Consider the following 48,843-nt stretch of genomic DNA (forward strand, 5'->3'; position numbering starts at 1 on the left):
ACCGCTGGTAACGCCATGCGTCCCCGGCAGCGGATGCGTACTTTACGCACGAACCACCGTGAGGGCAAGGGCTTTTTCAATAGATTGTCATCAGGGTGTCATGCATCTCGAACACCTCCCATCACCTTGGTGCCGATGCTCTATCGACCAGACCGAGAATCGATTGATAGCTGAGCCCGGAGTGCTCACTCAGCCCTATCTCGCAGGTGCGCGAGTTGGAGACCCCGTAGTCGCAATCGGCGACTACCTCCTTCAGTCCCTTCAATGCCGAGGCATTGAGCTCCGGTGTACTGAAGCCCTTGTCGCCGGCGAAGCCGCAGCAGGTGATCTCTTCCGGCACGACGACTTCACTGGCGCACTGCCGCGCCAGCGCCACGAACTGCTCTGCCAGCCCCATACGGACACTGGAGCAGGTGACATGCACCGCGACTCTCGCCTTGAGCGGTGTGATCGAGAGATAGGGCAATAGATAGTCGAGTACCAGTTGCACCGGCTCGACCAGAGTCAGCGACACCTCGAGGTGCTCGCGCGCATAGGCCTGAGCCTGTGCCAGGCACGGGCTGGTATCACAGAAGATCGGCAGCCGTCCGCCGTCACTCGCCTCCACCAGCGCCGTTGCCAGCTCGGCGGCCTTGGCATCTCCCGCCTCGAACTGCCCCTTGGACTGGAAGGCCATGCCACAGCACAGCGCCTCCAGACCTTTCGGCAGCACGACCTCGAAGCCGGCCTTGTCCATCAAGGCCAGCGCCATTCCCGTGACACTGCGCGGATCGCGATCATCAGCAGCGACCCCGAAGACACGCGTGGCGCAGGACGGGAAGTAGACGACATGCCCATTGGGCGCTGCACTGCGCCCCAGTGGCTGCGCGAGACGCTTGAGATAATCACGCGCAGCGGCGGCCGGCATGCTGGGAGTCCATTGCTGCACCCTGTCGCCGGACACCTTGCGAGCAGCCTGGGTCAGGCGGCGCATGTTGCGCGTGCCGACGGCGCCATGCAGCCCATCCGCCAGCCTGAGCACGCCACGCATGCCACTGGTGACCCGCGTGAAGTGCTCACCGGCCCAATGCGCCACCTTCACCTTGCCTGGATGATCGGCACCGGCGTTCTCCTCATGACGCAGCCCCCGGATCAGATCACCGGTATTGATACCGACCGGACACTGGGTCGCACACAGGCCATCGCCCGCACAGGTCTCCATGCCCTGATAGGCGTATTCCTTCCTGAGCACTGCCAGCTGGTCGCGCTGTGCATCATCCGGTGCCTCGAGCGCAGCCAGGCGTGCGATCTCCCGTCGGATGACGATGCGCTGGCGCGGCGTCAGGCTCAGGTTCTTCGACGGGCAGACCGATTCACAGAATCCGCACTCGATGCAGCGGTCCACCAGCGGGTCCGCCGCCGGCAATGGCTTGAGGTTTTCCAGATGCAGACGAGGATTGCGCGTCAGGATCACTTCCGGGTTGAGCAGGTTGTCCGGATCGAAGGCCTCCTTGATACGCCACATCAGGGCATAGGCATCCTTGCCCCACTCAAGCTCTACATAAGGCGCCATGTTGCGACCGGTGCCATGCTCGGCCTTGAGCGAGCCACCATATTCCTGCCCCACCAACTGCGCGACGTCATCCATCAGCGCCTGATAGCGCGCCACCTCGCCTTCGCGCTCGAAGCCCTGCGGGAAGACGAAGTGAAGATTGCCCTCCAGCGCATGGCCAAACAGGATCGCCTGGGAGTAACCATGCCGCTGGAAGACCTCCGTCAGCGCACCGACGCCTTCCGCCAGCCGCTCGATGGGGAAGGCGACATCCTCGATGATCACGGTGGTCCCCAGGTCACGCACTGCACCGACCGCAGGAAACAGCCCCTTGCGGATCTTCCAGTACAGCGCATAACGCTGCGCATCCTGAGTGAAGGCCCACGACTCGCAGGTCTCGATGCCTTCCAGCACGCGGGCAACCTCGGCCATGCGCGCCTCCAGCTCCTGATGATGCGCGCCCCGCACATCCACCAGCAGCGCGACCGCCTCTTCCGGCAGGGTGCGCAGCACGTCCGGCATGCCCGGTGCATCCTCGACAGAGCGCAGCGCCGCGCGATCCATCAGCTCCACCGCCGCGACCGGCGCCGTCTTCAGCAGCATGGTGGCGCGACAGGCCGCATCGATGCTCGGGTAGTACACCAGCGCCGCCGCCTTGTGCGGCTCCTCGATCACGGTGCGATAGGTAATGGAGGCGATGAAACCCAGCGTGCCTTCCGAACCGATCATCAGATGCTTGAGGATCTCGAGACCATCGGCATAGTCGACCAGTGCATTGAGGCTATAGCCAGTGGTGTTCTTGAGCCGATACTTGTGGCGGATGCGCTCGGCCAGCTCAGGGTCGGCGCGCACACTGGCCGCCATGCGCTCCAGCTCCGCCAGCAGACCACCATGGCTGGCGCGAAAGGCCTGCACGCTCTCCGGCGACGCCGTATCCAGGCAGGTGCCATCGGCGAGAATGACGCGCAGGTCCTCGACGGTGCGATAACTGTTGTGTGCCGTGCCGCAGCACATGCCGGACGCATTGTTGGCCGCGATACCGCCGATCATGCAGCTGTTGATCGAAGCCGGGTCCGGGCCGATCTTGCGTCCGAAGGGTGCCAGCAGCTGATTGGCACGCGCCCCGATCACCCCCGGCTGCAGGCAGATGCGACTGCCCTGCTCCAGCACCTGTGCCCCTCGCCACTCACCACCCAGCTGGATGAGCACCGAATCCGTCAGCGCCTGGCCGGACAGCGACGTCCCCGCCGCACGGAAGGTCACCGGCAACTTGCGCGCCCGGCACTCGCGCAACACATGCCCCAGCTCCTGCTCGTCATGCACCCGCACCACCAGCTGCGGCACCAGCCGATAGAAGCTGGCATCCGTGCCGTAGGCCAGGGTGCGCAGCGGATCATGGATCAGGCGCTCACCGGGAATGTGCTGCGCCAACGCCTCGCGCAGAGCGTCATAGGCAGCAGCACGCGCCTGGGGTGAGGCATGCCCACCCATGGCAGGGTGAGCAGTGGAGTCAGGGGCAGCAGCGACGGTCATGGCCAGTCTCTTTATCAGTCAGTCAGGATGTCTTTCAAGGTATCAGTCAGCACAGATCACGCTTACGGCAGCAGCGGATCACTCAGACCCACCAGGTGGAACGCCAGCATGCCCAGCACGCCGGAGGCCAATAGATAGTAGGCGGTCGGAATCGCCGTCATGCGCAGGGTACGACCCTCACGCCCCAGCAGACCGACGGTCGCCGAGGCCGCCACGACGTTATGGATGGCGATCATGTTGCCGGCCGCAGCCCCGACCGCCTGCAGCGCCACCATCAGCGCTCCCGACAGCCCGAGCTGGGCGGCGACGTTGAACTGGAACTGGGACAGCATCATGTTGGAGACCGTATTGGAGCCGGCGATGAAGGCGCCCAGCGCGCCGATGCCCGAGGCGAACAACGGGTAGGCCTGACCGAGGCTGTCTGCCACCACGTCCGCCATCACCACCGGCATGGACGCCAGGTCGTTCAGGTTGACGCCGGAGTTGATCAGGATGCGCACCATCGGAATGGTGAACACCAGCACGAAGCCGGCGCCGACCAGCGTGCGCCAGGATTCGCTGGCCGCCGCCACCAGCTGGCGAGAGGCCATGCGATGCAGCAGCAGCGTGATCAGGGCCACGAAGACCATGATGCCGCCCGGCAGATAGAGCGGCTGTATCGCGCCGGAGATACCGCTGGCACCCAGCAGGTCAGTGGCACTGAATTGCACGCTGACCAGCCAGCCCTTGAAGTCACTCGATACGCGTGAGGCGACCAGCAGCAGCGCGATCAACCCATAGGGCAACCACGCCAGCCACAGAGGCAGCGGCTTTCTGCCTGCCGCGGCGGCCTCGACATCATCACGCTCCAGCGTCAGGTCACCCAGCCAATGCTTGGGCCACTCGGCCTCGGGCGGAAAATCCCAGCTGTCCTTCGGCAGTAGAAATCCGGCACGCGCCGCTGGCACCACGAGGACCAAGCCGACCAGAGCGCCGATCAGTGACGGGAATTCCGGGCCGAGGAAGATACCCGCCGCCACGTAGGGCAGCGTGAAGCACAGGCCGGCGAACAGCGCGAACGGCGCAATCGACAGCCCCTCGCTCCAGCTTTTCTTCGCGCCGAAGAAGCGCGTCATCATCACGGTCATGAACAACGGCATCAGCAGGCCGACGATGCCATGCACGATGGCGACCTCCGAGGTGATCAGCTGCATGAAGGCCTCCCAGCTGGAATGGTTCGCCAGCAGCTGCTCACCGAGATTGGCCTTGTCGAGGCCCGCATTCACGCCGATCACGATCGGCGTGCCCACCGCCCCGAATGATACCGGGGTCGACTGGATCATCATGCCCACCATCACCGCCCCCAGCGCCGGGAAGCCGATGGCGACCAGCAACGGCGCCGCGATGGCCGCAGGCGTCCCGAAGCCGGAAGCGCCCTCGATGAAGCTGCCGAACAGCCAGGCGATGATGATGGCCTGTACGCGACGGTCGGGACTGACGGTGGTGAAGGCGCCGCGGATCACCGCGATCGCCCCGGAATGCTTGAGCGTATTGAGCAGGAAGATGGCGCCGAAGATGATCCACAGCACCGAGACGGTCACCATCAGCCCCTGCAGCGTGGAGGCCAGAATGCGCGTCAGCGACATCTGCCACACGAAATAGCCGATGGCAGCGGTGACGAGAAAGACCAATGGCATGGCGCGACGCGCGGGCCATTGCAGACCGACGAGCAGGATGCCCGCCAGCAGGATAGGGGTGAAGGCCAGCAAGGCCAGCAGTGGCTCAGACATGACGGAAACTCCGCAGGCGAATTGTTGTGATTGTTGTCTGGCACGGCAGTGAAGGACTCGGGGGTTGGCGCACCCTTGGGTCAGGCCTTCCGATAAATTGGTCATACCAATTTACCCTGATGTGCTTCGGCATAATCTAGGCGTCGCCTCGAAAGGGGTCAAACATCATGTGGTGCAAGGTATCTAGACATTGGTCAAAGCAGCTTCATTGCGTAAAATTGGTCTTACCAATTATTGATAACACTCATCTCCCACGCGAGGCGTGGTTATCACACATATTGGTAAGACCAATGTCGGCTGTGGCGTGGAATGCCCACGGGCCACACTGATCATCGGCAGCGCCGCAAGCGCCCCTCTCTTGCATGCCGCGTACCGGCATTCCAGCGTTCGGCGCCGCCTTTCACCTTTGCCGCAAGGACACTTCCATGCGTTACGCCCCCGTCCGCCAACCCCGTATCGCCGATGTACTCACCGAGCGCCTCGAAAGCATGATCATCGAGGGCAGCCTGAAGCCCGGCGAGCGCCTGCCACCGGAGCGCACCCTGGCTGAGCAGTTCGAGGTCTCACGCCCCTCCGTCCGGGAGGCCATCCAGAAGCTGGCCGCGCGCGGACTGCTGACTTCACGCCAGGGCGGCGGCACCTACGTCTCTGAAGAGCTGGCGCGCGCCTGGTCGGACCCGCTCAGCGCGCTGCTGGGTCGCCACGGAGAGTTCAATCTCGATCTGCTGGAATTTCGCGATGCGCTGGAGGGCATCAGCGCCTACTACGCCGCCATGCGCTCCACACCTGCCGACAAGGCAATGCTGCGCCAGCGCTTCGAGGACCTAGAGAAGAGCTTCGAGGGACGTGACCCGGAGCGCGAGGCCGGTGCCGATGCCGCCTTCCACCTCGCCATCGCCGAGGCCGCGCACAACGTGGTGCTGCTGCACTCGATGCGCAGCCTGTTCCAGTTGCTGGAAAAGAGTATCGTGGCCAACCTGCGCCACCTGTTCGAGAAGCCGGAATCACGCCCGCGCCTGATCCAGCAGCACCGCAGCCTGTTCGAGGCGATCATGGAAGGCCGCGCCGAAGATGCACGCAACGCCGCCCATGAGCATCTGGTATTCGTCGAGGATTCGCTGCTGGAACTGGAACGCGCCGAGACTCGTGCCCAGCGCGCCTTGCGCCGTGCCCAGGCGGCGCCGGATGGCTCATGACGCTCAGTCATGACGCTCTGGCTGAATATGGAGTTCCGGATATGCAGTGCTTGAGATGAGGGCCTGAACATGAAGGCTTGCCGATGAAGGACACGCGCCTGCCCCAGCTGTGGCGTCTCGTACTGGCGGTCGTGCTACCGCTGGGGCTGATGCTGTGCGTGTGGCAGGCGGTCTCGATGGCGCGCAGCCAGGGTCTGGAGCGCCTGGGGCATGAGGCAGACAACGAACTGCGTCTGACCGCCGCCAGCCTGCGTGGCCAGCTGAATCGCCACGCCTATCTGCCCAGGCTGGTGGCAGAGAATGACCAGCTGCGCGACTTTCTCGATCACCCAGAAGACCCCAGCGCGGAAGTGGCACTCAATCAGCGACTGGACCGCATGCGTGAGCTGGCCGGCATCTCGGACCTCTATCTGGTCGATGACACCGGCACGACCATCGCCGCCAGCAACTGGCGTTCCGCCAATACCTTCATCGGCCAGAACTATCGCTTCCGCCCCTACTGGCAAGACGCCATCAATGGCGGCGAGGGGCGCTTCTACGGGCTGGGCACCAGCTCCGGTGAGCGCGGTTATTTCTTCAGCGCTGCCGTCACCAGCCCCCAGGGCCGAAGTGGCGTGGCCGTGGTCAAGGTGCAGATAGAGGCGCTGGAGGCGGCGTGGCTCGACCAGAATGCCGACATCATGGTCACTGATCCGCATGGCGTGATCTTCATCGCCAGCCAGGCGCAGCGGGTACTGCGCACGCTGGAGCCACTCAGCGAGGAGACACGCAACCGGCTGCTCGACACCCAGCGCTATGCCAATCAGCGCCTGCGCCCACTGCGCCTGCATCATCGCGAGGCGCTGCCGGAGTTGCTGGGCCAGCCCTTTGAGTCGCGCCGCGACACGACCTCCATCGAGCTGTTGCAACTGACACCGGGGGATCTCTGGCAGCACGCCTGGTTGAGCCTGTCCCAGCCACTGCCGGATATCGGCTGGCGCCTGCATGTGCTCAAGCCACTGGCACCGCTGCGAAGCAGTATCTGGCAAGCGGCCGGACTCGCGGCCGGTGGCTATGCCTTGCTGTGTCTGCTGGCAGGGCTGGGCTGGCAGCGACTGCGCATCCTGCGTGAGCGTCGCCTGTTCGCCGAGCGCGAGCGCCAGAATCTCGCCAGCAGCCAGCAACGGGTGCGCGGCATCATCGACCGCACTCAGGCTGGCCTGTGCATCCTCGATGAGCGGGTCCGGCTGGTGTATCTCAATCCGACAGCCATTGCGCTGTTCGGCTCGCCCTTGAGTGCCGATGCCTCACCGGAAGACTCATCCCGCCAGCCCAGCGCCCGTGAAGGGCGTGATCTGCGCGAGCTTTTCCTGCCAACCGAGCGCCACCTGCTGGACCGCCTGACCCAGGCCCGCTCAGTCGGGCCGCTGGAAGTGCATGGCCTGCGCGAGGGTGTCGCGGTGCCACTGGAGCTTTCCTGCTCGCCACTGCCCAGCCCCAATGGTCCGCGCTGGCTGGTCACGGTCTTCGATGTCAGCGAACGCCGTGCCCAGGCCGAACAGCTCGCCCAGGCACGCGATGCCTTCGAGCAACGGGTGGTCGAGCGCACCCGCGACCTCGCCGCCAGCAACACGCGCCTGAGTGCCGAAGTCGAGGAGCGCACCCGCGCCGAACGCGAGCTGCGCGAGACGCGTGATGAATTGATCCAGACCGCCAAGCTGGCGGTACTGGGGGAACTGGCCGCCGGCATCAATCACGAACTCAATCAGCCATTGGCCGCCATCCGCGCCTATGCCGAGAACGCGACCGCCTTCCTCGCCCGCGCCCAGACCGCCCAGGTCGAGAGCAATCTGCGCCAGATCACCGAGCTGACCCAGCGCATGGGCGAGATCAGCGCGCAGCTGCGTCAGTTCTCACGCAAGAGCGGTGACCGCCTGGAGGCCATCGATCTCACCACCAGCCTCGACTATGCCCTGCGCCTGCTGCATGCACGCTGCGAGGCACTCGGCGTGACCCTCATTCGCGAAGCGAGTCCAAAGCTGGCGCGGGTGCGCGCCGAGCCGGTACGTATGGAGCAGGTGTTGGTCAACCTGATCGGCAATGCACTGGATGCGCTTGCCGACATGCCCCCCGAGCGCACGGAGCCCCCCAGCATCCAGCTCAACCTGCATGAGCAAGCGGGCAGCGCCGGCAATCAGGTCGTACTGGAAGTCCACGACAACGGCCCCGGCCTCGAGCCATCGCAACTGGTGCGCGTGTTCGAACCCTTCTATACCCAGCGTGCCGACGGCCAGGGACTCGGGCTGGGGTTATCGATCAGCGCGCGTATCGTCGCCGACCTCGGCGGCACCCTCGAGGCGCATCCCTCGCCGCTGGGCGGCGCACTGTTCCGGCTGACGCTGCCGGCACTCTCGATGCACTCACAACCCCCGATGCCACCCACCGCCAACCATTCACAGGAGCCGTCATGAGCGACGTCACGAATACCGACATGCAGGTGCTGGTGGTGGATGACGAACCGCATCTGCGCGACAGCCTGAGCCAGAGCCTGATGCTGGCCGATTACCGCACTCGCCCGCTGGCCAGTGCCGAGCAAGCGCTGGCGATCCTGCGCGCCGAAGCGCCCTTCGAGGGTGTGGTGGTCACGGACATTCGCATGCCGGGCATGGATGGCCTGAGCCTGCTGCACGCGGCGCATGCCGTGGATGACGAGCTGCCGGTGATCGTGATGACGGGGCATGGCGACATCGATACCGCCGTCGCAGCCATGCAGGCCGGTGCCTGGGATTTCATCGAGAAGCCCTTCGATCGCGAGCGCATGCTCGATGGCGTGCGGCGTGCGGTGGCCGCTCGCCGGCTGGCGCTGGAGAACCGCTCGCTGCGCGAACAGCTGGATACCCAGCGCAACAGCGCCGGCCCCAGGCTGGTCGGCAGCAGTGACATCATGCAGCGCCTGGATGCCCAGGTATCACGCCTGGCGGCGGTCGATGCCGACACCCTGCTGTATGGCGAAACCGGCGCCGGCAAGGACCGTGTCGCCCGCTGTCTGCACGAGCGCAGCGCCCGCGCCAGCAAGCCCTTCGTGGCACTCAACTGTGGCGGCATGCCGGAGACGTTGATCGAGTCGGAACTGTTCGGCCATGAGAAAGGCGCCTTCACCGGTGCCAGCGAGCGCCGTATCGGCAAGCTGGAACACGCCGACGGCGGCACCCTGTTTCTCGATGAGATCGAATCGATGCCGATGTCGTTGCAGATCAAGCTGTTGCGGGTGCTGCAGGAGCGCAGCATCGAGCGGCTCGGCAGCAATACGCCACGCCCCATCGATATCCGAGTCATCGCCGCTACCAAGCGGGATCTGCGCGAAGCGGCCAGCGCCGGCGAGTTTCGCGAGGACCTCTACTACCGCCTGAACGTAGTCACGCTGTATCTGCCGCCGCTGCGCGAGCATGCCGAGGATATCCTGCAGCTGTTTCGGCACTTCGCGATTCTGGCCAGTGAACGTACCAGCCTGGAAGTCCCGCCGCTGGACGCCACCACCCTGCAGGCGCTGCTGGCGCATGACTGGCCGGGCAACGTGCGTGAGCTGAGAAACTGTGCGGAACGCCATGTGCTGCTGGGCGGACTGGAGGGCAACATCGGCGACAGCATGGCGGAAGGGCGACCGCTCACCGCGGGCACGAGTGGCCCGTCCGTGAACAGCACGGAAGCCGCAAGAGAGACGGACAGAGAAGGCATCACCGCCGGCACAGGCGAGCGGCATGCATCAGACGCACCGAGGGAATCAGGCGAGCTGGGGGAACTGGAGCACAACGTGAAGGCAGCCACCCAGGCGCAATCGCTGCCGCAGCGCATGGAGGCGTTCGAGGCCGCGCTGATTCGCGAGGCCCTGGCGGCCAGCAAAGGTCAGGTGGTGATGGCCTGCGAACGGCTGGGGCTGCCGCGCAAGACACTCTACGACAAGCTCAAGAAGCACGGCCTGAGTGCCGAGCCCTATCGTGCCTGATGCATCACAACCAAGGCATCACAACAGTAACTGAGATTCGCGCCGGCCTTCAGCCAGACGGCATCAGACGCCGGCCATCAGCCGTAACAGGCCTGCACCGAACACGGACAGCGGCCCCTGCAGATGCATGATGTCCACCAGTACCGACAATGGTGGCAGCCAGGGCGTCATGGCGGCGATCACCGCCACCATCGCCAGCGAGTTGCCCGGCTCACGATAATCGAACAGCTTGAAGGCGGTGCCGAAGCTGCGCTTCAGGCGTGCGCCGACCATGTCGACGCTGTACATCTCATCGAGCAGCAGGTGGATCATGGCGCCGAACAACAGGGCCGCGCCCTGCCACCAGGCCTGCTCTTCACTCTGGCCCAGCACATGCAGGCTGGCGGCCGTCACGCCCAGCGAGCACAGCAGTGACGCCAGCAGCGAGTGCCAGATACCACGATGGACGGTGAAGCGCTTGAAGATGGCGCTGGCCACATAGCGCACGCCCAGATAGGTGGCGCCGCCCGCCATCATCAAAGGCCCCGCCAGCAGGCGGTCCTGCAGCAACAGCACGCAGGCCATGGTCGCCAACACCGCAAACAGCGTGAACAGGATACGGATGGCACGCGAGTTGTCGGAGTCGATATCCGGCAGGATACCGCCGAAGGTGGTCAGGCTCGCCAGCGGAACCCCCTCCGCCAGCGACCACAGGCCGCCCTGCCAGCCCGCCGCCGCGACAATGCCGCCGGCAAAGGCCGCTACGGTGATATGGGTACGAAAATTGGCCATGAAATACGGGTCGCGAGCCCTCGACGATGTCACTGGACCAGACGCCACACGCTGGCACTGGATATACGTCCAGATTATGACGCAAGCATTTCATGAAAAACAATGGCTTGTCCTGGTTTGTGCGCGCCACTGCCACATCTGCCTTCTAAAGCTCGTGGAAAAACCGATCCTGGCTTGTGAAAAACCGATCCTGGCTTGCGGAAAATCCGGCCCTGAAACGAGCACTCCCCCGCCGGACTGAGCCAACGGGGGAGTGATCATTGCTACGTCTGCCGCTCTGTGCGAGGGAGATTCAGTCGACGTAGTCTTCGGCCAGATGCTGATCCTTCAGCTTGACGTAGTTCACCGCCGAATAGGTGAAGAACTCACGCTCACTGTCCTTGATGGGGCGCAGTGCCTTGGCCGGGTTGCCGGCATACACATGACCGCCCTCGAGGCGCTTGCCCGGCGGCACCAGCGCACCCGCCGCGATGATGACTTCATCTTCCACCACCACGCCGTCCATCACGATGGCGCCCATGCCGACCAGCACGCGGTCGTGAATGGTGCAGCCATGCAACACGGCCTTGTGGCCGATGGTGACATCATCGCCGATTTCCAGCGGATAGCCGCCCGGATTGAAGTCACTGGCGTGAGTGATATGCAGTACCGCGCCATCCTGCACGCTGGTACGCGCACCGATGCGGATACGGTGCATGTCGCCGCGAATCACCGCCAGCGGCCATACCGAGCTGTCATCCCCGAGGGCGACATCACCCAGCACCACACTGGCCGGATCGACGAAAACCCGCTCGCCCAGTCGCGGCGTCAGGCCCTTGAAGGATCTAATGCTCATGCCTTACCTCCTGAAATAGGCAACCAGCCTACTGCGCCAAACACCGGGATGCCAATAGCGCAACGGCCTGACTCGCGTTGCGATGTTTTCGACACCCCGTCCCGACGCCCCGCTTGCAGGCTCGCCATGCCCCGCGCATCGCGCCACGCCGTGCGCTGACTCAACGCCAGATTCACGTACCGATGGCGCAAGCGGGCTTACTTGAAGAAGCTCCAGCCCAGCACGACGACGACCAGCGGAATCGAGATCCAGCGCAGCACCCAGCGCCAGGTACGGAAGAAGCCACGCGAGGTGCCGAGGCCTGCCAGCGCACGATTCTGCGGCATCACCCAGGCCGCGAAGATGGCGATCAGCAGCCCGCCGATCGGCAGGAAGAAGTCAGGCGGAATCGTCGTCACCGCATCGAAGACATTCATCTCGCCCAGCACGTGCACGTCCTTGAGGCTCGAGAAGGACAGCACCGACAACAGCCCCATCGCCCACACCGAGACACCGACCACCAGTGCCGCGTGGCGACGCTTGAGACCCCAGCCCTCCAGCACCTCGACGATGGGCTCGGCGATGTTGATCGAGCTGGTCCAGGTCGCCAGCAGCAACAGCAGGAAGAACAGCGCCAGCAGCACGCTGCCGCCCGGCAGATTGGCGAAGGCGATCGGCAGGCTGACGAACATCAGGCCGGGGCCGGAGGCCGGGTCCATGCCCTGGCTGAAGACCGCCGCGAAGATGGCGATCCCCGCCAGCAGCGCCACACCGATATCCAGTGCCGCCACGGCGATCGCGGCCGTCGGCAGGCTCTGGCGCTCCGGCATGTAGGCGCCGTAGGCCATCAGGGCACAGGCACCGACCGCCAGAGTGAAGAAGGCATGCCCCATGGCATTGAGCATCACGTCCAGCGTGATGGCACTCGGATTGGGCATGAACAGCCAGCTCAGCGCGGGGCCGAAGCCGGGCGTGCTGATGCTGTAACCGGCCAGCGCCAGCAACAGCACATAGAGCAGCGGCATCATCAGGTTATTGAGGCGCTCGAGCCCGGAAGAGATACCGGCGGCCACCACACTCATCGTCATCAGCATGAAGACGGTGTGGTTGAAGGTCATCGTGACCGGGTCTTCCAGGAAGGCACCGAAGGAAGCGCCGATCTCCGGCGGGCTCATGCCACTGAAGTCACCCTTCAGCGAATCGACCAGATACTCGATCGACCAGCCCGACACCACCGAATAGAACGACAGGATGAAGAACATGGTGATGGCGCCGAACAGCCCCAGCCAGCGCCAGTGCGGGGTGCGTCCGCCGCTGACGGCCAGATGGGCCAGCGCCTGCATCGGTCCGCGACGTCCGGCGCGCCCGATCATGATCTCGGCCATCATCACCGGCAGCCCCAGCAACAGCACGAAACCGATATACAGCAGCAGAAACGCGGAACCGCCGTTCTCGCCGGTCATGTAGGGGAAGCGCCAGATGTTGCCCAGCCCTACGGCGGCGCCGGTCACGGCCAGAATGAAGGCTCGGCGACTGCCCCAGCGTTCGGTGGTTTCGCTCATGTCTGCTCTCGTGGTCTCGGTACGGGGGAAGGATACGGGCCCCACTCAGGGGCCAAGGCCAGCAAGATAGCAGCCGTACCGGCCTCGGCCAATGCGACATGCGCGTGGCGACGCCCGCCTATCGAGGCGATAGATTGAATAACACGCGCCGAGGCCTCACATTCTAGGTATCCCCGCGGCAGCGGTGACGCCGTTTTCACGGCGCTATTGATGCGCAAGTTCTCCTTTACCGCTCACCGCTGCCGCCCACCCGAATGACGCGAGGTACATGATGTCGATCAATCCCCTGCTGGAACGCAACACCCTGCCCCCCTTCGACACCCTCAAGGCCGAGCATGTCGAGGACGCGATCAGTGAGCTGCTGGAGCACAACCAGCAGGAGATCGAACGCCTGATCGAGGCCACCCGCGATGACACGCGCTGGGACAACTTCGCCGCGCCGCTGGAAGCGCTGGGTGACCGCCTGAGCCAGGCCTGGTCGCCGGTCTCGCACCTCAACTCGACCATGAACTCGCCCAAGCTGCGCGAGGCCTATCAGGCCTGTCTCGCCAAGCTGTCGGCCTACTCCACCTGGGTGGGTCAGAACAGCGACCTGGCCGCGGCCTATCAGCGCCTCGCGGACAGCGATGAGTTCGCAAGCCTCGATGAAGCCCAGCAGAAGGCGATCACCAACAGCCTGCGCGACTTCCGTCTCGCCGGTGTCGACCTGCCGCAAGATAAGAAGCAGCGCTACGGCGAGATCCAGGCGCGCCTGTCCGAACTCTCCAACACCTTCTCCAACCATGTGCTGGATGCCACCCAGGCCTGGCACAAGGATGTCGGCGAAGAGGCGCTGGCGGGCGTACCGGAAAGCGGCCTTGAAGCGCTCAAGGCCAATGCCGAAGCCAAGGGGCTGGAAGGCTATCGCATCACCCTGGACTTCCCGAGCTTCTTCCCGGTGCTCAGCTATGCCGACAACCGCGAGCTGCGTGAGGAGGTCTACACCGCCTTCGTCACGCGCGCCTCGGAGAAGGGCCCCAACGCCGGTGAGTTCGACAACGGCCCGGTGATCGAGGAGATTCTGGCCCTGCGTCAGGAACTGGCCGCGCTGATCGGCTTCGATGACTACGCCTCGCTGTCGCTGGCGACCAAGATGGCCGACTCGCCGGCGCAGGTCATCGCCTTCCTGGATGACCTCGCCACCCGCGCCGTGCCGCAGGCGCGTGAAGAGTTCAACGAGCTGGCGGCCTACGCCACCGAGAGCCTAGGCATCGACGACCTGCAGCCGTGGGATGTCGGCTATGCCAGCGAGAAGCTGCGCGAGTCGCGCTACGCGATCAATCAGGAACAGCTGCGTCCCTACTTCCCGGCGCCGCAGGCCATCGACGGGCTGTTCGAGGTCGTCAACCGCCTCTACGGCATCACCTTCAAGCAGCGTGACGTGCCGGTATGGCACGAGGACGTCAGCTACTACGAGGTGGTCGAGAATGACACCCCGATCGCCGGCTTCTATCTCGACCTCTACGCGCGTGAAGGCAAGCGGGGCGGTGCCTGGATGGATGAGTGCCGCGTCCGTCGTCGCCGCGAGGATGGCAGCCTGCAGTTGCCGGTCGCCTACCTGACCTGCAACTTCACCCGCCCGGTGGGCGATCGCCCGGCGCTGCTGACCCACGATGAAGTGGTCACGCTGTTCCACGAATTCGGGCACGGTCTGCATCACATGCTGACCCGCCAGGAAGTCGCCGAAGTCTCCGGCATCAACGGCGTGGCCTGGGACGCCGTCGAGCTGCCCAGCCAGTTCATGGAGAACTTCTGCTACGAGCGTGAAGGGCTGGATCTGATCGCACGTCACGTCGACACCGGCGAGCGCCTGCCCGATGACATGCTCGAGCGCCTGCAGGCAGCCCGCAACTTCCAGGCGGCGATGACCATGGTCCGCCAGCTGGAGTTCTCGCTGTTCGACTTCCGCCTGCATCATGAGCTCGACAAGCCGTCGGCCAGCGATGTCCAGGCGCTGCTCGACGAGGTGCGCAGCAAGGTCGCCGTGGTGCCGGCGGTCGAGTTCAACCGCTTCCAGAATGGCTTCAGCCATATCTTCGCCGGCGGATACGCCGCGGGTTACTACAGCTACAAGTGGGCCGAGGTGCTGTCGGCTGACGCCTTCAGTGCCTTCGAGGAAAGCGCGGTCTTCGATACCGCCACTGGCCAGCGCTTCCGTGACGAGGTACTGGCTCGTGGTGGCTCGCGTGATGCTGCCGAGCTGTTCCGCGCCTTCCGTGGCCGTGACCCGCAGGTCGATGCCCTGCTGCGTCACTCCGGCATCGGTGCCCAGGCGGCCTGATCTCGCCCTGTCTCGGGATGGCGCAAGCCTGACCACGAGCTGCTGACCATGCGCCCCTGACCTTTACCGGTCGGGGGCGTATCATATGGCGCATCATCCGCCCGAGGCGGGATTGCCAGACCTACCCTGACCCTGACTGGAGGCACCATGTCTACCATCAAGCGCTTCATCGCCGGTGCCGTCTGCCCGCGCTGCGGAGCAATGGACCGCCTGCGTACCTGGGAGCAGAACGAGACCCGCTACCGTGACTGCGTGTCCTGCGACTTCTTCGAACAGCAAGCCATCGAGGAACCGCCGACCCTCGCCGAGATTTCCACGCGCGTGAGCGACCCCCGCGAGACGCCGGCGAGCGATGAGGTTCAGCCGGTGCGCATTCTGGACCCCGGCAAGCTGCACTGACATCTGCTGTAGCGCTGCGACATGAAAAAGCCCCGCCAATTGGCGGGGCTTTTTCATGTCATCTCGGCAGGTGGCTCAATTGACCACAGACCAGTCGACCGCAGATCTGTCGACCATCGTTCAGTCGACCACACATCAGTCAACTACACCGCAGGCGACGCGCGAGCCGCCACCGCCCAGCTTGGGCGTATCGGTGTAGTTGTCACCGCCGGAGTGGATCATCAGCGCATGGCCGCTGAGATCACTTTCATTGAGGCGCGGTGCCAGCACCGGCAGCGAGATCTTGCCATCGGCATCGACGCTCAATGCCGGAAGGTCACCGAGGTGGCCATCACCGTAGGGGCCCTGGTGGGTACCGGTCTCTTCTGGATCGAAGTGGCTACCTGCCGCGGCGGCGGCGACGGTCTCGCCATCCTTCTCGGCCGGTTCGCAGCTGGCATTGGCATGCAGGTGGAAGCCGTGGATGCCGCTCTCGAGCCCCTCGATCTTCGGCGTCAGCAGCAGACCATCATCGGTATCCTCGGCCATGACACTGCCGACGGACTCACCGACGCCATCACTGCTGACGCGATGCATTTCCACCTCGGTGGCGGCCTGGGCGACGCCGCCGAACAACCAGGCGCCGAGCGCCAGCGTCGCGGCGGTCTTGAGGGGCTTTCTGGACGAGGTCGTAAAGGATGCCGTGTGCTGTGTCTCGTGATTCATGAGCAATCTCTCCATCACTGAGGCCGGCGTCACTGCCGACGCCTTGAGTGGCTTGCGGGCCGCTGTCACAAGCGGCTACCCGTCAGACCTCAGGGCGAGCGACGTCACATTCAATGCCGCTCTTCCAATTACTTGTCGCGCACACCCGGCGCGCGTGACTCAACGAGAAGAGATACCCAGATTTTCCAGCACCTTGAGACACGGCTCGGCCTGATTGAGGGTATAGAAGTGCAGGCCCGGCGCGCCGCCATCCAGCAGACGCTGACTCATGCGCGAGATCACCTCGGTGCCGAAGGCCTGGAGGCTCTCGCTGTCATCGCCATAGCTCTCGAGCTGCCGGCGAAGCCAGCGCGGGATGTCCGCCCCGCAGGAATCGGAGAAACGCGCCAGCCGGGTGTAGTTGGTGATCGGCATGATCCCCGGGATGATCGGCTGCTGAATACCGGCGGCACGCGCGCGCTCCACGAAGTGGAAGTAGGCATCGGCATTGAAGAAGTACTGGGTGATGGCGATATCGGCGCCGGCCTGCATCTTGCGCGCGAAGTTCTCGAGATCGCTGTGGTAGTTGTCGGCCTGCGGATGGCACTCCGGATAGGCTGCCACCGCGATCTCGAAGTGATCGCCAGTCTCCTCGCGCACGAACTCGACCAGCTCATTGGCGTAACGCAGCTCGCTGCGCGAGCCCATCCCGGAGGGCAGGTCCCCGCGCAACGCCACCAGTCGCTTGACGCCCTGCTCACGATATTGCGCCAGGATCTCACGCAGCTCACCGCGGTCGCTGCCGACACACGACAGGTGCGGCGCGGTGCAGATGCCGCTGGCGCTGACCGACTGCACGGTGTTGAAGGTGCGCTCACGCGTGGAGCCACCCGCGCCATAGGTGACGGAGAAGAATTCCGGCTCCAGCGCCGCCAGCTGATCGCGAACCCCCTTGAGCTTTTCACGTCCGGCCTCGGTATTCGGCGGGAAGAATTCGAAGCTGATCCCTGACGGATGTTCGATTGCACTCATGGGGCGGCCCTCGTGGTCGTCGTGTCCGGCATTGATGTCGTTATCGCCGCACACTTCGCGGTGCGCGTGCAGCAATACACGTCCGGCGCGTCACGCCACCGCCCCTGTACTGCATATCGAGCATTCTGACCGCCGCCGCCGACCCCGGCCAATGAAAGGTTTTCGCCTCAACTTCAATACCATTCATATAAGAAAATGCGTGTTTATAACCATTGCTGACAGTGGCGTCCTGCCCCTTAGTCCTGTCCCTCAGTCCTGCCCCTCACCAGCCGCGCAACCACGCGATGCGCAGCCGGATCAAGGAAAGACGCAATGCGCGACATTCATGGGATGACGCTGACAGGGGCCACACGGCATGATGAGCCAAAAGGACAATGATGCTTCACAAGGAACCGTGATGGACCACATCGATCTGCAGCAACCGCTCTGGATGCTGATCACCTTCGTCGCCCTCGGCGCCCTCTGTGCACGCCGCCTGGCGATCGACCCGCGCCCCATCGCCACCTTACTGATCTATGTGATCGCGCCGCTGACCTTCTTCCGCGGGCTGGTGCTCGGCGAGCCATCGCTGAGTGATCTGGGCCTGACGCTGGGACTGTTCTCGCTGGCCAGCAGCATCTGCCTGCTGGTGCGCCCGCTGGCCGCGAAGTTCTTCCCGCCGCAGGAAGCCGCCCTGCTCGCCTTCTCCTCCGGCACTGGCAATACCGGCTACTTCGGCCTGCCGGTCGCGATGCTGTTGCTGCCGCCGGAAGGCGTGACCCAGTACCTGTTCTGCCTGCTCGGCATCACGCTGTATGAGTTCACGCTGGGCTTCTACGTCAGTGCGCGCGGGCAGTTCTCGATGCGCCAGAGCCTGGTCAAGATCGTGCGTCTGCCGCTGATCTACGCCTTTCTGGCCGCCCTGCTGGTGGGGACGCTGGGGCTCGAGGTACCGGGGGCGGTGATGGAGGGACTCGACTACTTCAAGTACAGCTACACGGTGCTGGGCATGATGATCATCGGCATGACGCTGGGCGGGGTCAGCCTGCGCGAGATCGACCCGCGCTTCATTCTGGCCGCGACCGGTCTGCGCTTCGTGATGTGGCCGCTGCTGAGTCTGGGCAGCGTGATGCTGCTGGGCAGCCTGTTCGCCCTCGACCCGGTGCTGGCGCAGGTGTTGCTGCTGCTGGGCGTGGTGCCGATGGCCGCCAATGTGGTCGTGCTGGCCATCGAGCTGAATATCCAGCCGGCCAAGGGCGCGATCGCGGTGATGCTGACCACCCTGGCGGCGCCGCTGATCATCCCGCTGTATTTGTCATGGATGCTGGCGATCAGCGGCCTGGGGTGAGGCTCAGGCGCCCGCCATCTCGGGCGTGACGGCGTCGGGCGTCGCGGCCGGCGCCTGACGCGGCATCAGATGGCGCGGCGCCGTCTCGAGGATCTGACCCTGCCAGTCAATCAGGTGCAGCGCGCCTTCGGCATCTTCCGCCAGCGCGGTGCAGTGCTCGACCCAGTCGCCGTCGTTGCAGTAGAGCACGCCTTCCTCGACCCGGAAGCCCGCCTGGTGGATATGCCCCCCGACATAGCCATCCAGCCCTTCGAGACGCGCCTGGCGCATGGCGGCTTCCTCGAACTGGGCCACATAGCGCTGGGCGGTGCCGCTACGACGCTTGAGCGCGCTGGCCAGCGACCAGTACGGCAGCCCGAACATGCCACGCGCGCGGTTGCACCAGCGATTGAGCGACAGGATGAAGCCGTGCATGCCATCGCCCAGCTTGAGCAGCCACGGCGCGATACGCACATGGGTGTCGAATTCATCGCCGTGGGAGACCAGCAGGCGACGACCGCTGCCGGTGGTATGGATCGCGCGCCGCTCGATGCTCACGTTGTGCAGTTTCAGGCCACACAGGCGACGGAAGGCGGCATCATGATTGCCGGGAATGTAGATGACCTCACAGCCACTGCGCGCCAGACGCAGCACCCGCGCCACCAGCGCCTGCTGGTCCTTGTCGAGCACCGCACGCTTGCGCATCGCCAGCAGGTCGACGATATCGCCGACCAGATACAGGCGTTCAGGGCGCACGCGACGCAGCAGCTTCGCAAGCAGCGCCGCCTGGCAGTCCGAGGTTCCCAGGTGCACATCGGAGATGAACAGCGTGCGAACCTGACCGAGAGCGTCGGGAGCAGGCGGCATTTCATCACGGGGAGCCGATTGCGGAGCGGTCATGTCAGTCACCTCTGGGTTGCCAGGCGGAATCGACAGGCGAGGCCCAGATGGCCCCTGTCGTTGCCCAGCAAGACTGAGGGGAAGCGATGACATACCCGTAACAGCGACATGAAAAAGCGATGACAGCCATTGCCATCAATCACTTGCAGCATGAATGAGGGGAAGATCGCGGGCTTTCTCACGCCTGGGGGTCGTTGGCGCCCGCCATGGCCCGCCGCCGAGCGCGCTTCTGACGATACATGCGGTCATCCGCGATATGGATCAGGTCATCGACATCCACATCGCCCTGCAATACCGGGTCGTGGGTGACGCGCCCGATACTGACCTCGACCGGGAAGGGAATTTGCTGCTCCAGGCGTTGCTCCTGAAGATGGCGCATCAGCTGGGTCGTCGCCTGCTGGCTGGCCATATCACAGGCTCCGGGCATCACGACCAGGAATTCATCGCCGCCCAGGCGGCATGCCAGACCATCTTCACCGGCCGCCTGGGCGACACTCCGGGCCACCAGCTGGATCAGGCGATCCCCCTCGGCGTGCCCGAAGCTGTCGTTGACGTGCTTCAGGCGATCGACATCCACGAACAGGATCGACATGCATTGCCGGGTGCTCGTGCTCTCGGCCAGCATCCGCTCGAGAAAATCAAAGCCGAAACGGCGATTGGGCAGCCCCGTCAGCAGATCATGATTGGCGCGGTATTCCAGCTCGTTCTGCTGAGTGAGCAACCGCTGATTCATGTCGTGCAATTCGAGATTGCGCGCCTCCAGCGTGCGCTGCAGCCGGATGGTGCGATGGAAGGTCGAGGCTCGGGCATGCGCCAGTGCCGGCGCGATGAAGAGGGTCCCCAGGATGTAGGCACCGCCAGCGCCGGCCAATGTCGTCAACGACAAGGGACTCAGCCACACATAGATGGGCACATAACACAGTATCAGCGGCAGGCTGCTGGCCAGCTGGTAGCGCCAGCCCCACACCAGCCAGGCGGGCATGGCGATCAGCATGCAGGTCGAGAAACTCAGGTTCCACAGCGTCAGCGTCAGTGCATCCGGAATCAGCGCGGCACCGAAGCAGAAGAACAGGTTGGCGGGTATCGCCCCGGCCAGCAGGATCTTGTCCGAATGCACGCCGCCGCGGCGCAGCTGGAGGATGCACAGCAGGCAGCAGAGGAAGATGATCAGCCGCCCCACCCACAACGCCTGCCAGGCAGACGGCACCTGGAAATAGTCAAACAGCAGGAAGCAGGCGAAGCACGCCATGGCGAACATGATGAAGGTATTGTTGATTCGCGTGCGATAGTGCTGCGCTTCGATATCCGAACCGTCCCTGCCCGGCAATATCAGATGTTCATGAAGCAGCATGTTCCATCCTCGACACTCGGTAGCATCAACCAATGTTACACCGCGCGCAGAGCACACCTCACTGGAATAAAGAGTTGATCAGTAAACGCAAGATTACCGACTGCCTGATAGAACAATGTGCTGTGTCATCAGGCCGGGCAGGCGAAGCAAGGGCAAAGACGCGTCGCAACACGAATGTGCCGGCAACACGAATGTGCCGGCAACACGAACGAAAGCGCCCTGCTGTCGTCATCCATCTCGGTGGCGACAGCAGGGCGCTGAAGGTAAAGCCAAGGCAATGCCAGGTCACGGCCAGGTCACGGCCAGGTCACGGCCAGGTCACGGCCAGGTCATGGCCTGAGCGTCATGACATCTTCTGGCGTACCCCGGCCGGCACATAGATGCGTGCAGAGGCGGCATCTCCCAGCCAGTACCCCGAGAAGACGCCATAAAGCCCTGTCGCCATCAGCCCGCCGATGAACAGCGTGAAGTGGGTGATGTCGCCCAGCGGCAGGAAGCTGATGATCAGCGTCACCGCCGAGGAGACCAGCAGCGCCTTGACCGCCGCGACGTTGACGCCCTTCTCGAAGAAGTACTCGCCTTCCGCGCTGTCGGTGAACAGCGCCTTGGTGTTGATGCCGCCCTTGTTGACCAGATAGTGGTCAAACAGGATCACGCCATACACCGGGCCGATGGCTGCGGCGAGGATGCCCACGGTGTACTGGATGATCTCCGGGTTGTTGAACAGATTCCACGGCGTGATGAAGATGGAGCCGACGGCGGCGAGCATGCCGCCCATGCGCCAGCTGATGCGGGACGGTGCCACATTGGAGAAGTCGAACGCCGGTGACACGAAGTTGGCCACGATGTTGATGCCGATGGTCGCCAGCACCAGGGTCAGGATGCCCAGCGCTGCCGCGACGCCATTGTCGATGCGGGCGACGGTCTCCATCGGGTCATGCAGCATCTCGCCGAAGATGGGCTGCGTGCCGGACACCACCACCACGGTGATGACGGCAAACAGCAGGAAGTTGACCGGCAGGCCCCAGAAATTGCCGCGCTTCACATCCCCAGGGGTAGCGCAGTAGCGCGAGAAGTCCCCGAAGTTGAGCGTCGGCCCCGCGAAGTAGCCCGCCACCAGCGCCGCGGCGATCACCATCTGCCACAGGGCGTCGCTGCCCGAGAGCGTCTTGCTGCCCAGCGTGAAGCTGATGTTGTCCCAGCCGGCCTGCCAGACGATCCAGCCCGCCAGCGCGAACATCACCACATAGACGGCTGGCCCGGCGAAATCGATGAAGCGACGCACCGCATTCATGCCCCACCAGAACACCAGCGCCTGCAGTACCCACATGAACAGGAAGCAGTACCAGCCCAGCTGCGAGAGCCCGAACAGCTGGGTCTCGGTCAGCCCTTCCAGCGACGGCACGTAGCGCAGCAGCACCAGCATCAAGGCATGCGCCGCCAGATACGTCTGGATGCCGTACCACACCACCGCGATCAGCCCGCGGATGATCGCCGGAATGTTGGCACCATAGATGCCGAAGGACTGCCGGCAGACCACCGGGAAGGGCACCCCCGTCTGCTGGCTGGGCCGCGAGATCAGATTGGCGAACACCTGCACCACCAGAATGCCGACCAGCATCGAGACCAGAATCTGCCAGCTGGCCAGCCCCAGGGTGAACAGACTGGCGGCAAAGACGTAGCCACCGACGCTGTGCACATCGGACATCCAGAACGAGAAGATGTTGTACCAGTTCCAGTTCTGCTCGCAGGGGGCGAGGTCCTCATTGATGAGCCGCTTGCTCGCGTTGCTCAGATCAGGGGGAGTCTGGGGTGTCATTGTTGTCTCCAGAGGGGCTTGTGGGCCATGGGCCAGTCACGAGGCGTCATGCCTCGCCATACCCTCCCCTTATCAACAAGCGTGCCAGTGAAACACTTGTTGCGGATTTTCAATCTCCAAGCGTTTTCCCCAAGGCCCGATCTGCGTGACACCCCTGCCAGCAACGTCATGTACGTGGCAACTCCTGAGACATCAGGCACCATCAACTTCCGCTGTATTAGCCATATGCACCACAGCAGCGCGCCGACAATGAAACGAACGTTGCGCCAGCGGGTGTCCCCGGACTGGCACGGATGCTGCTCGTGTTTTGTGTGCTCCGCTCGCACGGCCCCGCATCCGGCGCGCGCCGGCACGAGAAAGCCCATCACGAGCCACCCATCATGAGAGAGCCCGCCATGTTGCGTCTCAAGGTCATCAATCCCAACACCAGCCAGGCGATGAGTCAGCAGATGGCGCACTCGCTGCAACGGCAGCTCGCCCGGGACGTCCACCTCGAGGTGCTGACTGCCGAGCATGGCGCTCCCAGCATCGAGACCGCCATTGAGGAAGCCATGGCGGTGGTCGCGCTGCTGGCGCTGATCGCCCGTGATCGTGAGGGCCTGCTGGAGACCCCGCCCGCCGATGGCTATCTGCTGGCCTGCTTCGGTGACCCCGGCCTCGAGGCCGCACGCGAACTGAGCCCCGTGCCGGTGATCGGCATCGCCCAGGCCGCCATGCACATGGCCACACTGGCGGCTCCCTCCTTTGCCATCGTCACCAGCATGACCAGCACGCTGCCGATGTCCGAGCAGCTGCTGGAGCGCTATGCGATGCGCCCTCTGTGCAAGGCGCTGCTGGCCTGTGACGTACCGGTACTCGCGCTGTCCGAGGCGCGCACTCCCCCCGTGCCATTGCTGGAGCGCTGTGAACACGCCAGAGCCAGCGGTGCCGGCAGCATCGTGCTGGGCTGCGCTGCGATGGGGCCGCTGCGTGATGCCATTGCGTCAGAGATCGGCCTGCCGGTGGTCGACCCGCTGCTGGCGGGGCGCGACCTGCTGCTGACCCTGATGCGCCAGCCCGCTGTCGCTCGCGCGAAGCAAGCGGGTGAGGTGAAACCCCTCAGCGGTGTCTTTGCCCGGGGCCTGGCGGCCCTTTGACCCGCCAGCAAACTGCCCTTGGCTGGCGCCTCGCGACCGAAACGAAAACGCCCCCTCACTGCTGCCAGTGAAGGGGCGTTTGCATTGGCCGACTTTGACTCAGTGCTTGTCGTTCGACTCTCCCGCGTGGCTACGATCGCCGACCACCGCCGTCACCAGCTTGCCGATGCTCAACCCCTGCACGAGGATCGAGAACAACACGATGATGTAGGTGGTGACCACCAGCGGCTCGCGGAAGTCGCCTTCGGGAATCGCCAGTGCCAGCGCCACCGAGATACCACCGCGCAGGCCGCCCCAAGTGAGCACGCGCGTGGTGCCGGGGCGGAAGATGTACCAGCGACGCAAGATGCTCAGCGGAAGACCGATCAGCGCCAGGCGCGAGAGCAGGATCACCGCCACCAGCACCAGCGCGATGCCGATCGAGGTCAGCGTGATCGGCATCAGTACCAGTTCGAGGCCGATCAGCACGAACAGCACCGCATTGAGAATCTCGTCGACCAGCTCCCAGAAGCCGTCCAGATAGCGGCGGGTGTTGTCGGACATGGCGCCATCACGCGCCATGTTGCCGATGATCAGCCCCGCCACCACCATCGCGATGGGGCCGGAGACATGCAGCGCCGAGGCCAGCGCATAGCCGCCCAGCACCAGCGCCAGACTCAGCATCACCTCGACCTGATACTGGTCGATGCTGCGCATCAGCTGGTAGACCAGCGCGCCCAGCGCCAGCCCCAGCAGAATGCCGCCACCCGCTTCCTCGAGGAACAAGAGCCCCATGTGGCCGAGCTCGACCTCACCGCTGCCGGCCGACGCCGCACTCAGCAGCGCGGTGAACAGCACCACCGCCACGCCATCATTGAACAACGATTCGCCGACGATGCGGATTTCCATGTCGGCAGGCGCGCCGGCACTGCGCATGATGCCGAGCACGGCGATCGGATCGGTGGGCGAGATCAGCGCACCGAACACCAGGCAATACAGGTAGGGCACCTCGATACCGGCCCACTGGAACAGCCACCAGGCGGCGGAGCCGATCACCAGCGTCGAGATCAGCACGCCCAGCGTGGCCAGCAGGCCGATGGAGCGCCGGTAGGCCTTGAGGCGCGAGAGGTCCACGTGCAGCGCGCCGGCGAACAGCAGGAAGGACAGCATGCCGTCCATCAGCAGGCTGTTGAAGTTGATTCGGCCCAACCAGTCTTCCGCGGTATCGGCCACGACGGTGGTCACCGCGAAGTGATCGAGCCCGATCACGCCCAGCGACAGCACCAGGCCGATGGCCATCACGCCGATGGTCGGCGGCAGGCGCAGGACGCGATGATTGAACCACATGCACACGGCAGTGATGGTGATGAACAGTGCAGCGAGATTGAGCATCCGAAAACGGTCCTTTGCAGTGGCGCCGATACCCCTGATGGCATGACGTCCTTGTCATTCTTTCCAGTTCTTCTGTCGCGTGAGCAGCCGCGTGGCTGTCTGAACTGAGCGTGACTGTCCAGAACGGCTCGTGGCTACCAGAATGGAGGCGGCTACCAGAGATCGCCGTGGCGTTCACGGTGGCAGAGATAGAGACGCAGCTCGAACTCACGTTGATGATACTCCGGCTGCATGTGACAGCAGAGCCGGTAGAACGCCTTGTCGTGGGCCTTCTCGCGCAGATGCGCCAGCTCATGCACCACGATCATGTTGAGCAGTGGCTCCGGCAGGCGCCGGAACAGCGACGAGATACGGATCTCGTTCTTGGCCTTGAGCTTGTTGCCCTGCACCCGCGACACGAAGGTGTGCAGCCCCAGGGCGTTGTCGATGACGTGAATCCGGTCGTCGTAGATCACCTTGCTGATCGGCGCCGAGCTGCGCAGATACTGATTCTTCAGCGCCATGGTGTAGTCATGCAGCGCCCGCGCACCCTGCAGCTGATGAGGCTCGGGATACTTGCCGAGAAAGAAGGCTGCCGTCTTGCCCGACGCCAGCAGTTCACTCGCCTGCTGTTGAATCTCGGGGGCGTAGCCCTTGAGATAGCGTAGATCAGCCACTGGGCATCTCTCCTGTTGCTGTCCGAAGGAGGGCCAGAGACAAGAAAACCCGCCGAGGCGGGTTTTCTTGTCATGGCGCCGAAAGCGAGGGGCGAGACGTCCGCCACCTGCCAGGCCTGTCGAGCTGGCGGATTTACAGGCCAGCGGCAGCCTTGAGACCAGCGGCACGATCGGTCTTTTCCCACGGGAAGGCGGTGAAGGTTTCGGTCTTCTGCTCGCCGCTCACGTCGGTCCAGCTGTAGCTGTGCTCGAACGGCTCACGACCGAAGTGGCCGTAGGCAGCGGTCAGCTGATACATCGGATGCGCCAGGTCCAGCATGGTGGTGATGGCGTACGGACGCAGGTCGAAGTGCTCGCGCACCAGCTCGACGATCTTGGCATCGCTGATCTTGCCGGTGCCGAAGGTGTTGATCGAGACGGAGGTCGGCTCGGCGACACCGATGGCGTAGGAGACCTGGATCTCGCACTTGTCGGCCAGGCCGCTGGCGACGACGTTCTTGGCCACGTAGCGACCGGCATAGGCGGCGCTGCGATCGACCTTGGACGGGTCCTTGCCGGAGAAGGCACCACCACCGTGACGGGCCATGCCGCCGTAGGTGTCGACGATGATCTTGCGACCCGTCAGACCACAGTCGCCCACCGGGCCACCGATGACGAAGTTGCCGGTCGGGTTGATGTGGTATTCGGTGGTCTCGGACAGCCACTCGGCCGGCAGCACCTGCTCGATGATCTCGCGCTTGACCATCGCGCGCAGGTCTTCCTGGGACACTTCCGGGTCATGCTGGGTCGACAGCACGACGGCTTCGACGGCGACGGGCTTGCCGGCTTCGTCGTAGCGGAAGGTGACCTGGCTCTTCGCATCCGGGCGCAGCCACGGCAGCATGCCGTTCTTGCGCAGTTCCGCCTGACGCTCCACCAGACGGTGGGCGTAGTGGATCGGCGCCGGCATGAAGGAGTCGGTCTCGTTGGTGGCGTAGCCGAACATCAGGCCCTGGTCGCCCGCGCCCTGATCTTCCGGCTTGGTGCGATCGACGCCCTGGGCGATATCGATGCTCTGCTTGCCGATCAGGTTGAGGACACCACAGGTCTCGCCGTCGAAGCCGACGTCGGAAGAGGTATAGCCGATATCGGTGATGACACGACGTACCAGCTCCTCGAGATCCACCCACGCGCTGGTGGAGATCTCACCGGCCACGATGGCAACGCCTGTCTTGACGAGCGTTTCGCACGCCACGCGTGCCTGCTTGTCGCGCGCGATGATGGCATCGAGCACGGCGTCGGAAATCTGGTCGGCAATCTTGTCCGGATGCCCTTCGGACACGGACTCGGATGTGAAGAGTGAGTATTCGCTCATTGGTCCTCGACCCTCTTTTCGGATGCGGGGATGATTCGGCCACTGACGGCAGACTGCGTTGACGACCGAGTAGAAACACGCTTGCGGCGCACGATGAAGCTCAACACGGGCGGTTGAGCCTCGGGGGGGCGAGTTTACACGCCACTTATGTGAGTTCCTAGCGCAATGGGGCCCGTGGGGCCGTCCAATCGAGACCTTTTTGCGACAAGCGCTGCACACAGGGTAATAAGCCGTTGCCACCTTTGGACGAGCGCACATCCCGGATGCGATTTGCCGCGCCCTGTCATCTCGGTGACAATACCCGCCCGGAGATCACGCTCGGACGCGAGTCCGCGCGTACAAGGTTCACGCGACGCACTGTCCTTTCCGGCGCACTGTTTCAGGCGCACAGTCCTGAAGGAGACCTAGGCAGCAGCATGCCCTGGCTCTCGGGATGCACTGAGCGTCCGGCGCAGCACGCCGTGATTCATTGCCCCACTCTTGACGCCCGCAGGCGAGGAGCTACTGCATGCCTTCCCGTTTTGACCTGGCCAACGCCATCCGTGCACTTTCCATGGACGCCGTTCAGAAGGCCAAGTCTGGCCACCCCGGCGCCCCCATGGGCATGGCCGACATCGCTGAAGTGCTCTGGAACGACCACCTCAAGCACAACCCGGCCAACCCGAACTGGGCCGATCGTGACCGCTTCGTGCTGTCCAACGGCCATGGCTCCATGCTGCTCTACTCCCTGTTGCACCTCTCGGGTTATCAGCTGAGCCTTGAAGACCTGCAGAACTTCCGCCAGCTGCACGCCAAGACCGCCGGTCACCCGGAATACGGCTACGCGCCGGGCATCGAGACCACTACCGGCCCGCTGGGTCAGGGTCTGGCCAATGCCGTCGGCATGGCGATCGCCGAGAAGACACTGGCGGCGCAGTTCAACCGTCCGGGTCACACCGTCGTCGACCACACCACCTGGTGCTTCCTGGGTGACGGTTGCATGATGGAAGGCATCTCCCACGAGGTCGGCTCGCTGGCCGGCACCCTGGGTCTGGGCAAGCTGATCGCCCTGTATGACGACAACGGCATCTCCATCGATGGCGAAGTCGAAGGCTGGTTCACCGATGACACCGCCAAGCGTTTCGAGTCCTACGGCTGGCACGTCGTCTCCAACGTCGACGGCCACAAGCCGGAAGAGATCAACGCCGCCATCGCCCTGGCCAAGAGCCACGACGACAAGCCGAGCCTGATCATCTGCAAGACCGTGATCGGCTTCGGCTCCCCGAACAAGGAAGGCACCGAGTCCTGCCACGGCGCGCCGCTGGGTGACGACGAAGTCGCTGCCACCCGCGAGAAGCTGGGCTGGACCCACGCGCCCTTCCACGTTCCGGAAGACATCTATCAGGGTTGGGACGCCAGCGAGCGTGGCGCCAAGCTCGAGAGCGACTGGGATGCGCGCTTCGCCCGTTACGCCGAAGCACACCCGGAACTGGCCGCCGAGTTCACCCGTCGCCTGGAAGGCAAGCTGCCGCACGCCCTGACCAGCGAGAAGATGATCGAGGATGCCCAGGCCGCCGGCGACAGCCCGGCCTCGCGCAAGGCGTCCTTCGAGTGCCTGAACCAGCTCGGCCCGCAGCTGCCGGAACTGCTCGGCGGCAGTGCCGACCTGGCCCCGTCCAACCTGACCTTCTGGAAGGGCGCCCAGGCGATCACCCGCGAAGACTTCAGCGGCAACTACCTGCACTACGGTGTGCGTGAGTTCGGCATGGGCGCGATCATGAACGGCGCCGGTCTGCACGGCGGCTTCATCCCGTACGGCGCGACCTTCCTGATCTTCATGGAATACATGCGCAACGCCGTTCGCATGGCCGCCCTGATGGGTCAGCAGGCCGTCTACGTCTTTACCCACGACTCCATCGGTCTTGGCGAAGATGGCCCGACGCACCAGCCGATCGAACAGCTGACCAGCCTGCGCACCACGCCGAACCTGTCCACCTGGCGTCCGGCGGATGCCGTGGAGACCGCGGCAGCGTGGGATGCAGCCATCAAGCGTCACTCCGGCCCGACCGCGCTGATCCTGTCGCGTCAGAACCTGCCGCACCAGAACCGCGACAAGGCCCAGCTGGCCAACATCAGTCGTGGCGGTTACGTGCTGAAGGATGCTGCCAACGGCCAGCCGGAAGTGATCCTGATCGCCACCGGCTCCGAAGTCGGCCTGGCGATGGATGCCGCTGCCGAGCTGGAAGCCGCCGGTCGCGCCGTGCGTGTCGTGTCCATGCCGGCCACCGACCTGTTCGATGCGCAGGACGCGGAATACCGCGAATCCGTGCTGCCGTCTTCCGTCACCGCGCGTGTGGCGATCGAAGCCGGTCATCGTGACTACTGGTTCAAGTATGTCGGCCTGAACGGCGACATCATCGGCATGGAGACCTTCGGGGAATCCGCGCCGGCTGGCGACCTGTTCAAGCACTTCGGCTTCACGGTCGAGAACGTGGTCGAACGCGCCAACAAGCTGCTGGGCTGATCACCGCCTGACCCACCCCGTCGATGACGGAGTGGGATGCAGATCGACGCCGCCGCCTCCCGCTGGGAGCGGCGGCGTTTTCGTCTGTGCGACACTCGAGGAGCCCTCAAGCGTCACCGGCTGTCGCCTGTAGTCGACGTGGCTCACACGAGTCGCGGCTTGATGACACGATTCATCCTGCATGAGCGGTCATTCTCCGGCGATCATGCCCACGACAGACAGCGCAGACGGCGACTACACAACCCCTCCAGTTGGGTAGTGTGACTACGTGCCCTTAGACGAAAAAAACCAGAAATCAGGCGCTTGCGCGCCTTTCGCTCCCTCCGCCCAGCAAAGCGATGCGCTACCATGGACCCCCTGAAAAACACTCGGAACACGACATCCTTGAACCACCAGCCGCCTCTGCCCACCGCCGACGCTCCCCAGGGAGACAAGGCGTCCCGACGCCAGGGAAACGCTCCCTTGCGAGTGGCCATCAATGGCTACGGACGCATCGGTCAGTGTGTGCTGAGAGCGCTGGTAGAACGTGAAGCACGCGGTGAGGCACTGCCGCTGGAAGTGGTCGCGATCAACGAGCTGTCAGACCTGGACACCATCACCTATCTGACCCGCTACGACACCACCCACGGCCGCTTCCCCGGCACGGTGGAACAGCGCGACGGCCAGCTGGTCGTCAACGGCCATGCGATCAGCATCCTGTCCGAGGCCAATCCAGATTGCCTGCCCTGGCGGGCATTGGGGATTGACCTGGTGCTGGAGTGCTCCGGCAGCTTCAAGGACCGCGCCACCGCCGAGCGGCATCTGGCGGCAGGCGCCGGACGGCTGCTGTTCTCCCAGCCCGGCGATACCGACGCCGATGTCGATGCCACCATCGTGTGCGGCATCAACCAGTCGGCGCTGGCCCCCGCCGAGGCAGGGCAGGCAGGCAGCGGCATGCGCATCGTCTCGGCGGCGTCGTGCACCACCAATTGCCTGATTCCGCTTCTGACGGTGCTGGAAGAGGCCTTCGGACTGGAGCGCGGCGTCACCACCACGGTGCACTCGGCGATGAACGACCAGCCGGTGATCGACGCCTACCACCAGACGGACCTGCGCCTGACGCGCTCGGCGATGAGTTCGATCGTGCCGGTGGACACCGGCCTGGCCAAGGGCATCAACCGCCTGATGCCGCACCTGGAAGGACGCTTCGAATGTCTGCACCTGCGCGTGCCGACCATCAACGTGTCCTGCATGGACATGTCCATCGAGGTGAAGCGTGACGTGAGCGCGGATGAGGTCAATGACCTGCTGCGCGAGGCCTGCGCCCAACGCCTGCAGGGCCTGATGGGATTGAGCGAGGAGCCGACGGCTTCCATCGACTTCAACCACGATCCGCGCTCGGGTATCGTGGATGCGACCCAGACCCGTGTTGCCGGCGGCCGGCTGATCAAGATGCTGTGCTGGTTCGACAACGAATGGGGCTTTGCCAATCGCATGCTGGACGTCGCCACCCATTGGCACGCCTGCGAGATGACAACGCCTCTGGCGAGGGAAGCTCTCTCCACCGATTCACGACCAAGGAACCCGTCATGAACGTGCAAACGATGACCGCCCTCGACCTGTCCGGAAAGCGTGTGCTGATCCGCGAAGATCTCAACGTGCCGATCCGCGACGGTCAGGTGACCAGCGACGCGCGCATCCGTGCCAGCCTGCCGACCATCAAGGCGGCACGTGACGCCGGCGCACGCGTGATGCTGATGAGTCATCTGGGCCGCCCCACCGAGGGTGAGCCGGAAGACCAGTTCTCGCTGGCACCGGTCGCGGCACATCTGGGCGAGCTGCTGGGCAGCCCGGTGCGCCTGATCAACGACTACCTCGACACGGCACCGGATGTCGCCGAAGGCGAGGTCGTGCTGCTGGAGAACGTGCGCTTCAACAAGGGCGAGAAGAAGGACGAGGAATCCCTGTCCCGCGCCTACGCCGCGCTGTGCGATGTCTACGTGATGGATGCCTTCGGCACCGCGCACCGTGCCCAGGCCTCGACCCATGGCGTGGCACGCTTCGCTCCGGACGCCTGCGCCGGCCCGCTGCTGGCCGCCGAGCTGGAAGCCCTCGAGAAGGCACTCGCCGCACCGCGTGCGCCGATGGTCGCCATCGTCGGCGGCTCCAAGGTCTCCACCAAGCTGGACGTGCTCAAGGCGCTGTCCGACAAGTGCCATCAGCTGATCGTCGGTGGCGGCATCGCCAACACCTTCATCGCGGCGGCCGGTTACAACGTCGGCAAGTCCCTCTACGAGGCTGACCTGCTCGATACCGCTCGCGCGCTGATGGACAAGGTCGAGATTCCGCTGCCGACCGACGTCGTCGTCGCCACCGAGTTCTCCGACAAGGCCGAAGCCGTCGTGCGCGCCGTCGCCGACGTCCAGGACGACGAGATGATCCTGGATATCGGTCCGGAGACCGCCTCGCGCTTCGGCGCGCTGCTCAAGGACGCCGGCACCATTCTGTGGAACGGCCCGGTCGGCGTGTTCGAGATCGAACAGTTCGCCAATGGCACCGAGCAGCTGGCGATGGCCATCGCCGAGAGCGACGCCTTCTCCATCGCCGGCGGTGGCGACACCCTGGCGGCCATCGACAAGTACGACGTCGAGTCGCGCGTCTCCTACATTTCTACCGGTGGCGGCGCCTTCCTCGAATACGTGGAAGGCAAGGTACTGCCGGCCGTTGCGGCATTGGAAGCCGCAGCAAGCTGAACCCGCCTGTGTCCTCATTGGCGCAGGCTTAGAGTCACGGCCACAAGGTCGCTCCCCGTCAGCTGACGGGGGGCACCCGACGCTTCTCCACTCGATTCCTCAAAAAGACAGGTGATGTCATGGCATTGATCAGCATGCGCCAGATGTTGGACCACGCAGCCGAGTACGGATACGGCATCCCGGCGTTCAACGTCAACAACCTCGAGCAGATGCGCGCCATCATGGAAGCCGCCGATCACACCGATTCCCCGGTGATCGTCCAGGCCTCCGCCGGCGCACGCAAATACGCGGGCGCGCCGTTCCTTCGCCACCTCATCCTGGCTGCGGTGGAAGAATTCCCGCATATCCCGGTGGTCATGCACCAGGATCACGGCACCTCGCCGGCAGTCTGCCAGCGCTCCATCCAGCTGGGCTTCAGCTCGGTGATGATGGACGGCTCGCTGGGCGAAGACGGCAAGACCCCGACCAGCTACGAATACAATGTCGATGTGACCCGTCGCACCGTCGAGATGGCCCACGCCTGTGGCGTGTCCGTCGAAGGCGAGCTGGGTTGCCTCGGCTCGTTGGAAACCGGCATGGCCGGTGAAGAAGACGGCATCGGTGCCGAAGGCAAGCTGGACCACGACCAGATGCTGACCGACCCGGAAGAAGCCGCCGACTTCGTCAAGAAGACCCACGTCGATGCCCTGGCCATCGCCATCGGCACCTCCCACGGCGCCTACAAGTTCACCAAGCCGCCGACGGGTGACACCCTGTCCATCCAGCGCATCAAGGAAATCCACGCCCGCATCCCCGAGACTCACCTGGTGATGCACGGCTCTTCCTCCGTGCCGCAGGACTGGCTGGAAATCATCAACGAATACGGCGGCAAGATTCCGGAAACCTACGGCGTGCCGGTCGATGAGATCGTCGAAGGCATCAAGCACGGCGTGCGCAAGATCAACGTCGACACCGACCTGCGTCTGGCCTCTACCGGTTCCATCCGTCGCTTCATGGCGCAGAACCCGTCTGAATTCGACCCGCGCAAGTATCTGAAGGAATCCGTGAAGGCGATGCGCGACATCTGCATCGCCCGCTACGAAGCCTTCGGTGCCGCCGGTCATGGCAGCAAGATCGACCCGATCAACCTCGAAGCGATGTTCGAGCGTTACAACCGTGGCGAGCTGGACCCGAAGATCAACTGATCGGGCGGCACCCGCCAAGGTCTCCCTGCCAGACTGCCCGCACGCAAGCAGGCCGGGAAAGAAGAGAAAGGCGACCCTTCGGGGTCGCCTTTTTTATGCGCCTCAGGGTGCCAGCCTCTCGCGCACGCAGGTATCCTTTCGAGATTCCGTTTGGCATTGATCATTCATCACCGTATCGCAGGAGACATCATGGCCTCGCTCAAGGATCAACTGTCCGGGCTTGTCTATTCCACCGAACATGGCGCAACCTGCCCTGAGTGTCGGCGTGCCGAAGCCGAGTGCGAATGTGCCGACCTCGCCGAGCGTGAACGCTTGGCAAGCCTCGATGGCGTGGTGCGTATCCGTCGCGAGACCAGCGGTCGCAAGGGCAAGGGCGTGACCACCGTGAGCGGGATTCCGCTCGCCGAGAAGGAACTCAAGGCCCTGGCCAAGACTCTCAAGCAGCGGTGCGGCACTGGCGGCAGCCTCAAGGATGGCATCGTGGAGATCCAGGGCGATCACCGCGAGACGCTCAAGGCTGAACTCACGCGGATGGGCTATACCGTCAAGCTGGCCGGTGGCTGAACGCCTGCTGCGCGCACCTTTGCCTTCCATCTCGCTGCACAAGGGATTTCCATGCTGAACTTCATCACGCCACGCCGGCCTTCGGCTCGCACGCTCTCGCTCTCTGGCCTGCTGCTGGCCACGCTCGGGCTGGGTGGCTGCATGACCGGCCCGGACTTCACGCAGCTGGAGGCGCGCGTGGTGCCACAGCAGGCCTTCACGGCACCGCCGGATGCGATGCTGGAAGTGCGCCTGGTGGATGTCTCCCGCGCCGACGCCGAGGCCGGGCTGATTGCCAGTACCCGCTATGGCGGCCTGCGTGAAGGGCCTTTCCCGGTCAGCCTGCAGTACGACCGCAATGCCATCGAGGAAGGCCATCGCTATGCGCTGCAAGCCGATGTGCGCAGCGAGGGCCGCCTGTATTGGATCAATGACAGCGCGGTGCCGGTACTGGATGACGCCAGTACCTCACAGGGCGAGGTCGAGATCCCGCTCACGCCGCTGCCGCGTGCGCTGGGCCATTGATGGTGCGTGCGCCCGGCCCGATCAGTACGTTTGACTCGACCAGTACGCTCGACTTGACCAGTAGGCCCGTCTCTCACCGATAGGACACCCCAATGGATTGGCTGGAATACCTGTTACCTGTCTTCTTCCTTACCCCTCTGGGTGCCATCGCGCTGGTGGTGCTGGGCATGCGCGGCCTGCATGAGCGGCGCATCCAGTCGCCGCTGACCCGCCGCCAGCTGCGTGAACCGGGCCAGAGCCTGCGCGATCGTCTCGACGAGGCCTTCCAGGCGCTGTTTCTCGACGGGGCGCTCGGCCCGCTCATCACCTTGAGTCCGCTGGTCTACGGCATGGGGCGCATGGTGTTCGGCGAAGAGCAGAACTGGCTTGAGTGGGCCGCCTACGGTCTGGCCTGTGCGCTGCTGGTGCTGGTGTTCGCGCTGCGCCTGACGCGTCACTTCCAGCGCATCCGCAAGCTCAAGCTGGGGCTGGCCTGCGAGCTGTCCATCGGTCAGGAACTCGACCAGCTGATCCGCCCGGAACAGCTGACCAGCATGGTCTATCACGACGTGCCGGCCGATGGTTTCCATATCGATCATCTGGTGGTCACCCCCGCCGGCGCCTATGCCATTCGCACCAAGGCGCGCTCGCGGCCGCTGGATGCGCTGGGCGCACTCAAGGATGAGGTCAAGCTCAAGGATGGTCGCCTGTACTTCCCGGGCTATCGCGAGCGCAAACCGCTGCGCGAGACACGTACCGCACGCGACTGGACGGCCGCCTGGCTGAAGCGTGAATGCGGTGTCGACGTGCCGGTGAAGGGGCTGCTGGCGCTGCCGGGCTGGCAGATCGTGCGCGAGGGGACCCAGCGCGAGAATGACCCCGAAGTCGTCAATGGCGAGGGCCTCGCCGAGTGGCTGAGCACCCATTGCATGGCTCCCGAAGAGGGTTGCCCGACCCTGGATGACGCCCTCAAGCAGCGCATCAACGAGGCGATTCTCGACCGCGTCCAGGCCGAGCGCCTCGCCACCAGTTGATCCTCCGCCATGCTCCGACCCCTCGGAGCATGGCCGCGCCAGACAAAGGCTTGCCAAGGCGCCCCGCCCGGCGTTAAATACGCGCCGGTCCAGCCTTGGCAACCTTATCGCGCTATCGCAATGATGGCGCTCTTGGCGACATATCCCGCATGAAACTCATCACCTTCGACGCTTTTCGTACCCTCGGCATTCCCGGTGTTCGTTATATCAAGCCGGAGCGCATGCTGGATCACCTCGACGAGGTCCGCGCCGCCGACATCCTGCTGTTTCCCGAATACTGGCAGATCACCACCCTGGTCTACGGGCTCGGCAAACGCATCTTCCCCAGCCTGCCCAGCTACGCGATCGGCCACGACAAGGTCGAGCAGACACGCGTCTTTCAGGCCATCTGCCCGGACAATGTGCCACCGACCGAGATTCGCGGCGCCAGCCGTCAGGCAATCGACGATATCGAGGCGCGCTTCGGCTACCCGCTGATCGTCAAGGAAGTCAAAAGCTCGATGGGCGTCGGCGTGAAGCTGATCCAGTCGCGAGGCGAGCTGGAGGCGCATGCGGCGGAGCATCCGGTGCTGTATGCCCAGCCGCGCCTGGAGATCGACCGCGACCTGCGCATCGTGGTGGTGGGTGGCGAAGTCATCACCGCCTACTGGCGCGTCACGCCGCTGGGTGGCTATCGCTCCAATGTCAGTCAGGGCGGCGAGACGGCCTACGACAATATCCCGGCCCCCGCCATCGCCCTGGCCCTGCACCTGGCCGAGGCACTGAGTGTCGATCATGCCGGCTTCGATATCGCGATGGTCGATGGCCATCCGCTCGTGTTCGAGTTCAACCGCCTGTTCGGCAATCAGGGCATCCCGGACAGCTCGCGGCGCATCGGTGCCGCCATCCTCCGCCATCTGGCGCTCGACAGCAGCGACAACGACCCGACGCCACCGCTACTGACGCCGCGCCGCGTGCGCCGCACGACACTCAAGGAGACCGGCTGACATCTTGCGGGCGCGTCATCACGCTGCCCCTTGCCTGCCCTGAACGACAAGACGCCGCCCAATGGGCGGCGTCTTGTCGTCTGACACTGGCCGTTCAACTGGCCGGCCGGCTCATCTCCTCACAGGCGTGAGGGACGGCTGTGCGGGTCGCCTTCGATATGATCCTTGGGCGGGTCCTGCCGCGGCTTGCCTGCTGCCGGCACGTCCTCGTCGGGTATTTCCCAAGTGCCGTCTTCGGTCCAGGGGTCGTCTGCCGGGAATTCCTCGATGTTGATTTCCTTGACCGTGTAATCCGGCTGGTAGCGCAGGTCATAGTGCGCGGCGCGCACGATGGAGATGCACAGCATCAAGGCCACTGCCAATAGCGGAACACCCCCGATGATGGAGGCCGTCTGCAGGGTCTCCAGCCCGCCGATGAACATCAGCACGATGGGCATGAACGACAGGGCGAAGGCCCAGAACAGGCGGTTCCAGCGCATCGGCTCTTCATCGACTTCCTTCTGGACCACAGCGGCCAGAATGTAGGAGATGGAGTCGAAGGTGGTCGCGGTGAAGATCAGCGCCAGCAGCGTGAAGGCGAAGATCACCACGTAATCCAGCGGCAGCGTGTGCAGCATCGCGAAGATGGCCGCAGTCGGGCTCTGGTCATTGAGGATGGTGACCACGTCCAGCTCACCGGACAGCTGCAGGTAGAGGCCGTAGTTACCCATCACCATGAAGAACAGGAAGCAGCCCATGGTGCCGAAGAACATTGAACCGGCGACCATGGCGCGGATGGTGCGGCCCCGCGAGATACGCGCGATGAACAGCCCCACGCTGGGCGCGAACACCAGCCACCAGGCCCAGTAGAAGATGGTCCAGTCCTGCGGGAAGTGCGTGTCCTCGAAGCCCTTGAACTCGGCGAACGGCTCAAGCCAGGTGGCCATGTGGATCAGATTGCTCATCACGCGGCCCAGCGCATCAAGACCGGTATTGGCCATGAACAGGGTCGGCCCCGCGATGAAGATGAACAGCAACAGGCCGACCGCCAGCCAGAAGTTGATGTCTGACAGCAGCTTGATGCCCTTCTTGAGGCCCACGTAGGCGCTGTAGCCGAACAGGGCGGTACACACCAGCAGCACCACGATCTGCGTGGTCAGCGACTTGGGCACCCCGAACAGCTCATGCACCCCCTCGTTGATCATCGGTGCCGCCAGACCCAGGGTGGTCGCACCGCCACCCAGCATGCCGAAGATGAAGCTGATATCGATCAGCTTGCCCAGCCAGCCATGCGCCAGCTTTTCACCCAGCACCGGCATCAGCGCCTCGGAAATCTTCAGCACGCTGTGGTGACGCACGTAGTAGAAATAGGCGATCGGCACGGCGGGAATCAGGTAGATCGCCCATGCCAGCGGGCCCCAGTGGAAGATACCGTAGGCCGCGGCCCATTCCGCTGCCTCCGGTGTCTGGCCTTCCACATGGAATGGGGGCGACTGGTAGTAGTAGACCCACTCGATCATCGACCAGTACAGGATGGAGGCCCCGATACCGGCACAGAACAGCATCGCCGCCCATGAGACGATGGAGAATTCGGGCTTCTCCTCGGCATCACCGAGCTTTATCTGACCGATGTCGCTGAAGATGATGTAGATCATGAAGCCGCCGGCCCCCACGCCGAGCAGCAGATAGAGCACGCCGAGCTTGCTGGTGACGAAGTTCTTGGCCGCCGATACCCACATCGCGCCCTGCTCGGGGAAGATGACCAGGGGCAGCGTCACTGCCAACAGCAGGAAGATCGAGCCGAAGAAGGTCGGCTTGTCGATCATGTCGAAGGGCTTTTCCGGCCGATCCCCCGCCGTCTTGGCGGATACCTTTCGGGTTTCCTTGCTCATATATAAGCCTCATTTATCGTTATTGCCATGCATGATAACAGCTTATCATGAGTGATTGCGATACACGCATCCCCACTGCGTACAATCCTAGTACAACGATCCAAGCGGCTACGTAAAGTTAATTTAACGCAAGCAAGTCATTTATTAGCGCATGACAGGCCTTGGCGTTAAGGCCAAGGGAGGAACAGGAAGCACGACGACAGAGCTGGCAGCGACAGGCAAATCAGCAGGAAAGGCACAGTCAGCACGACCCAGAACAGGCAGCGCAGAGGTGGGCAGCCCCAGAGGTGGGCAGCCCCAGAGGGGTAAGACGCAGGGGAGACGCAGGAAAAGCGGCAGATGTCAGGCCGGAGAGCAGGCATCCACCAGGGAACGGCACTGCTGCCGTTCCCTGGTGGAAATAATCAGGCTTGAGATGATCGAGCTGATGGTGCCTCGCTCTCAGTCGCCGCGCAGACGGCCGCCCATCTCCTGGGCGAGATCCACCGCGAAGTGGTCCGTCATGCCGCCGATGAAATCGAGCATGCGCCGATAGCTGCGGTAGAGATCCCAGTCCTTGGTCGGCGTGTTCTCGCCGATCAATGCCAGCACACGTTGATGCTTGAAGCTGGAGCGCCCCTTGGTATGCAACTCATGCGCAGCGCCGATGAAGGCCTCGAGCAGGATACCCAGCGTGGTGTAGGCGCCGATCTCCAGCTTGGCCTTGCGCTCGTTGCGGAAGATCTTCTGGCGCGCCAGATTCTTGGCTTCCCGCACGCCCCAACCGAGGTCGGGGTGGCACAGGTCGAGCAGGTCTTCACTGAGCGTGCCGGCCAGCAGTTCCGTCTCGCGCTGCACGAAAGCCTCGGCGACATCATTGACGGCACGCTCCATCGCCGCGCCTCTCAGCGCCGCCACCTTGCGCCGCTGGGAGGTGCCGCGGGCGACCATCTCCTGGTATTCGCGGGGCTCGCCACCGCTGATGCCGGTGAGAATCTCGAACACTTCCTCGAACTGCAGGATGCCCATCTCGAGGCCATCTTCCAGGTCCAGCAACGCATAGCAGATATCATCGGCGGCCTCGACCAGCCACGCCAGCGGGTGACGGCACCAGCGGCCATCGGCCCGCGCCAGCAACCCGCAACGCTCGGCGACCTGATCCAGCAGCACGCGCTCGCTCTGATAACAGCCGAACTTGCCGCCGGCCGTGGCGTGCTCCACCGTCCACGGGTACTTGAGCAGCGTGCCCAGCGTCGCTGCCGTCAGGCGCATGCCGCCATGGAACTGGTTGTATTCGATCTGGGTGACGATGCGAAAGCCCTGGGCATTGCCTTCGTAGGTGAGCAGGTCCTCATGCTCTGCATCGCTCAGCCCGGCCAGCCGACCGTGATCACTGGCGGCCTCGGCGGCGAACCAGTCGCGGATGGCGTACTCCCCGGCGTGGCCGAAGGGCGGATTGCCGATGTCATGCCCCAGGCAGCCGGTCTGGACGATGACGCCGAGATCCGACGGTGTGATCCAGTCGGGCAACTGCTCCTTGAGCTTCTCGCCGACCATCATGCCCAGCGAGCGACCGACGCAGCCGACTTCCAGCGAGTGGGTGAGGCGCGTGTGGATGTGGTCGTTGTCGGTCAGCGGGTGGACCTGGGTCTTGCGCCCCAGGCGACGGAAGGAGCCCGCGAACACGATGCGATCGTGGTCCTTGTGGAAGGGAGTCCGCCCCATCTCACGCGATACGGTGCCCGGTGCGTCATGCAGGCGACTCGGTTCCAGCAGTCGCTCCCAGCTCATCGATGACATCAGGCAACTCCTTGGCAGGCGCCGAGCACTGGCGCCGGCGAGCAGATAACAGGTGAATGACGCGCATAAAAAAAGAGAACAGGGATTGTGGCACCCTGTTCTCCTTGTCTCCAGCCCGCTCAGGCCATACTCAGCTCGCCAAGGCTATCCCCAAACCTGCTCAGGCTGTCCTCAGTCCTCGGCCAGCGCCGGCAGCAGCACCTTGAGCTTGCGGGTCAGGGTGTTGCGGCCCCAGCCCAGCAGCTCGGCGGCTTCGCCCTTGCGGCCACCGGTATGCTTGAGAGCCGTCTCGATCAGGATGCGCTCGAAGTCGGGCACCGCCTCTTCCAGCAGATGGGTGTGGCCGGCGGCGAGTGCGCGGTCCGCCCACTCGCGGAAGGCACCACGCCAATCGCCGGAGGCCGCCTCGGTGCCGCTGGCATCGCGCAGCTCCGGCGGCAGGTCCTCGATCATCACTTCACGCCCCGAGGCCATCACCGTCAGCCAGCGACAGGTGTTCTCGAGCTGGCGCACGTTGCCCGGCCAGTCGAAGCGCGTCAGGTGTTTCTCCGCGGCCTCCGTCAGCACCTTGGGCTCAGTCGACAGCTCACGCGCGGCCTCGCCCAGGAAGTGGCTCATCAGGCGCGGAATGTCTTCGCGACGCTCCGACAGGCGCGGCAGGTGCACGCGAATCACGTTGAGGCGATGGAAGAGATCCTCACGGAAACGCCCATCCTCGACCAGCTTTTCCAGGTGCTGGTGCGTCGCGGCGATGATGCGCACGTCGACCTTGACCGGCGTGATGCCACCGACACGATAGAACTCGCCATCGGCCAGCACGCGCAGCAGGCGGGTCTGGGTCTCGGCGGGCATGTCACCGATCTCATCGAGGAACAGCGTGCCGCCATCGGCCTGCTCGAAGCGCCCGCGGCGCAGCGCCGTGGCGCCAGTGAAGGCGCCCTTCTCGTGGCCGAACAGCTCCGATTCCATCAAGTCCTTGGGAATCGCGGCCATGTTGAGCGCGATGAACGGCTTGGCGGCGCGCGGCGAGTGCTGATGCAGCGCCTGGGCCACGCGCTCCTTGCCGGTACCGGACTCGCCGTTGATCAAGACGGTGATATGCGACTGTGACAGGCGGCCGATGGCGCGAAAGACCTCCTGCATCGCCGGCGCTTCGCCGATGATTTCCTTGGTCAGCCCTTCCGGCACGGCGGCGGGCGCCTTGGATTCACGGGCATGTGCCACGGCGCGCCGTACCAGCGCCAGCGCTTCATCGACATCGAACGGCTTGGGCAGGTATTCGAAGGCGCCGCCCTGATAGGAGGCCACGGCGCTGTCGAGGTCGGAATGCGCCGTCATCACGATGACGGGCAGGTCCGGGTATTTCTCGCACACGCGCGCCATCAGGTCGAGACCATCGGTTCCGGGCATGCGGATATCGGTGATCAGGACATCCGGGCACTGGCGCATGATGCTGGCTTCGGCCTGATCGGCACGCTCGAAGGTTTCCACCTCGAGGTCGGGTTGTGCCAGAGCGCGCTCCAGCACCCAGCGAATGGCACGGTCGTCATCGACGATACAGACGCGGGCAGTCTCGCTCATGTGTGATCTCCAGAAGTGCCGGCTAGCGGAATGAGTAATCGGAATTCGGTATGGCCGGGGCGCGAGTCACACTCGATCAGCCCCTGATGCTGGTGCAGGATGCCCTGGGCGATCGACAGCCCGAGCCCTGAGCCTTCGGCGCGCCCCGAGACCATCGGGTAGAACAGCGTCTCGCGCAGGCTCTCCGGAATGCCGGGGCCGTTGTCGATGATCGCCAGCTCGCAGACCAGCCGGTGGCGCTCATGGCCCAGCGTGAACTGCCGGCGAGCGCGGGTCCGCAGCGTGATCTCGTAGGGGGCGGCGTCAGGCTGCGGTGAATCGGGCTGTGGCTGCTCATTGAGGGCCTGGGTGGCATTGCGCGCGATGTTGAGCACCGCCTGGATCAGCTGACCTTCGTCGCCGATCACCTCCGGCAGGCTCGGGTCGTAGTCGGCGCTCAAGGTGATGGCGCTGCCTTCCGCCTGCAGCAAGGCCCGCACCCGCTCGGTCACCGCATGCACATTGACCGGCGCCTGCAGCGGCGGCCGGTTCGGCCCGAGCATGCGATCGACCAGATCACGCAGGCGGTCCACCTCCTCGATGATGATGCGCGTGAATTCCACCATCTGCGGTTCGGGCAGGTCACGTTCGAGCAGCTGGGCGGCGCCACGAATGCCGCCGAGCGGATTCTTGACCTCATGCGCCAGACCACGCGTCAGCACCTTGACCGCCTCCTGGCGGGCGATCAGCGCTTCCTCGCGCGAGATCTGCATCAGGCGGTCACGCGGTTCTATCTCGACCAGCAGTTCATTGGCGCTGATGGGCGTCGCGGTGAAATCCACCGTCAGCGCTTCATTGGCCGCGTTGATGATCTCGGCCTCACGCTGGGTGTAGGGGTGCTGTTCCTCCAGCGCCTTGCGCAGCACATTGATCAGGGTGTCATCCAGCCCGGTCATGTTGTCGGGCGTACTGCCCTTCACACGCACCAGACTCACCGCCAGCAGCGTCTCCGCGGCGGGATTCATCCAGACCATCTGCAGCTGTGAGTCCAGCACCACCACGGCAGTGTTCAGGTGTTCGAGCAGTCGTTGATGCATGGGTTTGTTCGCCATCTGCAGTACGTCTCCCTGTTCTGCAATAACCGCGCCAGTCTGGTGCAGGCACCGAGAACACGGCGTCCGATGCTGTGCAACCATTTCTGGCTCCGTATATTGGCACCAAAATGGTGCAGGCGGAAAATCGCGCTCGAATCCGCGTTGCCTCACTTCACCGCCAGGCGGCCCGACATCGACTGGTCCGGACACGAAAAAGCCGCCCGAAGGCGGCCTGTCAGCGAAGGAGAAACGCGCGAAGCAAAGGGCGCCCAGACGCTGCTAGCCACCGCCAGCATTGGCAGGGTTGTTGGGGTTGCGAGGCAGATTGACGCTGGCGCGCTGCACATAGACCACCTTCGGCTCGCTGGTCTGGCGCACGCGGCCGGTGGAATCCAGCAACTCCGCCTGGATGACATGCTTGCCACGCTCCAGCGCCGGCACCATGAAGACGGTGCTGTGCATGGCGGATTGAGACGGCGCACCGTCCACGGTCACGCGCACCTTGTCTTCCGGGCGCAGCTTGGGCTCGATCCCCAGGCGCACCGCCAGATTGCCCGCCTGCCCGGTCTGCAGCGTCTCCTCGTTGGACGGGCTCTGGATGGTGAAGGTGGTATAGCCACGGAAGGCCACATCTACCGCAGGCGCCCGGGTGCGGGTGCTCTCGCTGGATGAGGAAGAAGTCACGCGCGACGGCGTGCTGCGTCGCGGCGGCAAGGATTCCGTCGACGGCACCACGCTGAGCGGCGTCAGCTGCACCTTGCTGCCGCCCGCAGGCTGATCACTGAAGACGACGTTGCCGTTGGCATCGACGTGACGATAGACCTGGGCCGCCTGAAGATCGAACGACAGGCTCGACAGCATCAGCGTCGCTGCCAGCAGCAGGCACTGCAGTGGCTCGGGGCGCGCTGCTGGCAGTGCACGCGAGTCAGTCGCGGGGTTCGCGACGCGCAGGGAGGATACGAAGGGCCACATCCGAAGATTCCTGAAGAGAGTCATGGGAGGCCAGAAGCCGCAGGCAGCTCCAGCGGGTTGGGTCTATCGACAGGCGATCCTGCTGCCTGATGACAAGGCTAACAAGTTACAAAGCTTACCGCGTTGATGCCAGCATTTGGGGCCTTCGACAAGATGCCTGTGTGCATTGACTGTCACGCAAGGCTACCACCGCGCCCTGCATATCTGTCAGCAGCATGGCCGATCTCAGGGAAAAGGATCAGGGGCAGAGCAAAGGAGCAAAGGATCAGAGCAAAGAGATAGAACGAAGCAGGACCATAATGACAAACAGGGCCACAGCGAAAACAGGGCCACAACGAAAAACAGGGCCACACCTGTCGGTATGGCCCTGCTGTCGTCATCGTCGTGGGCTTGCCTTCACCGGGAAGGCACTCCGTCAGATGGCGTGACTAGCGAATGTCTGCCTCAACCCCGGCAGTACTTAGACGCTGTAGTACATGTCGAATTCGAGCGGGTGAGTCGCCATGCGCAGGCGCTGGACGTCTTCGCCCTTCAGCTCGAGGTAGGCATCGATCATGTCGTCGGTGAAGACGCCGCCCTGGGTCAGGAACTCACGATCGCCGTCCAGCGCGGTCAGGGCCTGTTCGAGGCTCTCGGCCACGGTCGGGATAGACTTGGCTTCTTCGGCCGGCAGGTCGTAGAGGTTCTTGTCCATCGCGTCGCCCGGGTGGATCTTGTTCTTGATACCGTCGATACCGGCCATCAGCATCGCGGAGAACGCCAGGTACGGGTTGGCCGTCGGATCCGGGAAGCGCGCCTCGACACGCTTGCCTTTCGGGCTGGCGGTGTACGGGATACGGATGGAAGCGGAACGGTTGCGGGCAGAATAGGCCAGCATGACCGGCGCTTCGAAGCCCGGCACCAGACGCTTGTAGGAGTTGGTGGACGCATTGGTGAAGGCGTTCAGGGCACGAGCGTGCTTGATGATGCCGCCAATGTAGTAGAGGGCCATTTCGGACAGACCCGCGTACTCGTCACCGGCGAACTGGTTGTCGCCATCCTTCCAGAAGGACTGGTGAACGTGCATGCCGGAACCGTTGTCACCGACCAGCGGCTTGGGCATGAAGGTCGCGGACTTGCCGTAGGCGTGAGCCACGTTGTGGATCACGTACTTGAGTTCCTGAACCTCATCGGCCTTCTTGACCAGGGTGTTGAACTTGACACCGATCTCGTTCTGGCCGGCGTTCGCCACTTCGTGGTGGTGAACTTCGACTTCCTGACCGATGGCTTCCAGGGTGTTGCACATGGCAGCACGGATATCGTGGAAGCTGTCGATCGGCGGGACCGGGAAGTAGCCGCCCTTCAGACGCGGACGGTGACCCAAGTTGCCGCCTTCCGGCGTGGAATCGGTCGCCCAGGCACCTTCTTCGGAAGAGATCTTGAACATGGAACCGTTCATCTCGTTCTTCCAGTGCACTTCGTCGAAGATGAAGAATTCCGGCTCCGGACCGAAGAAGGCGGTGTCGCCCAGACCGGTGGACTTCAGGAATTCCTCGGCACGCTTGGCGACGGAACGCGGGTCGCGCTCATAGCCCTGCATGGTGGCCGGCTCGATGACGTCACAGCGCAGCACCAGGGTGGTGTCTTCGGTGAACGGGTCGAGGAAGGCAGTGCCGTCGTCCGGCATCAGGATCATGTCGGATTCGTTGATGCCCTTCCAACCTTCGATGGAGGAACCATCGAACATCTGGCCGTTCTCGAAGAATTCCTCATCCACTGTACGCGCCGGGATGGAGACGTGCTGCTCCTTGCCCTTGGTGTCGGTGAAGCGCAGATCAACCCACTTGACTTCGTGTTCTTCAATCAGGGCAAGTGTCTTCTCAGCCATGGTAATTCTCCGATGGAGCCGGCGGCTCTGGTTACAGTTGGTGTCAGCGTTGTCTGGGGTTATTGCTCTATTTTGTAAGCCTTTTCTCTCATGGTCGGCGTCGTTATGCCAGCCATCAGACAGGATGCTCTAACAATGCAGCGAGCGTGCCAGAATGGCGCACGCCGCAGCGCTAATCTCAGTAAGTTAATGAATATGCTGAAAAAAAACATCACCATCTTCATGCATGCAGCACGAAAACCCGACCAAAGATGGGCCGACAAGGTGCAAAAATTCTTGCCGCGCAGTGCAGATTCATCATTTGAGTGCACCAAAAAACGCCATTGCTCCACATTGGTGCAAAACACTGAATCCCGGGGATTTCTCCGCTCACACCCGATGATCACGTCAGCATCACATTGCGGTCATTTCTTTCTTTCATCCTCATGTTTGCCTCGACTCACAAGTTTTTTTCATCCGCGACAAGGGCGCGGAAAAGACTTGAGAGACAACCATTTGGGCACTTCAGGCCAATTGAAGGCACTCGCTGACTCGCCTCGTGAATGCACGATGCTGGCAGGAGGCATGCCATGCCCCCTATAATGCGCCCCAAATCACAAGCGCCCGGTACGCGAGCGCCCATTTTCCGCACAGGTTCCCGTCGTGATCGAGAAACTTCGCAACATAGCCATCATCGCCCACGTTGACCACGGTAAAACTACCCTGGTCGACAAGCTCCTGAGTCAGTCTGGCACCCTGGACCGCAAGGCCGAGGGTCAGGAACGCATCATGGATTCCAACGACCAGGAAAAAGAGCGCGGCATCACCATTCTCGCGAAGAACACCGCGATCCAGTGGAACGACTACCACATCAACATCGTGGATACCCCTGGGCACGCTGACTTCGGTGGCGAAGTCGAGCGCGTGATGTCCATGGTCGATTCCGTGCTGCTGCTGGTCGATGCCGTCGATGGCCCGATGCCGCAGACTCGCTTCGTGACCCAGAAGGCATTCGCCCAGGGCCTGAAGCCGATCGTCGTCGTCAACAAGATCGACCGTCCGGGCTCTCGTCCTGACTGGGTCGTTGACCAGATCTTCGATCTGTTCGACAACCTGGGCGCGACTGACGAGCAGCTCGACTTCCCGATCATCTACTGCTCTGCCCTCAACGGCATTGCCGGTATGGATCCGGAAGACCTGAAAGACACCATGGACCCGATGTTCCAGTCCATCGTCGACATCGTCGAGCCGCCGAAGGTCGAGCTGGACGGTCCGTTCCAGATGCAGATCTCCGCACTGGACTACAACAGCTACGTCGGCGTCATCGGTCTGGGTCGCATCAAGCGCGGCGCCGTCAGCCCGGGTCAGCAGGTTTCCATCATCACCAAGGAAGGCGCTGTCCGTAAGGGCAAGATCGGCCAGGTCATGACTCACATGGGTCTGGACCGCGTGCAGACCGACAAGGCGACTGCCGGCGACATCGTCTGCATCACCGGTATCGAGAACCTCGCGATCTCCGACACCATCTGCGACACCGCCACTGTCGAGGCGCTGCCGCCGCTGACCGTCGATGAGCCGACCGTCTCCATGACCTTCCAGGTCAATGACTCTCCGTTCGCCGGTCAGGACGGCAAGTTCGTCACCAGCCGCAACATCCGTGAGCGTCTGGACCAGGAACTGATCCACAACGTCGCACTGCGCGTCGAACAGGGCGAGACTCCGGAGAAGTTCGTCGTCTCCGGTCGTGGTGAGCTTCACCTCTCCGTTCTGATCGAATCCATGCGTCGTGAAGGCTTCGAGCTGGCCGTGGGCCGTCCGGAAGTGATCATCAAGGAAATCGACGGCAAGAAGCAGGAGCCGTACGAAGAAGTCATCATCGACTGTGAAGAGCAGCACCAGGGCTCCATCATGGAAGAGCTGGGCTACCGCAAGGGCGAGCTGACCAACATGAACCCGGATGGCAAGGGTCGTGTGCGTCTGGACTTCATCATCCCGTCTCGCGGTCTGATCGGCTTCCGTGGTCAGTTCCTGACCCTGACCTCCGGTACCGGCATCCTGACCAGCCGCTTCGATCACTACGGTGATCTGAAGGAAGGCGCAGGCGTCGAGCGTCGCAACGGCGTCATGATCTCCATGGTGCCGGGCAAGGCGCTGTCCTACGCCCTGTACACCCTGCAGGAACGTGGCAAGCTGATCATCGGTCACGGTACCGAAGTCTATGAAGGCATGCTGGTCGGTATCCACAACCGCGCCAACGACCTGGTCGTGAACCCGACCAAGGCCAAGAAGCTCGATAACATGCGTTCTACCGGCAACGATGAAAACATCGTGCTGACGCCGCCGATTCGCTTCACCCTGGAACAGGCGATCGAGTTCCTGGATTCCGATGAGCTGGTGGAAGTCACTCCGCTGCACATCCGTATCCGCAAGAAGTACCTGAAAGAGAACGAGCGCAAGCGCGCCAGCAAGTAAGCTGGCCCAGCCAGCCCCCTGCCTGATGGCAGGGGGCATCGTGCTCAAACGCAAAAGACCCGCCAACTCGGCGGGTCTTTTGCGTTTGAGCACTTTTCGCTGTTGCCGCAAAGGGCAGCATGACCATCTATCTAATACTTATGAATGTCATTGCAGGAAGTGCGTCGCTATTAGGGCTCGCAGAATAAGGGAACTTTGCGCGATACCTTGGCCTGAGGCATCTCTAAGGAAGCGATGATCAATTCGGTTCTGCGCGGTTTAAGCGCTCAGACTGGTG

Annotated in this window: 35 protein-coding genes; 16 read left to right on the plus strand and 19 right to left on the minus strand. The window is 63.7% G+C overall.

Annotation, left to right across the window (positions count from 1 at the left end):
* Nucleotides 1-121: 121 nt before the first annotated feature.
* Together QD208_RS16025 and QD208_RS16030 are read right to left on the minus strand one after the other, a co-directional pair.
* On the minus strand, nucleotides 122-3,064 hold the full coding sequence (locus tag QD208_RS16025) for an FAD-binding and (Fe-S)-binding domain-containing protein (protein WP_279837414.1): 2,943 nt from the start codon (nucleotides 3,062-3,064) through the stop codon (nucleotides 122-124).
* Between the two features lie 62 nt (nucleotides 3,065-3,126).
* Nucleotides 3,127-4,833, minus strand: coding sequence for an L-lactate permease (locus QD208_RS16030; protein ID WP_279837415.1), 1,707 nt, complete (start codon nucleotides 4,831-4,833; stop codon nucleotides 3,127-3,129).
* Nucleotides 4,834-5,258: 425 nt separating this feature from the next.
* Between QD208_RS16030 and QD208_RS16035 the strand changes: the two genes are divergently transcribed.
* The 3 genes from QD208_RS16035 to QD208_RS16045 all read left to right on the plus strand — a co-directional run bounded on the left by QD208_RS16035 (nucleotide 5,259) and on the right by QD208_RS16045 (nucleotide 10,011).
* A complete protein-coding gene (locus QD208_RS16035; protein WP_054556318.1) occupies nucleotides 5,259-6,029 on the plus strand; it encodes an FCD domain-containing protein in 771 nt (256 codons plus the stop codon).
* A gap of 83 nt (nucleotides 6,030-6,112) precedes the next feature.
* Entirely contained in the window at nucleotides 6,113-8,479 is a 2,367-nt protein-coding gene (locus tag QD208_RS16040; RefSeq protein ID WP_279837416.1) for an ATP-binding protein, read from the plus strand.
* A complete protein-coding gene (locus QD208_RS16045; protein ID WP_279837417.1) occupies nucleotides 8,476-10,011 on the plus strand; it encodes a sigma-54 dependent transcriptional regulator in 1,536 nt (511 codons plus the stop codon). Before QD208_RS16040 ends, QD208_RS16045 begins: the two co-directional genes overlap by 4 nt.
* A 63-nt stretch (nucleotides 10,012-10,074) precedes the next feature.
* Here QD208_RS16045 and QD208_RS16050 read toward each other — a convergent pair whose 3' ends face one another.
* The 3 genes from QD208_RS16050 to QD208_RS16060 form a co-directional block, all read right to left on the minus strand.
* Nucleotides 10,075-10,782 (minus strand): metal-dependent hydrolase, encoded by a 708-nt coding sequence (locus tag QD208_RS16050; RefSeq protein ID WP_279837418.1) that lies wholly within the window; start codon nucleotides 10,780-10,782, stop codon nucleotides 10,075-10,077.
* Nucleotides 10,783-11,074: 292 nt separating this feature from the next.
* The gene (locus tag QD208_RS16055) at nucleotides 11,075-11,617 is read right to left on the minus strand and encodes a gamma carbonic anhydrase family protein (protein ID WP_043335714.1); all 543 of its coding nucleotides are present in this window, start codon (nucleotides 11,615-11,617) and stop codon (nucleotides 11,075-11,077) included.
* A 197-nt stretch (nucleotides 11,618-11,814) separates the two neighbouring features.
* The gene (locus QD208_RS16060; RefSeq protein WP_054556322.1) at nucleotides 11,815-13,158 is read right to left on the minus strand and encodes a sodium-dependent transporter; all 1,344 of its coding nucleotides are present in this window, start codon (nucleotides 13,156-13,158) and stop codon (nucleotides 11,815-11,817) included.
* 271 nt (nucleotides 13,159-13,429) lie between these two features.
* On the opposite strand from QD208_RS16060, the gene prlC reads away from it, so the two are divergent.
* Nucleotides 13,430-15,478, plus strand: coding sequence for an oligopeptidase A (gene prlC, locus QD208_RS16065; RefSeq protein ID WP_279837420.1), 2,049 nt, complete (start codon nucleotides 13,430-13,432; stop codon nucleotides 15,476-15,478).
* Between the two features lie 147 nt (nucleotides 15,479-15,625).
* Nucleotides 15,626-15,877 (plus strand): YheV family putative zinc ribbon protein, encoded by a 252-nt coding sequence (locus tag QD208_RS16070; protein ID WP_043335719.1) that lies wholly within the window; start codon nucleotides 15,626-15,628, stop codon nucleotides 15,875-15,877.
* Nucleotides 15,878-16,012: 135 nt separating this feature from the next.
* On the opposite strand, the gene sodC is transcribed toward QD208_RS16070, so the two are convergent.
* Nucleotides 16,013-16,582 (minus strand): superoxide dismutase [Cu-Zn] SodC, encoded by a 570-nt coding sequence (gene sodC, locus QD208_RS16075; RefSeq protein WP_279837421.1) that lies wholly within the window; start codon nucleotides 16,580-16,582, stop codon nucleotides 16,013-16,015.
* Nucleotides 16,583-16,741: 159 nt separating this feature from the next.
* Nucleotides 16,742-17,593 carry a methylenetetrahydrofolate reductase [NAD(P)H] gene (gene metF, locus QD208_RS16080; RefSeq protein WP_279837422.1) on the minus strand — a complete coding sequence of 284 codons (852 nt, stop codon included), beginning with the start codon at nucleotides 17,591-17,593 and terminating at the stop codon, nucleotides 16,742-16,744.
* Between the two features lie 397 nt (nucleotides 17,594-17,990).
* Here metF and QD208_RS16085 point away from each other — a divergent pair, with 397 nt between their 5' ends.
* Entirely contained in the window at nucleotides 17,991-18,920 is a 930-nt protein-coding gene (locus tag QD208_RS16085; protein ID WP_054556323.1) for an AEC family transporter, read from the plus strand.
* A 3-nt stretch (nucleotides 18,921-18,923) separates the two neighbouring features.
* Here the strand turns inward: QD208_RS16085 and QD208_RS16090 are convergent, their stop codons facing one another.
* The 3 genes from QD208_RS16090 to QD208_RS16100 all read right to left on the minus strand — a co-directional run bounded on the left by QD208_RS16090 (nucleotide 18,924) and on the right by QD208_RS16100 (nucleotide 22,969).
* On the minus strand, nucleotides 18,924-19,799 hold the full coding sequence (locus tag QD208_RS16090) for a UDP-2,3-diacylglucosamine diphosphatase (protein ID WP_279837423.1): 876 nt from the start codon (nucleotides 19,797-19,799) through the stop codon (nucleotides 18,924-18,926).
* Between the two features lie 178 nt (nucleotides 19,800-19,977).
* Nucleotides 19,978-21,150 carry a GGDEF domain-containing protein gene (locus QD208_RS16095; RefSeq protein ID WP_215823609.1) on the minus strand — a complete coding sequence of 391 codons (1,173 nt, stop codon included), beginning with the start codon at nucleotides 21,148-21,150 and terminating at the stop codon, nucleotides 19,978-19,980.
* Between the two features lie 343 nt (nucleotides 21,151-21,493).
* Nucleotides 21,494-22,969 carry an NCS1 family nucleobase:cation symporter-1 gene (locus QD208_RS16100; RefSeq protein ID WP_279837424.1) on the minus strand — a complete coding sequence of 492 codons (1,476 nt, stop codon included), beginning with the start codon at nucleotides 22,967-22,969 and terminating at the stop codon, nucleotides 21,494-21,496.
* A gap of 380 nt (nucleotides 22,970-23,349) precedes the next feature.
* On the opposite strand from QD208_RS16100, the gene QD208_RS16105 reads away from it, so the two are divergent.
* Nucleotides 23,350-24,105 carry an aspartate/glutamate racemase family protein gene (locus QD208_RS16105; RefSeq protein ID WP_279837425.1) on the plus strand — a complete coding sequence of 252 codons (756 nt, stop codon included), beginning with the start codon at nucleotides 23,350-23,352 and terminating at the stop codon, nucleotides 24,103-24,105.
* Between the two features lie 99 nt (nucleotides 24,106-24,204).
* Here QD208_RS16105 and QD208_RS16110 read toward each other — a convergent pair whose 3' ends face one another.
* From QD208_RS16110 to metK, 3 genes are all read right to left on the minus strand, one after another.
* Nucleotides 24,205-25,476 carry a sodium:proton antiporter gene (locus tag QD208_RS16110; RefSeq protein ID WP_279837426.1) on the minus strand — a complete coding sequence of 424 codons (1,272 nt, stop codon included), beginning with the start codon at nucleotides 25,474-25,476 and terminating at the stop codon, nucleotides 24,205-24,207.
* A 152-nt stretch (nucleotides 25,477-25,628) separates the two neighbouring features.
* Nucleotides 25,629-26,132 carry a M48 family metallopeptidase gene (locus tag QD208_RS16115; protein WP_043335730.1) on the minus strand — a complete coding sequence of 168 codons (504 nt, stop codon included), beginning with the start codon at nucleotides 26,130-26,132 and terminating at the stop codon, nucleotides 25,629-25,631.
* A gap of 133 nt (nucleotides 26,133-26,265) precedes the next feature.
* A complete protein-coding gene (gene metK / locus QD208_RS16120; RefSeq protein WP_043335733.1) occupies nucleotides 26,266-27,486 on the minus strand; it encodes a methionine adenosyltransferase in 1,221 nt (406 codons plus the stop codon).
* 508 nt (nucleotides 27,487-27,994) lie between these two features.
* Here metK and tkt point away from each other — a divergent pair.
* From tkt to QD208_RS16160, 8 genes are all read left to right on the plus strand, one after another.
* On the plus strand, nucleotides 27,995-29,989 hold the full coding sequence (gene tkt / locus QD208_RS16125) for a transketolase (protein WP_043335737.1): 1,995 nt from the start codon (nucleotides 27,995-27,997) through the stop codon (nucleotides 29,987-29,989).
* A gap of 462 nt (nucleotides 29,990-30,451) precedes the next feature.
* The gene (locus QD208_RS16130) at nucleotides 30,452-31,561 is read left to right on the plus strand and encodes a glyceraldehyde 3-phosphate dehydrogenase NAD-binding domain-containing protein (protein WP_242007714.1); all 1,110 of its coding nucleotides are present in this window, start codon (nucleotides 30,452-30,454) and stop codon (nucleotides 31,559-31,561) included.
* Complete coding sequence (locus tag QD208_RS16135; RefSeq protein WP_043335739.1) at nucleotides 31,558-32,721, plus strand: phosphoglycerate kinase; 1,164 nt, start codon at nucleotides 31,558-31,560, stop codon at nucleotides 32,719-32,721. The genes QD208_RS16130 and QD208_RS16135 overlap by 4 nt, the downstream gene beginning before the upstream one ends.
* 119 nt (nucleotides 32,722-32,840) lie before the next feature.
* Nucleotides 32,841-33,905, plus strand: coding sequence for a class II fructose-bisphosphate aldolase (gene fba, locus QD208_RS16140; protein WP_043335741.1), 1,065 nt, complete (start codon nucleotides 32,841-32,843; stop codon nucleotides 33,903-33,905).
* A 189-nt stretch (nucleotides 33,906-34,094) separates the two neighbouring features.
* Entirely contained in the window at nucleotides 34,095-34,469 is a 375-nt protein-coding gene (locus tag QD208_RS16145) for a translation initiation factor Sui1 (RefSeq protein ID WP_043335744.1), read from the plus strand.
* 51 nt (nucleotides 34,470-34,520) lie between these two features.
* Nucleotides 34,521-34,973 (plus strand): YbaY family lipoprotein, encoded by a 453-nt coding sequence (locus QD208_RS16150; RefSeq protein ID WP_279837427.1) that lies wholly within the window; start codon nucleotides 34,521-34,523, stop codon nucleotides 34,971-34,973.
* Nucleotides 34,974-35,065: 92 nt separating this feature from the next.
* Entirely contained in the window at nucleotides 35,066-35,986 is a 921-nt protein-coding gene (locus QD208_RS16155) for a nuclease-related domain-containing protein (RefSeq protein ID WP_153636704.1), read from the plus strand.
* Between the two features lie 149 nt (nucleotides 35,987-36,135).
* Nucleotides 36,136-36,972: a hypothetical protein gene (locus QD208_RS16160; protein ID WP_279837428.1), complete on the plus strand. Its 837-nt coding sequence runs from the start codon at nucleotides 36,136-36,138 to the stop codon at nucleotides 36,970-36,972.
* A gap of 119 nt (nucleotides 36,973-37,091) precedes the next feature.
* Here the strand turns inward: QD208_RS16160 and QD208_RS16165 are convergent, their stop codons facing one another.
* From QD208_RS16165 to glnA, 6 genes are all read right to left on the minus strand, one after another.
* A complete protein-coding gene (locus QD208_RS16165) occupies nucleotides 37,092-38,843 on the minus strand; it encodes a BCCT family transporter (protein ID WP_215823615.1) in 1,752 nt (583 codons plus the stop codon).
* Nucleotides 38,844-39,284: 441 nt separating this feature from the next.
* Complete coding sequence (locus QD208_RS16170; protein ID WP_279837429.1) at nucleotides 39,285-40,622, minus strand: deoxyguanosinetriphosphate triphosphohydrolase; 1,338 nt, start codon at nucleotides 40,620-40,622, stop codon at nucleotides 39,285-39,287.
* A gap of 171 nt (nucleotides 40,623-40,793) precedes the next feature.
* Nucleotides 40,794-42,203 carry a nitrogen regulation protein NR(I) gene (gene glnG, locus QD208_RS16175; RefSeq protein WP_279837430.1) on the minus strand — a complete coding sequence of 470 codons (1,410 nt, stop codon included), beginning with the start codon at nucleotides 42,201-42,203 and terminating at the stop codon, nucleotides 40,794-40,796.
* Nucleotides 42,200-43,294, minus strand: coding sequence for a nitrogen regulation protein NR(II) (gene glnL / locus QD208_RS16180; protein WP_264158090.1), 1,095 nt, complete (start codon nucleotides 43,292-43,294; stop codon nucleotides 42,200-42,202). Before glnL ends, glnG begins: the two co-directional genes overlap by 4 nt.
* Nucleotides 43,295-43,555: 261 nt before the next feature.
* Nucleotides 43,556-44,248, minus strand: a complete 693-nt coding sequence (locus QD208_RS16185) for a DUF4124 domain-containing protein (RefSeq protein ID WP_279837431.1) — start codon at nucleotides 44,246-44,248, stop codon at nucleotides 43,556-43,558.
* Nucleotides 44,249-44,708: 460 nt separating this feature from the next.
* Entirely contained in the window at nucleotides 44,709-46,115 is a 1,407-nt protein-coding gene (gene glnA / locus QD208_RS16190; protein WP_043335758.1) for a glutamate--ammonia ligase, read from the minus strand.
* 642 nt (nucleotides 46,116-46,757) lie between these two features.
* Here glnA and typA point away from each other — a divergent pair.
* Nucleotides 46,758-48,566, plus strand: a complete 1,809-nt coding sequence (typA, locus tag QD208_RS16195) for a translational GTPase TypA (protein ID WP_043335760.1) — start codon at nucleotides 46,758-46,760, stop codon at nucleotides 48,564-48,566.
* Nucleotides 48,567-48,843: the final 277 nt, after the last annotated feature.

Origin of the sequence: Cobetia sp. 29-18-1 (assembly GCF_029846405.1) — a bacterium.
GTDB lineage: Bacteria > Pseudomonadota > Gammaproteobacteria > Pseudomonadales > Halomonadaceae > Cobetia > Cobetia amphilecti.

Excerpts from the sequence above, each read along its gene's own strand:
- fba (WP_043335741.1), top strand. The coding sequence starts at position 32,841 with ATGGCATTGATCAGCATGCGCCAGATGTTGGACCACGCAGCCGAGTAC.
- QD208_RS16110 (WP_279837426.1), bottom strand. The coding sequence starts at position 25,476 with ATGCTCAATCTCGCTGCACTGTTCATCACCATCACTGCCGTGTGCATG.
- QD208_RS16070 (WP_043335719.1), top strand. The coding sequence starts at position 15,626 with ATGTCTACCATCAAGCGCTTCATCGCCGGTGCCGTCTGCCCGCGCTGC.
- QD208_RS16145 (WP_043335744.1), top strand. The coding sequence starts at position 34,095 with ATGGCCTCGCTCAAGGATCAACTGTCCGGGCTTGTCTATTCCACCGAA.
- QD208_RS16105 (WP_279837425.1), top strand. The coding sequence starts at position 23,350 with ATGAGAGAGCCCGCCATGTTGCGTCTCAAGGTCATCAATCCCAACACC.
- sodC (WP_279837421.1), bottom strand. The coding sequence starts at position 16,582 with ATGAATCACGAGACACAGCACACGGCATCCTTTACGACCTCGTCCAGA.
- QD208_RS16185 (WP_279837431.1), bottom strand. The coding sequence starts at position 44,248 with ATGTGGCCCTTCGTATCCTCCCTGCGCGTCGCGAACCCCGCGACTGAC.
- QD208_RS16090 (WP_279837423.1), bottom strand. The coding sequence starts at position 19,799 with ATGACCGCTCCGCAATCGGCTCCCCGTGATGAAATGCCGCCTGCTCCC.
- metK (WP_043335733.1), bottom strand. The coding sequence starts at position 27,486 with ATGAGCGAATACTCACTCTTCACATCCGAGTCCGTGTCCGAAGGGCAT.
- glnG (WP_279837430.1), bottom strand. The coding sequence starts at position 42,203 with ATGAGCGAGACTGCCCGCGTCTGTATCGTCGATGACGACCGTGCCATT.
- QD208_RS16165 (WP_215823615.1), bottom strand. The coding sequence starts at position 38,843 with ATGAGCAAGGAAACCCGAAAGGTATCCGCCAAGACGGCGGGGGATCGG.
- glnL (WP_264158090.1), bottom strand. The coding sequence starts at position 43,294 with ATGGCGAACAAACCCATGCATCAACGACTGCTCGAACACCTGAACACT.
- QD208_RS16040 (WP_279837416.1), top strand. The coding sequence starts at position 6,113 with ATGAAGGACACGCGCCTGCCCCAGCTGTGGCGTCTCGTACTGGCGGTC.
- QD208_RS16050 (WP_279837418.1), bottom strand. The coding sequence starts at position 10,782 with ATGGCCAATTTTCGTACCCATATCACCGTAGCGGCCTTTGCCGGCGGC.
- glnA (WP_043335758.1), bottom strand. The coding sequence starts at position 46,115 with ATGGCTGAGAAGACACTTGCCCTGATTGAAGAACACGAAGTCAAGTGG.
- QD208_RS16060 (WP_054556322.1), bottom strand. The coding sequence starts at position 13,158 with ATGAGCGAAACCACCGAACGCTGGGGCAGTCGCCGAGCCTTCATTCTG.
- prlC (WP_279837420.1), top strand. The coding sequence starts at position 13,430 with ATGTCGATCAATCCCCTGCTGGAACGCAACACCCTGCCCCCCTTCGAC.
- QD208_RS16055 (WP_043335714.1), bottom strand. The coding sequence starts at position 11,617 with ATGAGCATTAGATCCTTCAAGGGCCTGACGCCGCGACTGGGCGAGCGG.
- QD208_RS16160 (WP_279837428.1), top strand. The coding sequence starts at position 36,136 with ATGAAACTCATCACCTTCGACGCTTTTCGTACCCTCGGCATTCCCGGT.
- QD208_RS16045 (WP_279837417.1), top strand. The coding sequence starts at position 8,476 with ATGAGCGACGTCACGAATACCGACATGCAGGTGCTGGTGGTGGATGAC.
- QD208_RS16025 (WP_279837414.1), bottom strand. The coding sequence starts at position 3,064 with ATGACCGTCGCTGCTGCCCCTGACTCCACTGCTCACCCTGCCATGGGT.
- QD208_RS16150 (WP_279837427.1), top strand. The coding sequence starts at position 34,521 with ATGCTGAACTTCATCACGCCACGCCGGCCTTCGGCTCGCACGCTCTCG.
- QD208_RS16170 (WP_279837429.1), bottom strand. The coding sequence starts at position 40,622 with ATGTCATCGATGAGCTGGGAGCGACTGCTGGAACCGAGTCGCCTGCAT.
- QD208_RS16085 (WP_054556323.1), top strand. The coding sequence starts at position 17,991 with ATGGACCACATCGATCTGCAGCAACCGCTCTGGATGCTGATCACCTTC.
- tkt (WP_043335737.1), top strand. The coding sequence starts at position 27,995 with ATGCCTTCCCGTTTTGACCTGGCCAACGCCATCCGTGCACTTTCCATG.
- QD208_RS16095 (WP_215823609.1), bottom strand. The coding sequence starts at position 21,150 with ATGCTGCTTCATGAACATCTGATATTGCCGGGCAGGGACGGTTCGGAT.
- QD208_RS16030 (WP_279837415.1), bottom strand. The coding sequence starts at position 4,833 with ATGTCTGAGCCACTGCTGGCCTTGCTGGCCTTCACCCCTATCCTGCTG.
- QD208_RS16155 (WP_153636704.1), top strand. The coding sequence starts at position 35,066 with ATGGATTGGCTGGAATACCTGTTACCTGTCTTCTTCCTTACCCCTCTG.
- metF (WP_279837422.1), bottom strand. The coding sequence starts at position 17,593 with ATGAGTGCAATCGAACATCCGTCAGGGATCAGCTTCGAATTCTTCCCG.
- QD208_RS16135 (WP_043335739.1), top strand. The coding sequence starts at position 31,558 with ATGAACGTGCAAACGATGACCGCCCTCGACCTGTCCGGAAAGCGTGTG.
- QD208_RS16100 (WP_279837424.1), bottom strand. The coding sequence starts at position 22,969 with ATGACACCCCAGACTCCCCCTGATCTGAGCAACGCGAGCAAGCGGCTC.
- QD208_RS16035 (WP_054556318.1), top strand. The coding sequence starts at position 5,259 with ATGCGTTACGCCCCCGTCCGCCAACCCCGTATCGCCGATGTACTCACC.